This is a genomic window from Rhizobium sp. M1 (genome assembly GCF_002531805.1).
GTDB lineage: Bacteria > Pseudomonadota > Alphaproteobacteria > Rhizobiales > Rhizobiaceae > Rhizobium > Rhizobium etli_C.
Window position 1 is genome coordinate 1 of sequence record NZ_NWSW01000038.1, and the last position, 53,786, is coordinate 53,786.

Annotated in this window: 48 protein-coding genes, 1 pseudogene and 1 riboswitch; of the genes and pseudogenes, 31 read left to right on the plus strand and 18 right to left on the minus strand. The window is 64.0% G+C overall.

What is annotated here, in order from left to right:
* Positions 1–861 precede the first annotated feature (861 nt).
* Both CO655_RS27935 and CO655_RS27940 read right to left on the minus strand, forming a co-directional pair.
* On the minus strand, positions 862–1,842 hold the full coding sequence (locus CO655_RS27935; protein WP_097667496.1) for an SDR family oxidoreductase: 981 nt from the start codon (positions 1,840–1,842) through the stop codon (positions 862–864).
* 161 nt (positions 1,843–2,003) lie between these two features.
* Positions 2,004–2,561, minus strand: a complete 558-nt coding sequence (locus tag CO655_RS27940) for a DUF308 domain-containing protein (protein ID WP_097667497.1) — start codon at positions 2,559–2,561, stop codon at positions 2,004–2,006.
* A 140-nt stretch (positions 2,562–2,701) separates the two neighbouring features.
* On the opposite strand from CO655_RS27940, the gene CO655_RS27945 reads away from it, so the two are divergent.
* Positions 2,702–3,283: a TetR/AcrR family transcriptional regulator gene (locus tag CO655_RS27945; protein ID WP_097667498.1), complete on the plus strand. Its 582-nt coding sequence runs from the start codon at positions 2,702–2,704 to the stop codon at positions 3,281–3,283.
* 173 nt (positions 3,284–3,456) lie between these two features.
* On the opposite strand, the gene CO655_RS27950 is transcribed toward CO655_RS27945, so the two are convergent.
* Positions 3,457–5,439, minus strand: coding sequence for an adenylate/guanylate cyclase domain-containing protein (locus tag CO655_RS27950; protein WP_097667499.1), 1,983 nt, complete (start codon positions 5,437–5,439; stop codon positions 3,457–3,459).
* A complete protein-coding gene (locus CO655_RS27955) occupies positions 5,439–9,209 on the minus strand; it encodes a FecR domain-containing protein (protein ID WP_097667500.1) in 3,771 nt (1,256 codons plus the stop codon). Before CO655_RS27955 ends, CO655_RS27950 begins: the two co-directional genes overlap by 1 nt.
* Before the next feature lie 128 nt (positions 9,210–9,337).
* Here CO655_RS27955 and CO655_RS27960 point away from each other — a divergent pair, with 128 nt between their 5' ends.
* The gene (locus CO655_RS27960; protein WP_010026513.1) at positions 9,338–9,877 is read left to right on the plus strand and encodes a Pycsar system effector family protein; all 540 of its coding nucleotides are present in this window, start codon (positions 9,338–9,340) and stop codon (positions 9,875–9,877) included.
* A gap of 54 nt (positions 9,878–9,931) precedes the next feature.
* On the opposite strand, the gene CO655_RS27965 is transcribed toward CO655_RS27960, so the two are convergent.
* Together CO655_RS27965 and CO655_RS27970 are read right to left on the minus strand one after the other, a co-directional pair.
* The gene (locus CO655_RS27965) at positions 9,932–10,420 is read right to left on the minus strand and encodes a RidA family protein (RefSeq protein WP_097667501.1); all 489 of its coding nucleotides are present in this window, start codon (positions 10,418–10,420) and stop codon (positions 9,932–9,934) included.
* Complete coding sequence (locus tag CO655_RS27970; protein WP_010029620.1) at positions 10,414–11,139, minus strand: SDR family oxidoreductase; 726 nt, start codon at positions 11,137–11,139, stop codon at positions 10,414–10,416. The genes CO655_RS27965 and CO655_RS27970 overlap by 7 nt, the downstream gene beginning before the upstream one ends.
* 187 nt (positions 11,140–11,326) lie before the next feature.
* Here CO655_RS27970 and CO655_RS27975 point away from each other — a divergent pair.
* Positions 11,327–12,228, plus strand: a pseudogene (locus CO655_RS27975) (LysR family transcriptional regulator).
* A 105-nt stretch (positions 12,229–12,333) separates the two neighbouring features.
* The gene (locus CO655_RS27980; RefSeq protein WP_097667502.1) at positions 12,334–13,110 is read left to right on the plus strand and encodes a DUF1194 domain-containing protein; all 777 of its coding nucleotides are present in this window, start codon (positions 12,334–12,336) and stop codon (positions 13,108–13,110) included.
* A 39-nt stretch (positions 13,111–13,149) separates the two neighbouring features.
* On the opposite strand, the gene CO655_RS27985 is transcribed toward CO655_RS27980, so the two are convergent.
* Entirely contained in the window at positions 13,150–13,584 is a 435-nt protein-coding gene (locus tag CO655_RS27985) for a 6,7-dimethyl-8-ribityllumazine synthase (RefSeq protein WP_097608394.1), read from the minus strand.
* A gap of 80 nt (positions 13,585–13,664) precedes the next feature.
* Positions 13,665–13,808: riboswitch (FMN riboswitch) on the minus strand.
* A 563-nt stretch (positions 13,809–14,371) separates the two neighbouring features.
* Here CO655_RS27985 and CO655_RS27990 point away from each other — a divergent pair.
* Together CO655_RS27990 and CO655_RS27995 are read left to right on the plus strand one after the other, a co-directional pair.
* Positions 14,372–14,818, plus strand: a complete 447-nt coding sequence (locus CO655_RS27990) for an SRPBCC family protein (RefSeq protein WP_097608395.1) — start codon at positions 14,372–14,374, stop codon at positions 14,816–14,818.
* Positions 14,819–15,002: 184 nt separating this feature from the next.
* Positions 15,003–15,353 (plus strand): hypothetical protein, encoded by a 351-nt coding sequence (locus tag CO655_RS27995; RefSeq protein WP_097667524.1) that lies wholly within the window; start codon positions 15,003–15,005, stop codon positions 15,351–15,353.
* A gap of 84 nt (positions 15,354–15,437) precedes the next feature.
* Here the strand turns inward: CO655_RS27995 and CO655_RS28000 are convergent, their stop codons facing one another.
* Positions 15,438–15,662 (minus strand): hypothetical protein, encoded by a 225-nt coding sequence (locus CO655_RS28000; protein ID WP_010004126.1) that lies wholly within the window; start codon positions 15,660–15,662, stop codon positions 15,438–15,440.
* Positions 15,663–15,842: 180 nt separating this feature from the next.
* Here CO655_RS28000 and CO655_RS28005 point away from each other — a divergent pair, with 180 nt between their 5' ends.
* The 5 genes from CO655_RS28005 to CO655_RS28025 all read left to right on the plus strand — a co-directional run bounded on the left by CO655_RS28005 (position 15,843) and on the right by CO655_RS28025 (position 20,937).
* Positions 15,843–16,937 carry an adenylate/guanylate cyclase domain-containing protein gene (locus tag CO655_RS28005; RefSeq protein WP_097608396.1) on the plus strand — a complete coding sequence of 365 codons (1,095 nt, stop codon included), beginning with the start codon at positions 15,843–15,845 and terminating at the stop codon, positions 16,935–16,937.
* Positions 16,938–17,084: 147 nt separating this feature from the next.
* A complete protein-coding gene (locus CO655_RS28010) occupies positions 17,085–18,071 on the plus strand; it encodes an ABC transporter substrate-binding protein (RefSeq protein WP_097667503.1) in 987 nt (328 codons plus the stop codon).
* Between the two features lie 19 nt (positions 18,072–18,090).
* Positions 18,091–19,095, plus strand: a complete 1,005-nt coding sequence (locus CO655_RS28015) for an iron ABC transporter permease (RefSeq protein ID WP_097608398.1) — start codon at positions 18,091–18,093, stop codon at positions 19,093–19,095.
* A gap of 41 nt (positions 19,096–19,136) precedes the next feature.
* A complete protein-coding gene (locus CO655_RS28020; protein WP_097667525.1) occupies positions 19,137–20,129 on the plus strand; it encodes an iron ABC transporter permease in 993 nt (330 codons plus the stop codon).
* 7 nt (positions 20,130–20,136) lie between these two features.
* Positions 20,137–20,937, plus strand: a complete 801-nt coding sequence (locus CO655_RS28025) for an ABC transporter ATP-binding protein (protein ID WP_097667504.1) — start codon at positions 20,137–20,139, stop codon at positions 20,935–20,937.
* 100 nt (positions 20,938–21,037) lie between these two features.
* Here CO655_RS28025 and CO655_RS28030 read toward each other — a convergent pair whose 3' ends face one another.
* Positions 21,038–21,721 (minus strand): class I SAM-dependent methyltransferase, encoded by a 684-nt coding sequence (locus CO655_RS28030; RefSeq protein ID WP_097608400.1) that lies wholly within the window; start codon positions 21,719–21,721, stop codon positions 21,038–21,040.
* Between the two features lie 159 nt (positions 21,722–21,880).
* Here CO655_RS28030 and CO655_RS28035 point away from each other — a divergent pair, with 159 nt between their 5' ends.
* Together CO655_RS28035 and CO655_RS28040 are read left to right on the plus strand one after the other, a co-directional pair.
* Complete coding sequence (locus tag CO655_RS28035; RefSeq protein ID WP_097608401.1) at positions 21,881–22,522, plus strand: helix-turn-helix domain-containing protein; 642 nt, start codon at positions 21,881–21,883, stop codon at positions 22,520–22,522.
* Complete coding sequence (locus CO655_RS28040) at positions 22,519–23,784, plus strand: MFS transporter (protein ID WP_097667505.1); 1,266 nt, start codon at positions 22,519–22,521, stop codon at positions 23,782–23,784. Before CO655_RS28035 ends, CO655_RS28040 begins: the two co-directional genes overlap by 4 nt.
* Here the strand turns inward: CO655_RS28040 and CO655_RS28045 are convergent.
* The 4 genes from CO655_RS28045 to CO655_RS28065 form a co-directional block, all read right to left on the minus strand.
* Positions 23,747–24,652 (minus strand): LysR family transcriptional regulator, encoded by a 906-nt coding sequence (locus tag CO655_RS28045; RefSeq protein WP_097667506.1) that lies wholly within the window; start codon positions 24,650–24,652, stop codon positions 23,747–23,749. The two genes, CO655_RS28040 and CO655_RS28045, sit on opposite strands and share 38 nt — an antisense overlap.
* A 458-nt stretch (positions 24,653–25,110) precedes the next feature.
* Entirely contained in the window at positions 25,111–26,133 is a 1,023-nt protein-coding gene (locus CO655_RS28055; protein ID WP_097667507.1) for an LLM class flavin-dependent oxidoreductase, read from the minus strand.
* Positions 26,134–26,503: 370 nt separating this feature from the next.
* A complete protein-coding gene (locus tag CO655_RS28060; protein WP_097667508.1) occupies positions 26,504–27,217 on the minus strand; it encodes a DNA helicase in 714 nt (237 codons plus the stop codon).
* Positions 27,218–27,481: 264 nt separating this feature from the next.
* A complete protein-coding gene (locus CO655_RS28065) occupies positions 27,482–28,633 on the minus strand; it encodes an ROK family transcriptional regulator (protein ID WP_097667509.1) in 1,152 nt (383 codons plus the stop codon).
* 206 nt (positions 28,634–28,839) lie between these two features.
* On the opposite strand from CO655_RS28065, the gene CO655_RS28070 reads away from it, so the two are divergent.
* From CO655_RS28070 to CO655_RS33620, 7 genes are all read left to right on the plus strand, one after another.
* A complete protein-coding gene (locus CO655_RS28070) occupies positions 28,840–30,147 on the plus strand; it encodes an extracellular solute-binding protein (protein WP_010031722.1) in 1,308 nt (435 codons plus the stop codon).
* Between the two features lie 74 nt (positions 30,148–30,221).
* A complete protein-coding gene (locus CO655_RS28075; protein ID WP_010031725.1) occupies positions 30,222–31,112 on the plus strand; it encodes a sugar ABC transporter permease in 891 nt (296 codons plus the stop codon).
* Between the two features lie 3 nt (positions 31,113–31,115).
* Positions 31,116–32,033 carry an ABC transporter permease subunit gene (locus CO655_RS28080; protein ID WP_097608408.1) on the plus strand — a complete coding sequence of 306 codons (918 nt, stop codon included), beginning with the start codon at positions 31,116–31,118 and terminating at the stop codon, positions 32,031–32,033.
* A 2-nt stretch (positions 32,034–32,035) separates the two neighbouring features.
* Positions 32,036–33,142, plus strand: a complete 1,107-nt coding sequence (gene ugpC / locus CO655_RS28085) for a sn-glycerol-3-phosphate ABC transporter ATP-binding protein UgpC (protein WP_097608409.1) — start codon at positions 32,036–32,038, stop codon at positions 33,140–33,142.
* A gap of 10 nt (positions 33,143–33,152) precedes the next feature.
* Positions 33,153–33,983: a glycerophosphodiester phosphodiesterase family protein gene (locus CO655_RS28090; RefSeq protein ID WP_097667510.1), complete on the plus strand. Its 831-nt coding sequence runs from the start codon at positions 33,153–33,155 to the stop codon at positions 33,981–33,983.
* Positions 33,980–34,810 (plus strand): inositol monophosphatase, encoded by an 831-nt coding sequence (locus CO655_RS28095; RefSeq protein ID WP_097667511.1) that lies wholly within the window; start codon positions 33,980–33,982, stop codon positions 34,808–34,810. Before CO655_RS28090 ends, CO655_RS28095 begins: the two co-directional genes overlap by 4 nt.
* Before the next feature lie 466 nt (positions 34,811–35,276).
* Positions 35,277–35,561, plus strand: coding sequence for a hypothetical protein (locus CO655_RS33620; protein ID WP_141514370.1), 285 nt, complete (start codon positions 35,277–35,279; stop codon positions 35,559–35,561).
* A 53-nt stretch (positions 35,562–35,614) separates the two neighbouring features.
* Here CO655_RS33620 and CO655_RS28105 read toward each other — a convergent pair whose 3' ends face one another.
* Both CO655_RS28105 and CO655_RS28110 read right to left on the minus strand, forming a co-directional pair.
* Entirely contained in the window at positions 35,615–35,977 is a 363-nt protein-coding gene (locus tag CO655_RS28105) for a hypothetical protein (RefSeq protein ID WP_097667526.1), read from the minus strand.
* Between the two features lie 5 nt (positions 35,978–35,982).
* Positions 35,983–36,780, minus strand: coding sequence for a DUF899 family protein (locus CO655_RS28110; RefSeq protein ID WP_097667513.1), 798 nt, complete (start codon positions 36,778–36,780; stop codon positions 35,983–35,985).
* Positions 36,781–36,897: 117 nt separating this feature from the next.
* Between CO655_RS28110 and CO655_RS28115 the strand changes: the two genes are divergently transcribed.
* Together CO655_RS28115 and CO655_RS28120 are read left to right on the plus strand one after the other, a co-directional pair.
* A complete protein-coding gene (locus tag CO655_RS28115; RefSeq protein WP_097667514.1) occupies positions 36,898–38,118 on the plus strand; it encodes a helix-turn-helix domain-containing protein in 1,221 nt (406 codons plus the stop codon).
* A gap of 28 nt (positions 38,119–38,146) precedes the next feature.
* Positions 38,147–38,779: a PQQ-binding-like beta-propeller repeat protein gene (locus tag CO655_RS28120; protein ID WP_097578944.1), complete on the plus strand. Its 633-nt coding sequence runs from the start codon at positions 38,147–38,149 to the stop codon at positions 38,777–38,779.
* 272 nt (positions 38,780–39,051) lie between these two features.
* Here the strand turns inward: CO655_RS28120 and CO655_RS28125 are convergent, their stop codons facing one another.
* Positions 39,052–39,588 (minus strand): GNAT family N-acetyltransferase, encoded by a 537-nt coding sequence (locus tag CO655_RS28125; protein WP_097667515.1) that lies wholly within the window; start codon positions 39,586–39,588, stop codon positions 39,052–39,054.
* A gap of 123 nt (positions 39,589–39,711) precedes the next feature.
* Between CO655_RS28125 and CO655_RS28130 the strand changes: the two genes are divergently transcribed.
* Entirely contained in the window at positions 39,712–41,451 is a 1,740-nt protein-coding gene (locus CO655_RS28130; RefSeq protein WP_097667516.1) for an ATP-binding protein, read from the plus strand.
* Between the two features lie 10 nt (positions 41,452–41,461).
* Entirely contained in the window at positions 41,462–41,863 is a 402-nt protein-coding gene (locus CO655_RS28135; RefSeq protein ID WP_064682565.1) for a response regulator, read from the plus strand.
* A gap of 269 nt (positions 41,864–42,132) precedes the next feature.
* On the opposite strand, the gene CO655_RS28140 is transcribed toward CO655_RS28135, so the two are convergent.
* Entirely contained in the window at positions 42,133–43,554 is a 1,422-nt protein-coding gene (locus CO655_RS28140) for a PLP-dependent aminotransferase family protein (RefSeq protein ID WP_097667517.1), read from the minus strand.
* 179 nt (positions 43,555–43,733) lie between these two features.
* Here CO655_RS28140 and CO655_RS28145 point away from each other — a divergent pair, with 179 nt between their 5' ends.
* On the plus strand, positions 43,734–44,597 hold the full coding sequence (locus CO655_RS28145; protein WP_097608421.1) for a DMT family transporter: 864 nt from the start codon (positions 43,734–43,736) through the stop codon (positions 44,595–44,597).
* A 183-nt stretch (positions 44,598–44,780) separates the two neighbouring features.
* A complete protein-coding gene (locus CO655_RS28150) occupies positions 44,781–45,236 on the plus strand; it encodes a DUF4168 domain-containing protein (RefSeq protein WP_097667518.1) in 456 nt (151 codons plus the stop codon).
* A gap of 176 nt (positions 45,237–45,412) precedes the next feature.
* Here CO655_RS28150 and CO655_RS28155 read toward each other — a convergent pair whose 3' ends face one another.
* Positions 45,413–46,621, minus strand: coding sequence for an ROK family protein (locus CO655_RS28155; RefSeq protein WP_097608423.1), 1,209 nt, complete (start codon positions 46,619–46,621; stop codon positions 45,413–45,415).
* A 202-nt stretch (positions 46,622–46,823) separates the two neighbouring features.
* Here CO655_RS28155 and CO655_RS28160 point away from each other — a divergent pair, with 202 nt between their 5' ends.
* The 5 genes from CO655_RS28160 (at position 46,824) to CO655_RS28180 (ending at position 53,404) form a co-directional block, all read left to right on the plus strand.
* Complete coding sequence (locus tag CO655_RS28160) at positions 46,824–48,110, plus strand: ABC transporter substrate-binding protein (RefSeq protein WP_097667519.1); 1,287 nt, start codon at positions 46,824–46,826, stop codon at positions 48,108–48,110.
* Between the two features lie 229 nt (positions 48,111–48,339).
* Positions 48,340–49,224, plus strand: a complete 885-nt coding sequence (locus tag CO655_RS28165; protein WP_097667520.1) for a sugar ABC transporter permease — start codon at positions 48,340–48,342, stop codon at positions 49,222–49,224.
* Positions 49,224–50,075: a carbohydrate ABC transporter permease gene (locus tag CO655_RS28170; RefSeq protein ID WP_097667521.1), complete on the plus strand. Its 852-nt coding sequence runs from the start codon at positions 49,224–49,226 to the stop codon at positions 50,073–50,075. Before CO655_RS28165 ends, CO655_RS28170 begins: the two co-directional genes overlap by 1 nt.
* Positions 50,076–50,112: 37 nt before the next feature.
* Positions 50,113–51,258, plus strand: a complete 1,146-nt coding sequence (ugpC, locus tag CO655_RS28175) for a sn-glycerol-3-phosphate ABC transporter ATP-binding protein UgpC (RefSeq protein WP_097667522.1) — start codon at positions 50,113–50,115, stop codon at positions 51,256–51,258.
* A gap of 13 nt (positions 51,259–51,271) precedes the next feature.
* A complete protein-coding gene (locus CO655_RS28180) occupies positions 51,272–53,404 on the plus strand; it encodes a beta-galactosidase (protein WP_097667523.1) in 2,133 nt (710 codons plus the stop codon).
* Positions 53,405–53,786: the final 382 nt, after the last annotated feature.

Below are 53,786 nucleotides of genomic sequence, written 5' to 3' on the forward strand. Positions count from 1 at the left end.
ACACGGTTGCTGAGGTGCCCCGCAGGGGCCTCGAAGGGGGAGGCGGGTGCGCTGACGTTGATGGATGCAAGGAGCAGCGTCGGCTCCGGCCTTTGGCCTGCGCACCTCAGGATGAGGAACCTTGGAGGATGCCGCGCCCAAGGAGGGCGTTGGAGAATGGCCCTTTGCGTTCGGTGGACGGACAATATCTCGCATTCCGGCAAGGACAGAGCATCTAAAGCCGGATCCCCTGGCGAGGCGACCCGTGCCATTGCAATGAGGTGCCAGTTGGATAAGGTGAATTGTAATATTATTAAAATCAGAGGATGAAAGAAGAGTGCCAGGTTCGCGATTTTTCAGAACAAACCATATTCTAATTCCCATATTTTCCGTAACTTTGGGTCTGTCCGGATGCGTCACCAACAAGGATGGTGTTCAAGTTTCCCAGGACCAGAGCCGGGCTCTGAGTGGAGAGCGGACAAAAATGGGCCAGTCGTACAATTTGAATGCAGACTGCACCGCTGCGACAATGCCGAGCATAAAACTGGTACAGCCCCCCGCGCATGGATCGGTAGAATTCGTTAGTGAAAAGATTTCCTCACATTACCCGACTGGCGCCCCTCAGATCAGGTGCAATTCCAGGAAATCGCCTGGCGTGTCCGAATATTATACTTCCAATAGCGGATACTCCGGAAAGGATGTGTATAAGGTGAGGGTGTCCTACGGCGAAGGAACAATTAAGGACGTAACGGTCAATATCAATGTAAGAAAGAAATAGAGTAGGGCCGGCCTTATATTCGGCCGGTCATTCTCATCTGCAGACGAGGCGGTGGCGCCTCCCGCCGCTCGTTGTCGCTATCGGTTCACGCCCCTCGGAATATCCTAGCCGAGAGCCCCTTGCTCCGCACAAATCCTGTCGATCAGGGCATCGAGTTCGCCCCTCGGCGGGCGGTTTTTGGCCAGGCGTTGCCTGAGGTGCATGATCGAGTCGGCAAGGATTTCGTCGAGGCTTTCGGCGCAGGTGAAATCACCCGCCACGCCCTTGACCTTCGAGTTGTCGAAGATCGCGGTCCAGGCCTTGTCACCCAGGAGCGGGCCGACCCACTCCTCGTTATAACGGATCAGCGTGTCCGTCGGCACGTGGACGATCTTCGCCTCCACGTCCAGCAGTCTGGCGATCGCCTTCTGGATATCGTCCCAGATGTGGGCGCGGTCGGAAGTAATGTGAAAGATCTCGTTCAGCGCCGCCTGCTTGCCGAAGAGCCCGACGAAAGGCACGGCAAAATCGGCCGAGCGGGTGAGCGTCCAGGGCGTGTGGCCGTCGCCGGCCACGATGATGGGCTCGCCGTCCAGCATGCGCCTCGCCATGATATCGCTGTCGCCCATCATCATCGGCAGGCCGGTGCGGACCGTGTGGCTGGGGCGGACGATTGTCCAGGCGAGGTTGCCGGATTTTTTCAGCAGTTCCTCGCAGGCGATCTTGGCCTGGCTGTAGGGCCAGTAAGGATTGATCGCCGGAGTCTCCTCGGTGATCACATAGTGACGCGGCGGCTTTTCATAGACCGAGGCCGACGAGATGAAGATGTACTGGCCGCAATTGCCGGAGAAGACCTCGATGTCGCGGGCGACCTGGTCGGGCGTGAAGGCGATGAACTGGCAGACGACGTCATAATCGGCCTTGGCGAGGTCCGCATAAGCGCCCGATCCGAGTTCGCCGACGATCGAGTTCACGCCCGCGGGCAGGGGAGCGCTTCTCAAGCCGCGATTAAAGACGCTGACATGGTGGCCCGCGGCAACGGCGCGCTCGACGCAGGGGTAGGAAATCTGGCCGGTGCCGCCGATGAAGAGAACGTTCAAAGCCATAGGCGTGACCTCGGGATCTGTGGGCGGGAGCAAGGATGGCTCTTCATAGCGCGAAAGAAGCTGATCGTCTCCCGCAAATCTCGTGCAGCGCGACCGTCGGAGCTCGTCGTTTCGACGGCGGCAAATGGGGTCGAATTTGCCGCCGTCATGGCACGCCGCGCTTATGCCTGTGCCTTGCGGTAAGCTGCGGCGACCAGCCAGAGCGAGGAAAGCAGGAAATAGAAGGCGCCAAAGCCTGCATAGGGAACGATGTCAAGAATCGTCGGCGAAGCGGCGCCGAGCGACCGGCTGATCATGAAGGCGCCGGCGAGCGCCGATTGCGCGCCGCTGAGGATCATCACCCATTGGGCGCCGTAGATGCGCCAGCGCCTGACACCCGTATAGAGCTGCAAGAGCCCGGAAAGGATCGCCCATGCCCCGAAGACCGCGAGAACGGCATAGTTGCTTTTGCCGAGGGCGATGACGACGGCGAGCGTGGTGATGATGCTGACGACGACATTCAATGCCTGCGAAGGGTTGGCCTTGAGGCCGCCATTGACGCGGGCGTCGACCAGGTTGGCGGCGGCATCCCACAGGGGATAGATCACCAGCAGAAAGGCGGCAGGGCCGGATTGCCCGCCCGAGAGAATGGCGGCGGTAATCCAGATCAGAGAGAATGCGGCGCGCGTGAAATAATAGGATCGCAGCCAGTTGGGCTGGGGGGAGGAATTGTTTTGCATCGGCAGGTCCTTCTTGATTTGCCTGCCTACTAGTAGGAAGGCAAAAACCTCGAGTCAATGCATCGCCCGAACACCTCATCGTGAGCAGGAGGAAGGCCGCGTGGGCTTGACAATCTGCCTACCAAAAGGTAGGCGGCGTCATGAAATCAATGGCTTCCACCTCGGATAAAATTCTCGACGTCGCCCAGTCGCTCATCGTGGCGGGCGGCTATAACGGCTTCAGCTATGCCGACATCTCGGCCGCGATCGGCATCCGCAAGGCGAGCATCCACCACCATTTTCCTGCGAAGGCCGAGCTGGTCGCGGTGCTGGTGGACCGTTACACCAAGCAGGCGGAGACGGGTTTGCAGTCTTTGCGCGAGCAGGCCGCAAGCCCTGCCGATCAGCTGCAGTTCTACGTCAACTACTGGCGTACCTGCATCGAGAACGCCTCGCAGCCCTTCTGCATCTGCGCCATGCTTGCCAGCGAAATGCAGATGCTGCCCGATGAGGTGGCATCACGCGTTCGCGCCCATTTCCGAAATCTTGCGGCATGGCTGACCTCAGTGCTGCAGGCCGGCGTCGAGCAGAACCTGTTCCAGCTCGACAAGCGGCCGCAAGAGCATGCCCAGATGCTGATGGCCTCGGTTCATGGGGCCATGCTTTCGGCGAGGGCTCTGGGCGATCCCGGATTGTTCATCGCAGTGGTTGCACCTGAGATCGCAAGGCTGCGGGCCGCATAACGATCTCCTTTCGCCAATCTCCTGTCCCAAGGTCCTTTGCCTGACGGTTGATGGATGCACGGCGCAGCGTTGCGGCGTGTCCTTCGAGGCTCCGGCCTTTGGCCTTCGCACTTCAGGATGAGGAGCATTGGAGGGGGCCGCGCCCAACTCATGTATCGCGAAATGCTGTTCCGTCACTCCCCAGCATCGCTAACCAGCGAATCCCGCACGATCGTATAATAGGCGGCAAGCTCCGGAATTTTTGCTGCCAGCGTGTCGAAAACAGGTTCGGATGACGCAAGCGTTCCGGCATACTTCGCCTCGATAAAATCCTCATGCGCGGCCAGCGCTTCGGCATCGGCCTTATGCACGACGGTATAGATCGGCGAGGGCACGGTGCGGCCCTTGACGATGATGCGGTCGAGTTCGATCACCGTGTAGTTGGCGGCGACCAGCCTTGCGGTTTCTTCGCCGAGCAGCAGCGCCACGCCGTAATTCTTCGAGGCGCCTTCGAGGCGGGAGGCGAGGTTGACGCTGTCGCCGAGGCAGGAATAGTCGAAGCGGCGGGTCGAGCCCATATTGCCGACGATGCATTCGCCGGTGTTGATGCCGACGCCCATCTTCAGGACGTGCGGCTTGCGGCCGAGTGCAGCCGCCTCCCGCTCCAGCTGGCCGTTCAGTCGCGAGATCGCCGCCTGCATGGCGAGTGAGGCGCGCACGGCGTGCAGCGCGTGGTCGGGGTCGTCGAGCGGTGCATTCCAGAAGGCCATGATGCAGTCGCCCATATATTTGTCGATCGTGCCGCCATGATCCATCACCACGTCGGAGAGCGGCGTCAGCAGCCGGTTGATCAGGCCGGTCAGCTGCTCCGGATCGTCCTTCAGCGTCTCGGCGATGGTGGTGAAACCGCGCACGTCGGAAAATAGCACCGACAGTGTGCGCCGCTCGCCGCCGAGCTTCAGCTGCGAGGGATCGTTCGACAGGCGCCGGACGAGGTCGGGCGAGATATATTGGGCGAAGGCGCGGATGATCTGGCGTTTGTTGCGGCGCTCCTCGGCATAGTCGAAGGCGGCCTGGCCGAAGGCGACCGCGATATAGGCGACCGTCGGCCCGAGCGGCGAAACGAAGACATGGCCAAGCCGGATGCCGGCAAAGCTGACGGCCGCGAAGGCGAGGAGGGCGGCCGCGCTGGTCACGATCGTCAGCCATCCGGTCGAGCGCCAGACGGTGACGGCGGCAAGCAGCACAGCGATCAGGATGCAGACGGCGACCGCCGGCAGGCGCGCCTCTCGGATCGACAGGCCGTAGCGGATATTGTCGTAAATCGTCGCCTGGATTTCGACGCCGGAGACGAGCTTGCCGGTATGAACCGTATAGGGTGTCGCGAAGGCGTCGACGCCGCCCTTGTCGATTTCAGGCGCATTCTGCAGGCTGAGCCCGACGAGGACGACGCGGTCCTTGAAATAACCCGGCGGCAACAGATTCTGAGGATCGAGCGCCTGGTAGTATGAGACCGTGGGGTAGCTGCGGGCCGGGCCGAAGGACTGGATCAGCCGGCCGGCCGGCAGGATCTCCGCCTCCGCGCCCGAGGCCTTGGCCAGCATGGCGGCAAAGCCGTCCTCATAGCCCGGAATGCGGCGGAAGATGCCGTCGCCGCTGAGATCGATCGAGGCGATGCCAGTCACGGCACCGGCTTGCGTCAGCGCCGGCAGCGGCGTGGCGCGGATCAGCTGCGAGGCCTGTGGCGTCTCGATCAGCGTTTCGTCGCCGGCAAGCACGACATCGGGACCGACGGCCTTGGCGATCGCCGCGTCATTGCCGGGGTTGGAGGGCTCGGCCATGATGATGTCGAGGCCGATGACGCGGGCGCCGGCTGCACGCAGCTGGCTGATGAGCTCGGCATGCAGGCTGCGCGGCCAGGGCCATTGCGCGTTGATATCGGCGAGTGAGGGCTCGTCGATCGCGACGATGACGGGTCCGCCCTGCGGCGGACGCGGATCGTCGAACGTCGAGAGATAGTCGAAGCTTCTGAGCTCCAGCAGCGACCAGGCGGGCAGGCGCGACAGAAGCGAAATGGCGACCAGCACGGTCAGCGACAGCACCAGCAGCCGGAGGCGGCGGCTTCCGGCTTGGCCGCCGTCCAGTCCGGCCTGCCGACGGTTGTCCTGCGCACGCATCAGAAGCGGACTTTGAGGGTGCCCTTGAAGGCGCGGCCCCAGCCGGGCACGCCGGGCGTGATCTCGAACTCTTCGTCGAGCAGATTATAGGCGGCGGCCTCGAGCTCGATGCGCTTGTCGAAGGGTTCCCAGACGAGGTGGGCGTCGAGGCTCCAATAGTCGTCGAGCGTGGTGCCGAGATCGTCGCCGTCGCGCTCGCCGATGTAATTCGCCGCCACCGTCGCCTTGACCTTGGCCTCGTTGACCCAGGTCAGCGCGATCTGGCCGGAATTCTTCGGGATATAGGGCAGGTTGCCGCCGTAATTGAAAGTCTCCGGATCCTTGTTTTCCGAATCCATGTAGGCGTAGGTGGCCGAAAGACCGAAACCGTTGCCGAGCGCAACATTGGCGGTCACGGCGGCGCGGTCGATGCTGCCGCGCGAGAGCGGAAAGCTGTCGACGGCCGGGAGAGCGATCAGCGGCAGACCGATCGAAAAATCATGGAGCTCCTGATGCTGGTACTCCACCGTGGTGAAGAGACGATCGGTCCATTCGGCATCCCATTCGAAGGCCGCCGTATCGACGTAACCCTCAGTGCCGACGGAGAACTGGTTCGCCTGAAGGCCAAGGACGCCGATCGGCGCAAGCGTGGGAACGCCCGTGTCGGCGCTCTGGCGCATGAAAGCGGCGCGCAGCCAATGGTTCTGCGTCGGCGCCCACGCAAGGCCGAAGCGTGGTTCGAGCCGGCTGACGTCAACGCCGTCGCCTTCCAGGCGCGTGCCGAAGAGCGCATATTCGCCCTTCAGGTTCGGTGTGATTTCGTGCAGGAGATCGACATAGGCGCGGCCGATATTGATGCGGGTCTCAACCTCCGTCGGTCCGTCGGTTACGCCGTCGACGAGCCCTGGAATGACATCCTCGAGATGGAAATAGGTCTCGCGCGACGCGTCGAGCCATCCGCCCTCGATACCGTAACGCCAGGTCAGTGATCCATCCCCGATACTGTGGCTGAGCGCGGCGATGTAGGCCTTCGAGTCATTCTCGTCGCTGGTTTGCAGGAAAGGCCTGATGTCCCGGCCGGGGCCGCCGAGAAGCGGCACGTCTGCCCAGTCGAATTGTATGTCGTTGGTGGTTTTCGCTTCGGTCTGCTGATAGAGCACAGCAGCGCTCAGGACGTTCTCATAGGCGAAGGTATGGCTCCAGCCGAGGCCGGCGCTGGTAAGTCGGGTGGTGTCTCGCCGAGTCGTGTAGAGCGGCAGTTCGTCCGGCGCCAGGGGCAAGCCGAAGAAGCGCAATACGGGGTTCAGCGCGTCCGAGAGCGAGGGGTCCGTCGACAGCGCATTCAACGTTCCATCATTGTTGGCATGATTGAAATAGGCCACGACGCGGTCATCCGGCGTCACCGTCGCCGTCAGATAGCCGTTGCCGCCGAGCAGCTTGTTGTCGGTCGCATATCCGCCGAAGTCGCGATAGTCCCCATCGAGCGCCAGTTCTTCCCAGGTCAGATTGCCGTAAAAGCTGATCGGGATCGTCTCGTTGGAATAGCCTTGGATATCGGCTTCACCGATGCGTCTGGTATGGCCGTCGACGCTGTTGATGCCGCCGCCGAGCGAGCCTTCGATGAACGGTACGTCGAACAGCGTTGCCGAGCGCGAACGGCCCGACAGCATGTGCGGAGAAAGCAGCAGGCCCTGGATGAAGGACGAGTAGCTCGACGCGTTGCCGCGGTTCTGGATGACATTGTCATCGCTGAAGCTCGTCGCGTTGACGTAAGGGAAGATGCTACCCTTGATCGATTGGTCGATGTATCCGGTGCCTTTAAAGGGGTCGAAGGCGGCATCGCCGTAGTAGCGGCCCCAGGCATCCAGGCCCTGCAGGCGGAAGGCGTTGTTGAGCGTCGAACCGGCGCTCGCATTGGCGCCGAGCCCGCTGTAATCGCCGCCGCGGGCGCGGGAGCGACGCAGGTATTCCTGGGCGTTGCGGATCGCGCCGTCGGCGTCGTAATCGTCAATATCGACGGCGGTGCGAAAGGACGAGATAACCGGGTCGTTGTTGTCGAGCCGGTCGGCATTGTCGAGCGCCTGCTGCGACGGAATGCGGTCGCCTTTTTCATAATGGGCGGCGGCGAGCATCAGCTGGGATTGCGAATGCGCCGGGTTGGTGGTGCTGGCGGCGAGCAGGTCTTGCAGCGCCTTGTCGCGCTCGCCAGATTGCAGGTAGTAGCGGCCGCGGGCGAGCAGGGCGATGTCGAAGGACGGATCGAGCGCGATTGCCGTGTCGATCTCGCGTTTGGCTTCCTTCATCCGCCCTTGGTCGAGATAGAGGATTGCCAGGTTGGCGTGCAGCAGCGGGTCTTGCGGATCGAGCTCGATCGCCTTCTTGAAGGCCTTCTCCGCTTCGCCATTGGCATTGCGCGAACTCTGCAGCAGGCCGAGCGAATTCAGCGTGCTTGACCCACCGGGAGCAAGCTCGATGGCGCGATTGAGGTCGGCAAGCGCGCCGTTGATGTCGCTCTCATAGACCGCCTTGTAACTCGCCCGGGCGGAGAGCGCCATCGGGTGATCAGGGTCGAGCGCCAGCGAGCGTTCTATCGCTTGCATCATCTGCTCGCGGTCATCGGTGAGCTGGGCCAGCTGGGCGCGGACCGCCGGGAGGGTCGGATCGTCGGGATAGCGCTGTTCCGCTTTCTTGATGATTTCGATCGCGGCACGCGGGTTCTCGAGAAAGCCTGTCGTATAGGCCTGCATGATCGCGCCATAGGGGCCGGAGGTGGTGGCCGGCGCCGGCTCGGCATGCTTGGGATCGGCCAGCGAACGGGCAAAATAGCCGCCATATTGCGCCATGTTGCGGCGGGTCGGATCGAGATGCGGCAGGGCCTTCCGGAAGAGCCTGGCGGCGTCGCCGTAGCGCTTCTCCGCGCCGGCGATGGTGGCGTCGATCAGGTCGACGCGGGCCTGCTGGGCTGCCGTCAGCTTGCGGCCGCGGATATTCTGCAAGGTTGCAGCCGCAGCCTGGCGGCCGTCGAAGGCGCTCTGCACTTCGGCAAGTTCCAGCCAGTCCTCGGTCGTGCGCCGCTCCGGCGGCAGCGCCAGCAGGCGGCGGCGCTCGGTGGCCATACGGTCGGCCCGCAGCGGCGACGTCGGCATCAGGTCGAAGCCGTCGCGCAGGTCGAGATAGAAGAGCATCTGTTCCCGGTCGCCGGGATTGACGCTGATGATCTTGGTCGGCGCCTGGCCGATGGTGGCGACCGCCCCTTCGCCCTCGCTCACCTCGACGCTGCCCTGCGGGTTGGAGAGCGCCACGCGGCCTTCGAGTACGATCATCGAGGTTTTGGCGCCGTCGACGGTCATCGTCCAGTCGGTGCCGCGGATGGCGGCTGCGGCGGCCGGGGTTTCGACCGTCAGGCCCTGGCCGCCGCGCTGGGCGCGGGCCCAGATGGTGCCGGCCTGAAGCTCGAGCACCGTATCGCCGCTTGCGGCCATCTTCTTGACCTGCAGCGAGGAATTGCGGCCGAGGCGGACCTGGGTGTGATCGGAAAAGACGATGGCGAGCTGGCCGTTGGCATTGGTGCGCAGCACGTCGCCGGTCAGAAGATCCTGGTTGATGTCGACGATGCGCCAGTCCGACACGTCGATGAAGCGGACCTCCTCGCCGGTCTTGCGGGCGATGACGGAGCCGGCGACCGGGGTTGCACGCTGAATGGGATCGGCCATCGCCGGCAGCCCGAAACCGGGCACGGCAAACGCCAGCGCCACCCCAATGCGACAGATGTTACTGGAATAACCCCGCATGACCTCGACCCCAACCCCGCTTCCCCTTTGTCTTTGCAGAGTGGAAAAGTCAAGCGCGTTGCACACGTGTTCTTGCTTTCGTCGCGAAGTGTAATATCAGGGAAACACTTTAGGGATGGAGTATTCAGGTGAGCGAATTCGAAAATGTCACGGAGGTTATGCTGAGCAGGCCGTCGAGCGGAGATGTCAGCACCGAGTATTTTGACCACATCAAGAAAATCAACGACATATTTTATGATCAGATCAAGATATCCGACCAGAAGGCCGCCTATATCTTTACTTTCATGCTCGCCTTTTTGGTCAGCTCCAGCGATGTGAGGGCAGTCTTCAGCCTGGCCCGTTATGTCGGTGGCGCGCCGGGAAGCATTCTGTTCTCGGGCCTGCTTGCCGCAGCCTCGGTCTTCTCCATCCTCTCGGCCATTCTCGTCGTGCTGCCCCGTCGTCTGGGCACGTCGACCTCGCTCTTCTGGGGCGCCTGGCCCAAGCACCGCGACCTGTTCTTCGAGGCGGCGCTGCGGCGCGACGAGCGCTATCTTTTCGATCAGTATCTCGAAAACGCCGAAATTCTTTCCTGCATCGCCCGCAGCAAATACCGCTGCGTCACCTTCGCCTTTCGCGGGTTGATGGTGAGCGTCATTGCCTATGTGCTGCTGTTGGCGGCAGGCTGAGCGCAAGCGAAGGCAAGAATGCGGGGCGCGCGCTGAGACGCGCGCCCCGCTCATTCAATCCTCGACTTCGATAACGAGCTCGATCTCGACCGGCATGCCGAGGGGCAGGCTGGCGACGCCGAGGACGACGCGGCCGGAGAGCTTTTCCTCGCCGAAGACCGCAAGCAGCAACTCGGACGCGCCGTCGGCGACCCTGGGGTGGTCGCGGAAATCGCCCTCGGTGGCGATATAGACGCCGAGCTTCACGACCCTCACGACGCTGTCCAGCGAGCCGAGATAATCCCTGGCGGCGGAAAGCGCGCTCAGCGTCGCCGTCTCGGCTGCCTTGCGACCGTCTTCCGATGTCAGCGCGCCGCCGACACGGCCGATATAGCGGGGCTCGTGGTCGACAACCGGCAGCATGCCGCTGAAGAAGACCAGATTGCCTGTTCTCGTCGCCTCGACATAGGCCCCAAAGGGTGTCGGCGGCGGGGGAAGGGTGATGCCGAGTTCCTGCAGCCGCCGTTCCGCGCCGGCTGCCTGCGCTTTCTCATGGTTTACCATTTGCCCAGATGTGCGCCGCCATCGACGTGCAGCACCTCCCCGGTGACGCGCGGAGCTTCAGTGAGGAAGACCACCGCGTCGACGATTTCATCGACATTCGAAATGCCTGTCATCGGCGACAGCGTCCTCAGGAACTCCTTCGGATTGTCCTTGTGAAGGGGCGTGTCGACGACGCCGGGGGCGACCGTGTTGACGCGGATTCCCTCGCTTGCATATTCCATCGCAAGGTTCTTCGAAATCGCGTCGATGCCGCCCTTGGTCATCATCGCCACGGAAGCGGGCATGCCGGCGATCGGATGGTCGATCAGCGGGGTGGTGATGCTGACGACGCTGCCGCCCGTCTTCTGGGCGAGCATCTGCCTGATGACCCGCTGCGTCAGGTGCAGGAAGCCTTCGAGATTGGTCGACGAGAGCTTACGGAAGTCGGTCATCGTGTAATCGACGAACGGCTTGGTGAAGAAGATGCCGGCATTGTTGACGAGCGCGTCGATCGAACCGAACCGGTCGATTGCGGTTTTGGCGACGCGGGCCGCTGTTTCGGGATCGCCGATGTCGCCGTCGACCAGAGCCAGCCTGTCGGAAGCCTGGAAGGCATCCGAAGCGCTGACCTGACGCGAGGTGGCAACAACGTTGTAGCCGCGCTCGACGAAGGCGTTGACGAGCCCTGCTCCGATACCCTGGGAGGCGCCCGTGACGATGACAGTCCTTTGCTTGGTCATGTTGAACTCCATAATCTGGTTCGGGCAACGCAGGCCTGGCAAGGTGGGTCGCTCGAGATGGGGCCGCCGCGATCGCGCCGCCATCGGGTTGTTGGTTGTTTTCGCAAGGTGAATATGGCGAAAACGTCATTGCTCGATTAGATGGAAATATCTGGATTCTCTTTTGCATCAGTGCAAAAATACCGGCATGGCCGATCTCAACGACATCGCCGTCTTCGTGAAGTGGCGCAATATGGCAGCTTCAGCCGCGCCGCCCATTCGCTCGGCATGCCTGTTTCGACCGTCAGTCGGAAGGTGACGTCGCTCGAAGACCAGCTCGGCGTGACGCTGATCCAGCGCACGACCCGCAAGCTCAGCCTCACCGCGCAGGGCCGGGCCTATTACGACAGGTGCAGCGAGCCGCTTGCTCATCTCATCGACGCCGAGCAGGCGCTGACTGAAACGCAGAGAAAGCCGGAAGGCTTGCTGAAGATCTCGGTGCCGGTCATCTTGGGCCAAGAGGTCTTCTACGAATTCATCTCCGATTTCCTGAAGGCCTATCCCGAGATCCAAGTCGATCTTTTCGTCACTAACCTGTTCCTCGATCTGGTCGCGGAGAATATCGATCTCGGCATCCGCTTCGGCGAACTCAAGGATTCCACCATCGTCGCGCAGCGGCTCGGCAAGAGCGTGCGCTATCTGGTCGCCGCCCCGGATTATCTGAAGGAGAGGGCGCTTCCCACAAAGCCCGCAGATCTCAAGGACCATCGGTGCGTGCTCCTGAACGGGCGCAACAGCGAAGCGGAATGGCATCTCGTCAGCGGCCGCAAATCGGCCGACGTGCGCGTGTCGGGGCCGGCATCGAGCCGCGATTTCGATGCGGTCAGCGCCTTCACCTATCGTGGCCACGGCATTGGTCTCCTGCCTTCGACCTATTGCGACGAGCAGATCCGAGGAGGCGCGCTCATCCGCCTGCTACCGGACTGGTCGTCGCCGGAAATCTTCGTGCACGCCGTCTATCCCACGCGCCGCTTCCTGCCCCTGCGCCTGCAGGTCTTCCTCGACGCGCTGAAGGCATGGAAAAGTCCTTTGTGGCTGCCGTTGCATTGAGGGGTGCCATCACCGAAAATTGAAGCGGCCCGCGCGGCGGCGCGTTCGGCGGCGGCCAAGCTGTGCTAGAGTCGCCCGGCGTGGGAATGTCGCGGGGATCTGCCGATGTTGACGTCACTTGCGGTGCTCATGGGTCTTTCCGGTGTCGTGCCGACGGCGCAGGCTGCGGCAAACGAGGTCGACGTGACGCTGGTGCTTGCCGTCGACACCTCGCGGTCGATGGATTTCGAAGAGATCGGCATCCAGCGCGACGGTTATGTCGAGGCGCTGAAACACAAGGAATTCATCGATGCGGTGAAGGGCGGGCTCACCGGCCGCATCGCCATCAGCTATTTTGAATGGGCGGGCTATGTCGTCCAGGGTTCGGTGATCGACTGGCAGGTGATCGCGACGGAGCAGGATGCGATCGCCTTTGCCGACAAGGTCGACGCCCGGCCGATCGGCACGCAGCGGCGCACCTCGATCTCCACCGCGATCGCCCAGGGCGTCAGCATGATCATCTCCAGCCCCTTCCGGGGCAGGCGGGAGGTGATTGATGTCTCCGGCGACGGTCCGAACAATTCCGGCAATCCCGTCACGCCCGTCCGCGACAAGGCGGTGGCGTCAGGCATGGTCATCAACGGCCTCGCCCTGATGCTGCGGCCTTCCGATGCGCCCGATGGGCTCGACAAATATTATGCCGACTGCGTCATCGGCGGCCCCGGCGCCTTCGTGCTGCCGGTCCGCAAGATCGAGGACTTCGCCGTCGCCGTGCGCCGCAAGCTGGTGATGGAGATCAGCGGCTTGTCTCTGCCGGCGACGGTGCAGCCGATCGCCGGCGCGGAGCCGGCAACGGACTGCTTGATCGGGGAGAAGCAGTGGCGGGATATGTTTGACCGGTGAGAGAGGCGGCAGGCGTTGCCGCCGCCTCGATGCGGAGGTTTACGCCGCGAGAGCGGCGCGCGTTTTGCCGATCATGAGGGCGGCTCGGGCCGCCTCGCGGCCCTTCTCGACGAAGTGCGCGCGGTAGATCTGCGTGTGATGCTCGGTTTCCTGGTAATTGTGCGGGGTCAGCGAAACCGACAGAACCGGAACGCCGGTATCCATGCCGGCGCGCATCAGGCCATCGACGACGGCCTGGGCGACGAATTCGTGACGGTAGATCCCGCCATCGACGACGAAGGCGGCGGCGATGACGGCGCCGTAGCGCCCGGTCGCCGCAAGATCGCGCGACAGCAGCGGCATTTCGAATGCGCCGGGAACGTCGAACACATCGATCTGCTCAGCTGGAATGAGCTGCTGGAAACCTTCGAGCGCACGGTCGACGATATCGGCGTGCCAGCCGGCTTTGACGAAGGCATAACGGGTGGGTGTCATGGTAATCTCCTTTGGCGTACAGACACGTCACCCAAGGCGATCACGAACGTTCACCGGCTGCCGGTAAGGGCAGCAGGAACGCGCGTTCTCTTTCATCCGGACTATGACCGTCGGCTCAGGCATCTCACCTGATCTGCTGACCCTTCGTTAAGAAGGCGCTCGCGGGCTCGCAATCGAAACTGCATACCGCCGGTAGGGACTTCCACCCCGCCCTGAGAACGGCGCGGACAATAGGGACAAGGCGGCGGGCTGGCAATAGGGGAAATTGGTTTGGTGGTGGGGTGGCTTCGAGGCTTCGCCCTTTCGGGCTGCGCGTCTCAGCATGAAGACGTTGGGGTATGCAAGGCTGATGAGGCTGGAAGTGGAGTGAGCACGCCTCTCCGGCCTCCCTCATCCCTGTGGCCTCAGGCTTCGCCCGAGGGATGTCACAGGGATCCAGTGCGCCCAAGTCCTTGGGCGCGAGAGACTCGCCTCCTGTCAATGGAGTCAATCACGGCGCGGACGCGCCGTGGCTGGATTCCTGTGACATCCCTCGGGTCAAAGCCCGAGGACAGGAATGACGGAGGAGAGGTGGTGCCCGCTACACACCTCAGCATGAGGAGCGTTTGGCGGGTGCCGCACCCGTCAATGAGGGCCGGCGAATAGGAGGAGGACACGCATTGTCCGATCGCCCTTGCTGCGCGTGCACTCGCGCCTACATGCTTCCATGAGCACACTCACGCCGAAACAGCATGACGCGCCGTCCCGCATGAGGCGGGGCTGGCCGTGACCATCATGGGAGGGAGGCATGCCAGAGTCTTTTGTCGTGCGCCGTGAGGCGCATATTGCGGCGCCGCCGGCTGCGGTGTTTGCGCTGATGACGGATCCGGAGAAGATTTTGCGATGGATGGGAACGGAGGCCGAGATCGAGCCGGAGCCGGGCGGGCTCTATCTCGTCAATGTCACCGGCGCCCGCTTTGCGCGAGGCTCGTTTCGCGAGGTCGTGCCGGTGCATCGGCTTGCCTACAGCTTCGGATGGGATGGCAGCGAGGCCGTGCCGCCGGGCTCCAGCCTGGTCGAGATCGACCTGATCGAGCAGCCGGATGGGACGTTGCTCCGACTCACCCATAGCGGCCTGCCGAGCGAGGAGCAGTGCGCCGGCCATGCCGAGGGCTGGGAGCATTATCTCGGGCGGCTCACCGCGGTCGCCGCCGGGCGCGATCCGGGACCGGATCCTTTTTACGGCAGGACATGAACGATTTTTCGCGGGCGCGGGGCGCTTCTCAAGCGCTTGCCGCTGCGGGAAAAACGGCCGGCGGGCACTCCGACCGGCGGTCAAAAAGCAAGGTTTTTTCACCTGCAAACATGAATGCCCGGTTCATCTCCAGTTCAATTTGGCGGCCCTAAAGTGGGTACGGCTGGATGAAATGGAGTTTTCGATGAAGGCACTATCTATCGCGGCTGCCTTGCTCGCTGGCAGCCTTTCGATCGGCTCTGCGCAGGCGATGCCGATGGGGACAATCAATGTCGAGAGCAAGGTCACAAGCGATGTCACAAAGGGCGATGCCACAAAGGGCGATGTCACGAAGGTCGACTACGCCTGCGGCCGCGGCTGGCACCTGAACCGCTGGGGCGAATGCCGCCGCAACTGGCGACGCCCGCCGCCGGTGGCTTTCTATGGTGGTCCGCCCCGCTGGGGCTGGGAGCGCCGCCACCGCGACTGGGATGGCCCGCGCTGGCGCCATGAACGCCGCTGGGATCGCGAACGCCGCTGGCGGGACGACTACTAAAAGCCTCGGCATGAGGCTGACGGACGAAGGCCGGCGCGATATTTCGCCCGGCCTTTTCTTTTGGAAACTGCAATTGCGCTCAGGTCAGATCCGGCTGACCAGCCAGTGCTTGCCGTCGATCAGCTCTTCGAGTTCGGCCGGATCCTTGACGCCGAACTCAAACCATTCGACGAGTTCCTTCGCCTTCAGACGGCTTTCGTCCGCCGTAAACTCGATTCCATAGCGCGCGCACCAGCGCCGCAGGATCGACGTCAGCAGCGTCATGTCATTTCCGTCCAGCGGATCTTTCGGCCAGAATGTCGTGCCCATCGCAACCCCTCAATCGCGGATGATGACCCGACATTATAGTGGAATCAAAGCAGCGCAAGTTTAAAGTGTTATTTTTCTGCTTTCCACCGGCGTGTCGGATTTTCGACACTGTTTTTGGCAAGAGCCGCCGGCGCGGAACCGTCTGCTTGCGGACGCCTCCGGGCGATGTCATCCTGAGCCATGGATCTGCCTTCCTCCCTTGCCTGGCTGGTTGACGAGGCCGCTGCCTCGCCCGGTCCCGAACGGTTCCTGGCCGAGCTCGGACGCCGGCTGCTTTGCGATGGTCTGCCGCTAGCCGGCGGCGCGCTGACGCTTTCGGTGCCGCATCCGATCATCGCGCGGCGCACCTGGCTGTGGCGGGCGGAGACCGGGGCCGTTATCGAGGCGCTCGCTTTCGCTGCGGCTCCGCCCGTCGAGGCCGGCCGCGAGTGGCTGGCCGGGCTCGGGCCGGTATGGGAGCAGCAGATCGGCCCTTCACAGGACAGCCCGGTGCTTGGCTGGGCGGGCATCGGCAATGGAGCGGGGGTGGACGCTTTCGGCGCGGCCGAGGCGGACCGTCTGCGCGAGGTGGCGCGGTTTGCCGCTGCGCCGCTTGCCGCACTCGCGGCGCGAGAGGCGCGGGCAGCCCTGCTCGAGGCCTATCTCGGCCGGCGCAGCGCGGCGCGGGTGCAGGCCGGGGCACTTGCCCGCGGCAGCGGAGAAACCATCCGCGCAGCGCTTCTCTGCGCCGACCTGCGTGACTTCACCGCACTCTCCGAGGTGACGGAGCCGCACGCCATGATCGCAACGCTCGATGCCTGGTTCGACCGCGTCGCCGGCGCCGTGCACGCCTTCGGCGGCGAGGTGCTGAAATTCATCGGCGACGGTGTGCTGGCGATCTTCCCCGTCACGCCTGCGGCGGATAAGGCTCAAGGGGACCGCGATGCCTGCGAGGCGGCGCTGCGGGCCATCGCCGCCAGCCGCGCCGGCATGGTCCATCTCGACCAGGTTCGCCAGGGGCAGGGGCTGGCGCCGCTGCCTTTCGGCGCCGCGCTGCATTTCGGCGAAATCCTGTGGGGCAATATCGGTGCGGCCGACCGGCTGGATTTCACCGCCATCGGCCCAGCCGTCAATCTCGTCAGCCGGCTCGAGGGGCTCTGCAAGCCACTCGGCCGCAGCGTACTGATCTCCGGGGCGGTGGCGGCGAACACGACAGCGGCGCTCGTGCCGCTCGGAGAGCACGCCTTGCGTGGCATCGCCGATCCTTGCGCGGTCTTTACCCTGCCTGAGAATTGACCTCAGCGCTGATGCTGCCGAAAGGCGCAGATGCGGGGTTACTCCCAGCCGCGGCGTTCTCCGCTTCGTAAAACTCCGGCAAGAATCATGATTGTGAAACTCCTCTTTTTTGGCTAAAGCCTGTGCGCACATCGAATGGGGGCAAACATGACTCGATATACGCGCAGATTTTTCTCCGTGCTGGGGATGTCTGCAATGCTGGTGGCGGGGGCCGCGCATGCTGAAGACAAGAAGGTCTCGATCGTCGACGAGCGCAGCGTCATCGTAGATGATCGCGGCGTGACCGTCGAAGTCCCGGCGCAGCCGAAGCGCATTGCCTCGATTTCCTATTTCGCCGATGACGTCGCGCTCGCGCTCGGCATCAAGCCGGTCGCCAGCACCTATATGACGGCAGGCCGCGAGCCGGGCTTCCTGCTCGGCCTGACCGCCGGGATGAAGCAGATCGGCCAGCGCGCCAAGCCCAATCTCGAGCTTCTCTCCGAAGCCAAGCCGGATCTGATCATCGCGATCCGCCGCTATACGGTCGGCAATGCGGCGCAGCTGCAGAACATCGCGCCTTACGTCGCCTATAATATGGAGCTGCTCGAAGAGAGCTACAGCGAGACCGCCGCCCTTTCCAAGCTGCTCGGCAAGCCCGAGCGCGGCGAGCAGCTGAACGCCGATTTCCGCAAGCATCTGGCGGAATTCGCCGCCAAGGCGCCGAAGGACAAGCATCCGCGCTTCCTGATCATGTGGGGCGGCGCGACACCTTTCGCCTTCCACACGGAAAACACCTCGGCCTCGATCGTCGCTGCGATCGGCGGCGACAATGTTCCCGGCCCGAAGACCCCGGGCGGCGAGTTCGGCATCGACCTCAGCCTCGAAACCATGTTGGAGAAGGACCCGGAGGTGATCTTCGTCTACGATTCCGGCCCGGATCGCCCGCATGAAGGCAATCCGATCTGGTCGCAGCTGTCGGCGGTCAAGAACAACCGGGTCTTCTATGTCGGCGACCAGTGGGTCGAGACCAATGGCCCGATCGCCCGCGAAATCGTGCTGCGCGAGGCCGCGCACTACCTCTATCCCGACACGTTCCCGGCCGTCGACGTCAAGGCGGAAGCCGCCAAGCTGATCCCGGCCGAACTGCAGAACTAAGCCGGGGACAAGACCGGCGATGAGCCCCCGGCAATCATTCCTGGCCATCGGGCTCATCGGCATCGCGACAATGTTGGCGGTGTTGCTCGGCTTGCTGATCGGTGCCAAGACGCTGTCGGCCGAGACCGCCATCCGCGTGCTCCTGGCGCCCGATGGCAAGATCGAATCCATTCTCGTCTGGACGCTGCGGCTGCCGCGCAGCCTGACGGCGGCTGCCGGCGGCGCGGGGCTTGCCGTTTCCGGCTATGTGCTGCAGACGCTGACGCGCAATCCGCTGGCCGATCCCGGCATCACCGGCGTCACATCGGGGGCGGTCGCGCCGATCGTCTGCTGTTTCGTCTTCCTGCCCTCGATATCGCCGGCCTATTATCCCTTCATCGGCCTTGCCGGCGGGCTTGCGGCAGCCTCGGTGACATTCTGGGTGTCGCATGGCGGGCAGGGGCGGCCGCTGCAGCTTGCGCTCGGCGGCGTCAGCGTCTCGCTCTTTCTGAGTGCGATCACCACCTATGTGCTGCTTTTGACCGGGCCGCAATCGGCATCGCTGCTCTTCTGGCTTGCCGGCGGCTTCCAGGGGCGCACCTGGTTGCATCTCTTCTACATGCTGCCCTGGACGATCGCCGGCGTCGCCGGCGCCCTGCTGCTGCGGCGCGTCATCGCCATGTTCATGCTGAGCGATCATGCGGCGGCTGGCATGGGCCTGCAGCTCGGCTTCTGGAAGCCGCTCATCCTCGTTCTCGCCGTCCTTCCGGTCGCCGGTGTCGCGCCGGTCGCCGGGCCGGTCGCCTTCGTGGGGCTGGCCGCTCCCCACATCGCCCGGCTGCTCAAGCCGCGCGGCACCGGGTGGGAGATTGGGCTCAGTGCTGCTCTCGGCGCGCTGATCGTCACCGTCGCCGACGTTTTGGCGCGCAGCATCGCCATCCCGCGTGAGCTGCCGGTCGGCATCGTCACCGCGCTGCTTGGCGGCCCCGTCTTTATCTATCTCGTCCAGCGCGGGCGGCTGAGCCTTGCGGGTGAGGCACGATGAGCGCCCCGGCCTCGACATCGGCCGTTTCGCCGGGCTTCGGCATGGCCGCCGCACTGGCCATCCTGACGGTCCTGTCGCTGGCGGCGGCGATCTTTCTCGGCGTTGCCGATATTCCGATGGCCGATGTCGCGGCCGTCTTGACCGGCGGTGGCTCGGCGGAGGCGCGGCTGATCATTCTCGATATCCGGCTGCCGCGCATCGCCACCGGCATTCTGGCCGGCATCCATTTTTCGCTGGCGGGATATCTGCTGCAGACCATCACCCGCAATCCGCTCGCCGATCCGTCGCTGATGGGCGTGTCGCAAGGGGCAACGCTGTCGGTGACGATTTTCCTGCTCTTCACGGTCTATATCTTCGAGCCGGGCTCGAACACGCTTGCCGAGCTGCCGGTCGCATGGCTGCCGGCGGCGGGGCTTGCCGGCGGCCTGATCGCCGGCGGCGTCATCTACCTCCTGGCTTTTCGCCTCGGCCTCAGCGCGCTGCGCATCACGCTCTGCGGCGTGGCGGTCGGGGCGGTGCTGCATGCGGTGGCGATCGGCCTCATCGCCGGTTGGGGATCGGCCCGCATCGAGATCATCCTCGAATGGCTGTCGGGCAGCCTTTACGCCCGCAGCTGGGATCACGCGCTCTTCCTGCTGCCCTTCACCATCGTCGGGCTCGCCATGTTGCCGGTCATCTACCGGCCCTTGACGCTGCTGCAGTTCGATGCATCCGTCGCCCGCTCTTTCGGCCTCGGCTATAAGAGACAGTTCTCGGTCGTGCTGATCGTATCTTCTGCACTTGCGGCGAGTGCGGTCGGCGCGGTCGGCCCTGTCGTCTTCATCGGTCTCGTCGTGCCGCACCTCGCCCGTTTCCTGGCGGGACGGAATTTCATGCTGTCGCTGGTGCTGACGATCGTGCTCGGCGCCGTCATCGTCACGCTCGGCGATCTCATCGGCCGGCTGTTGGGCCAAGCCGAGGAAATCCCGATCGGCGTGGTCACGGCCGTCTTCGGCGTGCCGCTCCTGCTCGCGCTGCTGCGCAAAACCATGTGAGGCCGAAATGCCCTTGTCCTGTTCCGACCTCTCGGTGATGTACGGCCAGCGAAAGGCCCTTAACGGCTTCAGCCTCTCGCTCGAAAAGGGCGAGATCCGCGCGCTGATCGGCCCGAACGGCTCGGGCAAGAGCACGGCGCTGCATGCGCTGGCAGGGCTGATCCGGCCGGCCGGGGGCCGAGCGTCGCTCGGCGGCGTTGCCGTCGCCTCCATGTCGCGCCGCATGCTGGCGAAGAGGCTTGCCTTCCTGCCGCAGCAGCCGACCGCGCCAGATGAAATGACCGTCGCCCAGCTCGTGCGCCAGGGCCGCTATCCGCATGTCGGCCTGTTCCGCTCCTATGACAGTCGCGACGAAGACGCGATCGAATGGGCGCTCGAAAGCACCGGCCTGTCGGGGCTTGCCGACCGCAGCCTTCGGGAACTGTCCGGCGGCGAGCGGCAAAGGGCCTGGATATCGGCGGCTCTCGCCCAGGAAGCGGAGATCCTGCTGCTCGACGAGCCGACCTCCTTCCTCGATATCGGCTATCAGGTCGAGGTGCTCGACCTCGTGCATCGGCTGAGCCGGGAAAAGGGCGTGACCGTCGTCATGGCGATCCACGACATCAACCAGGCTGTCGCCGTCAGCGACCGCATCTCGCTGCTCGAAAAAGGCGAACTCAGATTCGACGGCGCCCCTGGGGAGCTCGCCGAACGCGGGCTGATCCAGGAAATCTTCCGCGTCAGAGGCCGTTTCGTCCAGGTCGCACCCGACAGCCCGCCGCATTTCGATGTCGAGCTGATGCGGCTTCAGCGAGCCGATACGGTCTAATGCCTGTCGCCCGGAAGTGTGCAGCGGTTCCGGGACAACGACATGCGTCAAAACAAAGAGCTAAAGCGCGTCGCATGAATCATATTTGACGCGACGCGCTTTAGCGCTTCACCAGCCTGAAGACGATCTTCGTCTGGGTGTAGTAATTCAGCGCATCGGCAAAATCAGGCGTCCAGCCGTCCGCGACGAAGGGAATGAAGCCGTCATATTCGAGCTTGCGGGCGGAGACGTCGAAGCCCGCCTTTTCGAAGGCGCGGCCGTAATCGGTGATCGACCGGTCCTGGACGACGGTGTTGGTGCGGTTGGCGACGAGCTCGCGCCATTTCGGCCAGAGCGGGTTATCCGTATGGCATCCGGTGACGGCATAATAGACGCCGCCGGATTTCAGCGCCCGCCAGATGTCGGCGGCGTGGGCGTCGATATCGGGAACGAGGTAGATGACCTCATGGCTGACGGCGAGATCGAATTCTTCGCTCCAGCCGTCGAGCCTGCCGCCGACCTGATGCTGGATCGGCAGATTGCCCTTCAGCGTCTCGGCCTTGGCGATCGAGGTTTCGGCGATATCGATGCCGAGCGCCTTGCGGAAGGGGCGGATCGCATAGAGATGGCGCAGCAGGCCGCCCTGATTGCAGCCGAAATCGAGCACGCTCTTGTCGGTCAGGTCGCGCTCGAGGATGAGGTCGATCAGGTGGCGCCAGATGGGCGCATGTCCATCGGCCATCCTGTCTTCGGCGTCGGGATCGATATACCACGTGCCGATGTTTTTCTGCGCGTCCTCAGCCATCCTCTTGCCCCTCGCATCATGCCGATCACGGTGACGGTCTTAGGATGTGGGGTCATGCTTGGCTAGATCAGGAGCCGGTTTTCGAGTGCCTTCCACAGCCTCCGAATATTTTGCAAAGAAAGTTTTGCAAAGATATGTTTGCGATTGTATGCTTGAGGTATGAAACATCCGCACCCTAAACCTGCCGCAGATGCCCGCACCGTCAGCCGGGTCGTGCCCGAACCGACCGCGCTGAAGGCGCTGGCCCATCCTGTCCGGCTGCGCATGCTCGGCATGCTCCGGATCGATGGGCCTGCCACGGCGACGCAGCTGGCCGCGCGGCTCGGCCTGAACAGCGGCGCGACGAGCTACCATCTGCGCCAGCTTGCCCAATACGGCTTCATCGAGGAGGCGCCGCATGCCTCGCGGCGCGACCGCTGGTGGCGCGCCAGCCACGAGCTGACCTCGGTGCCGGCGAGCGAAGCCGAAGGGGAGGCGCTCGATCTCGACATCGCCTTCAACCAGGCCGCACTCTCGCTGCAGGTCGGCCAGATGCAGCAGGCGTTGGAGGAATATGCCGAGCTGCCGGCCGAATGGCGCAAGGCGACGGCCGCCGACGACCTCATCATCCCGATGACGGCGGCGCAGGCCGAGGCGCTGACGAAACGGCTAAGGGATATCATCCTGGACGCAATGCAGGCGGCCCCTCGGCTGGGGGAGGCGGCGTCTCAAGAAGCGGGCATGGTTCCTTTCTATGTCATGCTGCACGCCTTTCCCTATCCGGGCCGCCTTCCGCATCGCGAAGGGGAGGACGCGCCGTGAGGAGGGGCGGGCCCCTCTTGGCGCTCGCCGCCGCCGAGACATTCTCGCTCTCCGGCACGCGGCTTTCGACCATCGCCATTCCCTGGCTGGTGCTGAGCACGACGGGCAGCCCCGTGCTGACGGGGCTGACGGCGATGAGGGAGATGCTGCCCTATGTCGTCGCCAAGGCGCTCGGCGGACCGCTGATCGACCGCGTCGGCGCCAAGCGCATCGCCATCATCTCAGACACCGCTTCGGTGCTCGTTGTCGCTCTGGTGCCGCTTCTCGATCTCTTCGGCCTGCTCGGCATGCCGGTGCTGCTGCCGCTCGTCTTTGCGATGGGCGTGCTGCGTGGCCCTTCCGATGCGGCCAAGCAGGCAATGGTTCCAGATATCGCCACGCTCGCCAATGTGCCGCTCGAAAGGGTGACCGGCGTTGCGAGCGCCATCGAGCGGCTGGCCTCGACGGCGGGGGCGGCCGGCGCCGGCGCGTTGATCGGGCTGATCGGCCCGGGCCAGGCGCTGCTCGTCAATGCCGCCACTTTCGCCGCCGCCGCGCTGATCGTCGCCGTGGGCATACCCGGGACGCGCCGCGCGCCCGCGCCCAAAACTCCACCGGCTGAACGGGCTTCTTATCTCGACGATCTCCGTGAGGGCTGGCGCTTTCTGCGCGGCGATGCCGTGCTCGTCAGCATCGTCGCCATGGTGGCGGTTACCAATCTCTTCGACCAGGCCTATCATGCCGTGCTGCTGCCGGTCTGGACACAAGATGCCGGCCATGGCCCGGAGCTGCTCGGGGCGATGTTTGCCGCCTTCGCCGGCGCCTCGATCGCGGGTGCTGCGATTGCCGCGGCGATCGGCGAGCGCATGCCGCGACTGACGGTCTATACCGTGGCCTTCCTCCTGACCGGCTTCCCGCGCTTTCTCGTTCCCGCGCTGGATGCGCCCATCGGCCTTGTCTTTGCCACGCTCGCCATCGCAGGATTCGCGTCGGGCTTCCTCAACCCGATCCTGTCGGCGGTCATCTTCGAGCGCATCCCCAAGCCGTTGACCGGCCGGGTCACCGCATTGAACACCGCCCTCTGCTTCGCCCTCATCCCCTTCGGCGGCCTCCTCGGCGGCGCGCTGATCAGCACGCTCGGCCTTGCCGCCGCACTGTTCCTGATGGGGGTTGCCTATCTCGCGACCACGCTTGCGCCGCTGGCACTGAAGAGTTTTCGCGGGTTTGACGGGGAGATCGCTGCGCTCACTGATGCCCGAGCTCCTTGGTCATCAGGTCGATGAAGCGGCGCACCCGCGGTTCCAGCAGGCGCTTGTCAGGATAGAGTGTGACGATCTTGGCGTCGTCGGTTTCGAGCTCCGGCAGCACCTGGCGGAGGCGGCCGGCGGCGAGATCGCCGGCGACCAGAAAGTCGGGGAGCAGCGCTATGCCGAGGCCCGCGACGGCGGCGTCGCGGATCGCCTCGTCGCTGTCGAGCCTCAGGCGGCTGCGGCCTTGCGCCTTGACCCAGGCTCCGCCTTCGCCGCGAAAGCGCCAGCCTTGCCGTTGATCGCGGCTGGAAAAGACCAGGCAATCGTGGGCGGCGAGATCGTCAATGTCGCGCGGTTCACCACGGTCGGCGAGATAGGATGGCGAGGCGCAGAGCCGCGGCCTGTCGGTGGCGATCACCCGCGAAACCAGCCGGGTGTCGAATGCCGACGGCATCGTGCCGATCCGGATCGCCAGATCGAAACCTTCTTCGACGATGTCGGTCTTGCGATCGGTGAAGTTCACTTCGACCTGGATGTCGGGCCAGGCCAGAAGATATTTTTCGACGATGGGCAGCACGACGAGCCGCCCGAAGGCATCGGGAACGGTGAACCTGAGAACACCCCGCGGCGCGGCGCTCTGACCCGCCACGCTCGCCTCCGCCTCGTCGACCGAAGCGAGGACTTCTAGACCATGTTGATAGAATACCCGGCCTTCGTCGGTCAGGCTCAGCCTTCTCGTGGTGCGGTTGAGCAGGCGCGTGCCGAGGCGGTCTTCCAGGCGGATGACGGCCTTTCCCGCTGCCGATCGGGACAGGCCCATGGCCTGGCCGCCGGCGATGAAACTTCCGGCATCGACGACGGCCATGAAGATCAGGATATCGTTGAGGTTCGTACGCGGCATGGGGCAACTCGAGCGGTTCGGGCTACGGCCTTAATTCGGTCGTGCTGCGGCCGATTCAAGGTTCGCACCATCAACGTCCGGCGCGGCAGTAAGGTCCCGAGGCTTCGTTCACGCGGCGGTGGGATGGCAGATGCGCTCTCCTGAGCGCCCGCGATTTACGTGGGGACAGGATAAGGAGAGAGGGCGTGCCGTGGGATTACCCCCCTCTGCCCTGCCGGGCATCTCCCCCACAAGGAGGGAGATCGGCTGGCGCGATGGTTTCCCCACACAACTAGCCTCACAGCCCGGCGAAACGGTAGACGGACGCGAAGTTCTGGCCACTTGCCAATCTCCCCCCTTGTGGGGGAGATGCCCGGCAGGGCAGAGGGGGGTGCCACACGGCACACCCTCTCGTCATCACCTGTATGGCCGCGTCCAAGTCCACGCTCGTCCATCAAGTCATCACAGCAGCCGTAACCTCACCGCCAGCCGAGCGCCGGGGCGACGTGGGTCAGGATCGCTTCGATGACATGGGCGTTGTAGGCAACGCCGAGCTGGTTGGGGACGGTGAGCAGCAGCGTGTCGGCTTCGGCGATCGCCTCGTCTTCGGCGAGCTGCTTGATCAGCAGATCGGGCTCGGCGGCGTAGCTGCGGCCGAAGATCGCCCGGGTCTTCTCGTCGATGAAGCCGATCTTGTCGCCTTCGTCGCCGCCATAGCCGAAATAGGCGCGGTCGCGCTCATCGACCAGCGCGAAGATGCTGCGGCTGACCGAGACGCGCGGCTGGCGGGCGTGGCCGGCGGCCTTCCAGGTCTCGCGGTAAGCGCGGATCTGATCTGCCTGCTGGACGTGGAACGGCTCTCCCGTCTCGTCATCCTTCAGCGTCGAGCTCTGCAGGTTCATGCCGAGCTTTGCCGCCCAGACGGCGGTGGCGTTGGAGCTGGCGCCCCACCAGATCCGCTCGCGCAGCCCCTCCGAATGCGGCTCGAGACGCAGGAGACCGGGCGGGTTCGGAAACATCGGCCGCGGGTTCGGCTTGGCGAAACCTTCGCCGCCCAGCACTTCAAGAAAGACCTCCGCGTGGCGCCGCGCCATCTCGGCCTCGTCCTGACCTTGCTGCGGGGCATAGCCGAAATGGCGCCAGCCATCGATCACCTGCTCGGGCGAGCCGCGGCTGATGCCGAGCTGCAGCCGGCCGCCGGCGATCAGATCGGCGGCACCCGCATCCTCGGCCATATAAAGCGGGTTCTCGTAGCGCATGTCGATGACGGCCGTGCCGATCTCGATCCGGCTGGTCTTAGCACCGACGGCGGCCAGCAGGGGGAAGGGCGAGGCCAGCTGCCGGGCGAAGTGGTGTACGCGAAAATAGGCGCCGTCGGCACCGAGCTCTTCAGCGGCGACGGCAAGATCGATCGACTGCAGCAGCGCGTCGCCCGCCGAGCGCGTCTGCGATTGCGGCGAGGGCGTCCAGTGCCCGAACGAAAGGAATCCGATCTTCTTCATGCTGATACCGCACCTTGATCCGTTGTGTCTGGGGTCGACAGGTCATGGCACAGTTTCGGGTTGCATGACAATCGGAACTGGGTGCGCGCATCGGCGCTGCCATATGCCTGTTGCCGAGCCTTCCCTCGGTCTCTCTCCGGTTCATCGTCGGGGCGTCATGCCGGGTGGCGAGCCCTACGGCTCGAAGACATTGACCGACCATAATACTCGAAAGGGCTATCGTATCCACTCATGCCGGCACTATGATTAAACGGGCTCAGCGGAGCAAGCTCCACCATCTTGCGTTCACGCCGGAGGTGCGAACTGTTCCGCCGGCAAACACCCGGTCGCGGGTCAGGCGTGAGACCTGCGACCGGGGCAACGCAGCTTCCTAAAGCGCCGCGGCGAAGGCCATCTTTCCGTTGTTCAGGAAACACGTCTTGTCGAACAGCTTCAGGTCAAGCGGGTTCGGCAGCCTGATGTCGGTGATATCGGGCAGCGACTTTTCAGTCGTCTCGAAGGATCGGTCGATCTGCGCGATGAAGACCATCATCAGGCCGCGTTGGCGCGCGAAAGTCTTCAGCGTTCTGACCTGGGCCGAGAGCTCCGGGTTTTCCCGCTTCTGGTCGAGCAGCTGGAGATAGTCGATGACGACGAGGGTGCCGCGGCGCGTGGAGGCCAGTTTTTCGGTGATGTAGTCGGCGCTGATGGCGTCGGAGCCGTCGAATTCGAACAGGTGATCGAACTGCGTGCGATCGATGCCGATAGCACGAAAGCGGTCTTCGACATTCTCTCGCGTATACTCCAGCGAAAAGAATATGCCGGGATGGCCCGTCTTCATCGCCTCGACCGCGAGCTGGAGACCCATCAGGGTTTTGCCGTGGCCGGGCCGGGCACCGAGGAGCAGGAGGTCGCCGGGCTGCAAACGTGCAAACAGCTCGCCGGCGGGCGTAGTGTCGGATGCCTTTGCCGCCAGCAGGCTCCAGCGGCCATAGCCTTCGTCCTTGGCTATGCGGTCGAGCGCCTGATGCAGCGGTATGTCCTCGGCGCGCGACAACGCCTTGGCCTTACGCTTGAGGTGATAGATGGGCTGAGTGGTCTTCATGGATAAACCTCCTATTTGCGAGCGTCGTCCGCAATCCCTCCTTATGCCAGTGCTCGAACAGTCGGTTCGGTGTCAGGTAGCCCTGCATGACGTCTGCTTTCCCGATGGAGGGGGGAGGCGTGGGCTGCGCCGGAATCAGATCATAGCGCAGGTCCATTCGGCCGAAAATTGCCTGCGCCGCCTCGGAGCAAAAAATGCGTAACAAGCGGAAGCGGAGGGAATTACGGGAATCGGTTTCTGCTGGCGTCGATAAGCTGCCGAGAATCAATAAAACGCCGATTTGAACGGAGCGATCGCCGCCCCCATGGCCGAGGCGTCGGTTGCGATTTCAGAAATGATCAGCTTCGGGCGGGGGCGAGCGACGCCGTAGCGGGGGCGGTCGAAGATCTCGGTGCGGTCGATCAGCATCTGCGCCAGCGCCGGCGGGATCTGGCCGCCGAAGACGATTCCCTGCGGATCGAAGATCGCCCAGATCGCGTTGATGAGCCGGCTGTAGGCCGGCGTCACCTCGTCCACCCATTCCGCAACACCCGGCCATTTCGCATCGAAATGCTTGCGCATGTAGGTGATCGAAGGAATGTCGAGACCGTTGCGGTTGAGATTTTCGATCAGGTATTGCAGGGCCGGCCGGCGCTTGTTTTCCTCCGCGTCGTACATGCCGGAGAATTCGCCGGCATTGCCGACACCGCTATGCAGCAGTTCGCCATTGCTGACGAGGCCGCCGCCAAAGCCGTAATTGAAGCTGAGATAGGCGAAGTGCCTGATGTAGCGCCCGGCGCCGAACATGGATTCGGCGACCGTGCCCGCCTTGCCGCCATTATGGACCCAGACGGGCCTCTTGAAGAAGTCCGTCAGCAGCGGCCCGAGTTCGATCAGCGACCATTCGTGCAGCGGCAGCGGTGCGTTGAAGCGGGTGCCGCTGACGTGGAAGCCGGCAATGGCAAAGCCGATGCCGAAGAAAGCTTCGTCGGAGAGGTCGTTTTCCCGCTGATGCTCGATCAGCTGCTCGCGCACGAGATCGAGCGATTGCGCCATCGAGCGCTCGCGCAGCGTGATGCTGCTTTCGGCGAGCACTTTGCCCGACAGATCCATCAGGCAGATGCCGATGACATCGGTATTGACCGAGATGCCGCAGGAGTATGCGGCGCGGCCTTCGAGGCGCAGCGTCGGGCTCGGCTGGCCGCGGCCGGCGCCGGGTTTCGGCGAGCCGAAGGAGACGATGCCACGCTCCTCCAGCTGGTCGATGATCCGGTAGACCGATTGCTGGGTGAGGTCGGTGTGGCCAGTGATTTCGGAGCGGGAGAGGCCGGGATTGCGCCAGATCAGCCGCAGGAGATCGCGTTCGTTGGGAGAAACGACCTCACCGCCTTCGCGCAGGAAGTGCGGGGCGATCAGCTGCTCCGGGAAATAGGTCATATCCAACACCTCGGTCGTCGATAATTACCTTATGCGTGTAGTAATCAGGTCCGTCACCAGCGGTACATCCGTGCTTGCAGCCTATAGCAATAGCCTGCTGTCGCGGCAAGCTAGCATCCGTCACCAAATTGTTACACACTATGTGTAGTAATCCGCCATCACCAAAGGCGGGCTGTGAGCCGGCCGATCAAACAGGCGAGGGCAAGATGAAGATTTCCATTCTGGCGGCTGCGGCCGCGCTGACGGCGGGCGCATGTTCTGCGCAGGCCGCCAATATCGAATTCTGGTACGGCAATACCGGCGTCGTCGAAAAGGCGATCCAGGATCAGTGCGCCGCTTTCAATGCAGCGCAGTCCGAGCATCACATCACCTGCGTCGGACAGGGCAGCTATGAGGTGTCGATGCAGAAGGCGATCGCCGCCTTCCGCGCCAAGAACCATCCCGTCCTCATCCAGTTCTTCGACGCCGGCACGCTCGACCTGATGCTGTCGGACGCCGTCGTGCCGGTCCAGGAGGAGCTGCCTGACGTCAAATGGGACAATTACATCACCGGCGCTCGCGCTTATTACGAAACCTCGGGCGGCAAGCTCTTCGCCCAGCCCTACAATGCCTCCACGCTGCTCTTCTACACCAACAAGACCGAGCTTCAGAAAGCCGGCGTCACCGAGACGCCCAAGACCTGGGAAGAGATCATCGAGGCCGCACGCAAGCTGAAGGCTTCCGGCCATGCCTGCCCCTTCACCACCGATGGCGATACGTGGCGCGTGCTCGAACAATTCTCGGCCCGCCACGGCCTGCCGATCGCTTCCGAGCACAACGGCTATGACGGCCTCGATGCCGAATATGTCTTCAACACCACCTTCGCCGCCAAGCACCTGCAGAACCTTGTCGATTGGCGCAAGGAAGGCCTCGTCAGGCTGGCGAGCGATACCAAGGCCGGCAATTTCACCGCCGCCTTCAATGCCGGCGAATGCGCGATGATGGAGAATTCCTCCGGCTCCTATACGGCCTCCGCCAAAGCGTTCGACGGCAAATACGAGCTCACCGTCGGCATGGCGCCGATGTACGAGGGCCATGAGCGCCACAACACGTTTGTCGGCGGGGCTTCGATCTATATCATGAAGGGGCACGGCAAGGCGGAGATCAAAGGCGCGAAGGCCTTCCTCGATTTCGTGCGCGATCCCAAGCAGCAGATGGCCTTCACGTCAGCCACCGGCTACGTGCCCGTCACCAACGACGTGATGGAGGCGATCGCCAAGAGCGGCGAGGGCCAATCGCCGAAATATGCGACCGCCGCCGTCGGCATCGGTTCGATGAACGAGCCGCGCACGCCTGACACGCGCGGCATCCGCCTCGGCTTCTACGTCCAATTCCGACAGATCTTCATGGAGGAGACCCAGAAGGCGTTTGCCGGGGAGAAGACCATGCAGGCAGCACTCGACAGCGCCAAGAAGCGCGGCGACGAACTGCTGCGCCGCTTCGAGCAGACCTACAAGGGCGTGAAGCTGCCCTGACCGGACACTCCTCCGTAAGGGACGCGCGGAGCCGCGCGCGCCCCTTACGGTTCTTTCCATGCAGGGCTCCTCCCATGACGTCGGAATCTTCGCTTTTCAGCCATCGCTGGCTGCCGCTTCTTCTGGTGGCGCCGTTCATGCTGCTGATCGTCTTGTTCTTCTATGCGCCGATCTTCCAAGCCTTTTACTGGTCGTTCTTTCTCGAGCGCCCCTTCGGCGGCGGCTCGATGTTCGTCGGCTGGGACAATTTCGCCCGTGTGCTCTCCGATCCGGAATTCTGGGAGGCCGGCTGGCGCACCATCGTCTTCATGGTCACCGGCTCCTCGCTGGCGGTGCTGATCCCGCTGATCCTGGCGGTCGCGGCCGACCGCAAGATCCGCCTCTCGCTGCCGGCTCGCAACGTGCTCGTCTGGCCGAAGGGCGTGGCGGGCGCCTCGATCGGCGTCGTCTTCGCCTTCCTTTTCAATCCTTTCGTCGGCGTGCTTGCGCCGCTCAACTCCATCTTTCCCGGCATCTGGGCACCTGGCATCGATGGCACGGACGCCTTCATCACGCTGATAGCAGCCCATGTCTGGGGCGGCATTCCGTTCAATTTCGTCATACTGCTCGCCGGGCTGCAATCGATCCCGCGCACCATGCACCAGGCGGCCGCCATGGATGGGGCAGGGCCGTGGCGGCGCATCCTCGACGTTCAGCTGCCGCTGATCGCGCCGCAGCTCTTCCTGACGCTGGTGCTGGAATTCACCGAAAGCGTCACCTCCGCCTTCGCCCTGATCGACACAATCACCAAGGGCGGGCCGGGCGGCTCGACGACGCTGCTCGTCTACAAGATCTATACCGACGGCTTTTCCGGCTACGACCTGTCCGGCGCCTCGACACAGACGGCGATCCTGATGGTCTTCATCGTCCTTCTCACCGCCGCCCAGTTCCTCTTCCTCGGCCGGCGCATCAATTACGAGCGGTGACCCATGATCGAAAACGCGCGTTCCCTCAACATCGCCGCCAGCCTCGTCCTCGTCGTCGGCATCCTCTATATTCTTGGGCCGCTCTACCTGACGCTCGCCACCGCCTCGCAATCCTATGAATATATGCTGCGCAACGGGCTGGCATGGATCCCTGGCGACCAGCTGTTCTCCAACATGGCGCGGGTTTTTTCCAAAACCCACATCCCGATCCAGATGCTGAACAGCCTGGCGGTCGCCCTCGGCGATGCGATCGCCACCTGCGTGCTGTCGTTTCTGTCGGCCTATGCCATCGTCTATTTCCGTGTCCGCTGGGCGGGCGTGGCTTTTGCGCTGATCCTCGCGACCATCATGCTGCCGATCGAAATTCGCGTCATCACCACCTATCAGGTGGCGTCGAACGTGTTTTCGCCGGTGAATGCCTTGCTCGACATGACCGGACTGAACGGGCTGATCGCCGATTATTTCGGCGCGCCCGTCAAGCTCGAGTGGAGCCTGCTGAACACGCATTTCGGCCTCATCGCGCCGCTTGTCGCCCACGGCACCGGCACCTTCCTGTTCCGCCAGTTCTTCCTCACCCTGCCGAGAGATCTGTTCAAGGCGGCGCGCATGGATGGGGCGGGGCCGATCCGTTTCCTGTTCGACATCCTGCTGCCGCTGTCGCGCACCAGCTTCGCCGCGCTCTTCGTGCTGACCTTCCTCAGCGGCTGGACGCAATATCTCTGGCCGCTCGTCGCCGCCTCGACATCGGACATGCAGACGGCCGTCGTCGGGCTGGCGCGGCTCGTTCCCGATGCCGATGGGACGGTGCCCGATTTCCCGATGATCATGGCCGCCACCATCGTCGTCTCAATCATCCCGCTGGCGATGATCGCGCTTCTGCAGCGCTATCTCGTCCAGGGCCTCGTTCTCACGGAGAAATAGCCATGAACGCGATCGACATGGCGATCCGCGCCGCTGCCGCCAACATCAAGCTGACAGGCGTCACCAAGGCCTATGATGCCCAGACCGTTGTCATCCCGCCGCTCGATGTCGAGCTCAGGGCCGGCGAATTCACCGTCGTTCTCGGCCCGTCCGGCTGCGGCAAGTCCACGCTCCTGCAGATGATCGCGGGGTTGGAGCGGGTGAGCGCCGGGCAGATCGCGATCGGCGGGCGCCAGGTGCAGGATCTGGAACCGAAACACCGCGGCTGCGCCATGGTGTTCCAGAACTATGCCCTCTATCCGCATATGAGCGTCTTCGACAACATCGCCTACAGCCTAAAGATTTCGGGCATGGCGAAGGCCGAGCGTATCGAGCGGGTCGGGGCGGTGGCGAAGATGCTCGGGCTTTCCGACTATCTCGCCCGCAAGCCGGCGCAATTGTCGGGCGGCCAGCGCCAGCGCGTCGCGATCGGCCGGGCCATCGTGCGCGAACCCGGGGTGCTGCTCTTCGACGAGCCGCTGTCCAACCTCGATGCGCAGCTGCGCCACGACATGCGCGTCGAGCTTGCCGAGCTCCACCGGCGCATCGGCGCCACCACCGTCTTCGTCACCCATGACCAGGTGGAGGCGATGACGCTTGCCGACCGCATCCTCATCCTCAACAAGGGTCGGATCGAGCAGTTCGACACGCCGAAGGCGATCTATCATCACCCGGCTTCCGTCTTCGTGGCGAAATTCATCGGCGCGCCGCCGATGAACATTCTGCCCGTCACCGGCGACGGCGCGGTGCTGAGACTCGCCGACGGACAGGCGGCCGTGCAATCGAAGCTCACCGGCGCCTATCAGCTCGGCATCCGGCCCGAGGATATCCTTTTCGGCGGCAGGGCGGACAGCCACGGGCTCACATCCGCCTTGCGTTTCCGCGAGGACCTCGGCTCACACGCGGTGCTCGCCGCCGAGCTTGCCGGCTCGACCGTCAGGATCGCCACACCCTTCGGGGCCGAGGTCGCCGACCACGCCCAGCTCTCTCTCCATTTCCCGGCCTCCCGCCTGCATCTCTTCGATGCGGCGAGCGGCAGGGCCATACCAGGCGCATTCGGCGCAAATTGAAGGAACGTCCATGAAATACATCGACCACATTGCCGACCCGTCGCGTCCCTGCGCCATCGTCGCCCATCGCGGCGCCTGGCATCATGCTCCCGAAAACAGCCTTGCGGCGATCGAGGCCGCCATTGCCGGCGGCTATGACATCGTCGAGGTGGATATCCGCCAGAGCGCCGACGGCATGCTGTTCATCCTGCATGACGATACGCTGGAGCGCATGGCCGGCATCGACCGCATTCCCGAGGAGATGACGATCGCCGAAATCACCAGCCTCAGGCTGCGCATGGCCGATGGCGGGCCGGACCAGCCGTTCACGACCGAGACCATTCCGACGCTGGAACAGGTGCTCGAAACCGCGCGCGGCCGCATCTTCGTCGATCTCGACCTCAAGGACCGCGAGATGTTCGGCATCGTCGCCGCCAAGGTCAAGGAAATGGGTATGGAAGACCAGGTCGATCTCAAGGCTGCCGCCGGCACGCCGGAGGCGCTCGCCTGGCTTTCCGCGCAAGGCGGCATCGACGGCATTCCCTTCATGGGCCAAGCTTTCTTCCGCGAGGGAAGCGCCGATCAGACGGCCGAGGCGATCCTTTCGATCAGGCCGTTCATGTGCGAGGCCAAGTTCGACCGGTTGGAGACGCTGGCCGGGCAGCACCCGCGCCTGCGCGAGGCCGGCATCTCGCTCTGGGTCAACTCGCTCGATCCGGTCTCCTGCTGCGGCCTGACCGACAGCGCGGCCCTTGCCGATCCCGAGGCGATCTGGGGCCGGATGATGGCATCCGGCATCAGCGTCATCCAGACCGATCAGCCGGCGGCGCTGAAGGCCTATATCGAGGCGCGCCAGAAGTGAGGGAGATTTCCGATGCGCTGTTCTCCGCGCTGATGGAGGATATGCGTGCGGCGGCGGGGGCGGAAATCCTGCCCCGCTTCCTCGGCGTCGCCGCCGAGGGCATCCGCACCAAAACCGCGCCCGATGATCTGGTGACCGATGCCGATCTCGGCGCCGAACGGTGGCTTGGCGAGGCGTTTTCGGCGCGGTTTCGAGAAGCGCTGCTCGTCGGCGAAGAGGCAGTCTCGGCTGATCCCGCGCTGTTGGCGCGGCTTGCCGATGCCGATCTCGCCGTCCTCATCGATCCTGTCGACGGTACCTGGAATTTCGCCCATGGGGTGCCGCTCTTCGGCATGATCGTGGCGATCGTCTCCGGCGGAGAGACCGTGGCCGGGCTGATCCATTACCCCGTCACCGGCGATTTCCTCGCCGCGCGGAAGGGCCTGGGCGCATGGCACATCGCTCGCGACGGCGCGCGAACCCGCCTTGCCGTCGCGCCGCCGTCGCCCGTCGGGGAAATGCACGGCTTCGTGCCGCTGTACATGTTTCCCGCCGAAGACCAGCCGGCCTACGCCCGACACCTGCTGCGCTTTGCCCGCACGACCACCTGGCGCTGCTCGGCCTATGAGTACCGGGCGGTGGCGACAGGGGCGATGAGCTTCTCCCTCAACGCCGAACTCAAACCCTGGGACCACGCCGCCGGCGTCCTGATCCACCGCGAAGCCGGCGGATATGGCGCGCTGCTGACCGGCGAAGCCTATCGGCCGGCGATGACGAAGGGCAGGTTGCTGCTGGCGCCGGATGCGGAGAGCTGGGAGGCGATCCGCAGGGTTTTGGCGGAGGGGTGAGCGGTCGGCGAGGGACACATGCGAGAGAGCCTTGTCCTGGCGGGTTACACCCTGTGGGTTGCTCGCACCTCAGGATAGGGTCATTGGAAAAACCGGCTCTCCGCGGTGCCTCGCGCGCGCCAATCATTCGCGCCATCCCGTCCGCCGACGCAATATTTGGACGAAAGCGCTGCCTCACCCTCCCTCATCCCTGTGCTCGTCACAGGGATCCAGCGCGCCCAAGTCCTTGGGCGCGAGAGACTCTTTGAAAGGTAAGTAAGTCATTCACGGCGCGGACGCGCCGCGGCTGGATTCCTGTGACACCCCTCGGGTCGAAGCCCGAGGACGGGAATGAGGAAGGAGAGGTGGGCGGACACAGCAATGACGGAGGAGAGGTTGGCGGCCACGGGCAATGCAAAAACGCGATTGAAAGCCGGGCAGGACACTGTCATGACGTCTGCGTCTATCCCGCAAAGGAGATCGAGCTTTGGGCGTTGAAATAGTGCGAGTTCCAAGCGATTGGCAACATCCGGTCGATGAGGACGGTGAATATGAGGTGGGAGCTCACCCTCAGCCGTTGTACGAGATGGAGGATCTCAGCAAAACCGCATTCCAGCTCTACGAAAATGTCAGCGAAGGCTCGCCGGTAAGTCCGGTCTTTGCCACACGCGATGCGCTCGCAGAGTGGCTTGCCCAGAACGGCTGGGCCGCAGAAGCTATCGATTTTCTCCTCGTGAACGGGCACGCACCGTCTGGGGTCACCCGCCTGTAAGCAGGCTGCCCATCGATCCTCCAAGCCGCCGCGCCATATCGCGACGCTGTTCATCACTGCTGTCCCATGCCTCGCCGGCCGGCCATGAGCCGCAGCCAGGGCGTCAGGTGAAAGCCGCTCATCAGCAGATACATCGGCACCATTCCGCCGATCGGGAAGGTCTCGGGCGCGGTCATGCAGATCATGTCGGTACTGCCGGTCGCGGCCGTCAGTAATGCCATGATTGCGAAGGTCGGCGCGGCAGCGAGCGACAGCCATTCGGCGGCGGGCAAGCTCCGGGCGGAATCGCCCGGTCTGCCGGCCGCTCCGTCGGCGGCGGCCGATACAGACAGCCATTCGGCTGTATTGAAGGCAGCTCCGCCGCCTTGGGCGGCGTGTTCGCTGCCGCTTTTCGAGCTGTCGCCGGAGAGCAGCATCACCGTCACTCCTTGCCGTAGCGGTCGTGGTGGCGCCACCAGATGCCGGTTTCGTTGCGACCCTTCGGGGCGCGGTCGAGCCATTGGTACACGCCCCAGAGGCCATCCAATCCGCGCGCATAGCTGGAATAGCTATGGTAGACGGCGCCGTCGATGAGCTCGAAGGCGCTGACGCCCGGCCGGTCGCGAACATAGGTGGGTACATCGGTACCGGTCATGGCGGCGATTTGCGTGATCGGCTCGTCGCTGCCGCCTTGTTGCCATTCCTCAATGTTCCGGCTGGGCATCGGTTCGGGGGCGGGCGGTTCGCGGCGGTAATTATATTCCACGCCGCCCAGCCGCTGCTGCTCGTCACTGAACCAGACGCCGAAATCGCTGTTGAAATCGCTGCCGCCGGAGGAGGCCCAGGGGAAGCGCCAGTCCATGCGCTGCCGGAACGCCAGAAGCTTTGCAAGCGGCGCGCGCGAAACGGCCCAGAAGGCGACGTCGTGATTTTCGAGGTGGACGAAGAAGCCGTTGAAACCGTCGGCGATCGAGGAGCAGGAGGGGCAGCCGGCGCTGTAATCCGGTCCGAACATGAAGTGGTAGACGAGAAGTTGCGAGCGCTCGCCGAAGAGATCCTTCAGCGAGGCATCGCCGCTTTCGGTGTCGAAGCGATATTCCTTGTCGATCCTGACGCGGGGCAATTGCTGGCGCTTCAGGGCCAGCGCGTCGCTGTGGCGGGTCAGTTCCTTCTCCTCCTCGAGCAGATCGAGCCTTGCTGCCAGCCACTGCTCGCGTGTTGCATTCAGCTGTGCCGTCATGGGTCTTCTCCTTTGCCTGTCTGTCGTCGTACCATCCGGCGCGGATTGTCTGCCGGTGCCGAGTAGATTACGGCCGGACAGGGGAATGGCGGGAGTGACAAGTGTGACGGGATTTGAATGGACTCGCTGATCACGGCCGCGGCGCTGGCGCTGGCATCGGGCGATGCACTCGGCGCACTGAAGCGGGTGGCGCTACGCGACGACGCGCCGGCGCTGGCATTGCGCGGCATCGCCATGGCGCAGCTCGGCGATCTCGTCCGCGCCAAGGCGCTCTTGAAGAATGCGGCGCGCGCCTTCGGTCCGCGGGAGGCTGTGGCGCGGGCGCGCTGTGTGGTCGCCGAGGCCGAGATCGCGCTTGTCTCGCGCGATCTGACCTGGCCGGTCAAGGCGCTGGACGCGGCGCGCAAGGTGCTGGAAGCGCATGGCGACAGGGTCAACGCCGCCCATGCGGGCAATGTCGCCATTCGCAGGCTGGTGCTGATCGGCCGCCTCGACGAAGCCGAACGCGCGCTCGCAGCGCTCGATCCGACGCCGCTGCCGCCGGCTTTGCGGGCCGCCCACGAGCTGCTGGTATCAGGCATTGCCGTCCGGCGTCTGCGAACCGAGGCGGCACGATCTGCCTTCGACCGGGCGAGGCTTGCCGCGCGCACGGCCGATATCCCCGCTTTGAGGCGGGAGGTCGAAGCCGCCGCGCTGGTGCTCGCCACCCCGACGGCACGGCTGGTGTCGCGCGGGCAGGAGCGTCCGCTGCGGCTTGCGGAGGTGGAAGCCCTGCTTTCCTCCCGCACGCTCGTCGTCGATGCCTGCCGTCATGTGGTGTGGAGCGCGGGCAATGCCGTTTCGCTGGCGACGCGGCCGGTGCTGTTTGCGCTCGCCCGTACGCTCGCCGAAGCCTGGCCGGCGGATGTGGCAAGGGGTACGCTCATCGCACGCGCCTTTCGTGGCAAACATGCCGATGAATCACATCGCGCCCGGCTGCGCGTCGAGATTGGCCGGCTGCGCGCAGCACTTGCCGGACTGGCGGAGGTCTCGGCGACGAAGCGCGGTTTTGCGATTTCGCCACGCGCCGCCGGCGATATCGCCGTGCTGGCGCCGCTCGTCGAAGGTCAGCATGGGGCCGTGCTCGCATTCCTGGCCGATGGTGAGGCGTGGTCGAGCTCGGCCCTGGCGATCGCGCTTGCGGCCAGCCCCCGCACCGTGCAGCGTGCGCTGGATGCCCTTGCCGGCGAAGGCAAGGTGCAGTCGCTCGGGCGCGGTCGTGCACGGCGCTGGATGAGCCCGCCGCTGCCGGGTTTCCCGACGATCTTGTTACTCCCCGGACCGCTGCCGAGCGATTAGGATGAGCCGAACTGGAGGGAAGGAAGCGATGAAAAAATCAGCTGCGAATATCCTGCGTGAATACGGGCCGTTTCCCGGCGCCGAGCGCGTCAACGGCGTCACCTTCGACGGTAGGCACGTCTGGTTCGCCTCCGGCGACAGGCTGAACGCACTCGATCCGGAAAGCGGCGAGGTGGTGCGCTCGATCGAGGTCGCCTCTCATGCCGGAACGGCTTTCGACGGCGAATTCCTCTATCAGATCGCCGAGGATGTCATCCACAAGATCGATCCGAAGACCGGCCGCATCCTTTCCACCATCCCCGCACCCGGCAATGGCGGCGATTCCGGCCTTGCCTGGGCCGAGGGCACGCTCTGGGTGGGCCAGCATCGCGGCCGCAGGATCCACCAGATCGATCCAGAGACCGGCAAGATCCTGCGCACCATCGAGTCCAACCGCGTCGTGACAGGCGTCACCTGGATCGACGGCCAGCTCTGGCATGGCACCTGGGAGGGCGACGACAGCGACGTCAGGCGCATCGATCCGGAAACCGGGGAAGTGCTGGAGCGGCTTGATATGCCGGAAGGCACCGGCGTCTCCGGCCTCGAATCCGACGGCGCCGACCGCTTCTTCTGCGGCGGAGGCGGCAGCGGTAAAATCCGGGCGGTGCGCCGGCCGGGGTGAGGTGGAAGCGCGACCGGGGTGAGCACAAGTGCCACCGGGGGCGGTACCGCCCCCTCCAACACCTCTTGTCGAGAGCGCGGCACTCACCAACGCCCCTCATGCTGAGGTGCGCAGCCCGTAGGGCGGAGCCTCGAAGCACGCCGCAACGGTGCTTCTTGCATTATTCTGACGTCGGCACGCCCGCCTCGTCCTTCGAGGCCCCTGCGGGGCACCTCAGGATGAGGCTCTCTTGGCCGCTCCTTGCATTCTCCGGTGCTGGTGCGCCTGCCGTTTTATGCCGACTGATCCTCATCGAACAAAAGCGCCATGCCGATCGCGTCGATGAACCGGCCGTCGATGCGTGCAGCGCGCCGGATTATGCCCTCGCGCACGAAGCCCAAATTTTCGTAAAGAGCGATCGCCCGGCTGTTGTCTTCGTAAACATCGAGTTCGACTCTGGCGAAACCGGTCTTCTGTGCGGCTCTTAATGTCGTCTCCATCAGCCTTCGTCCCAGACCCTGGCCCCGATAGGCGGGAAGGATTCCCATTCCGAGGTTTCCGCGGTGGGCGTGCGATGGGAAGAAATGCCGGCTGATATCACACCAGCCGACGACCTCTAGACCCGTGACGGCAACGAATTGCGGATTGCCTTTTGCAATCATGCCCATCACGAACTCACGTGTCTGCGGCAGCGGCGTTGCTTCGATCATCGACAGGTATTTTTTCTCCCGCGCGACGATGTCGAGCGTGCGATGAAAGCTGTCGATATGGGCGGCAGCGATCGCTTCGATTCTGACGCCCGACATATCAGGTGACGCTCCTGCGTCCATGTTCTTCTCCTTGGATTGCGCCGGAAGGTGCCAATCTGCGGCTGAGCCGGAGCGCAAGCAAGGGCAATCTTCCGTGGTCAGGCTGAAGCTTGGTAACGAGCGCAATTCATCGTCCGTCAACTTTTGCGTGTCAACTTCCAGGGAAGGGGCGCCATCAAAAGGTTGCGGGTATTGAAGGTCCGGCTCACATCGCACATTACGCTCGTCCTGGTGACGCTCACCTGCGCGGCGGCCGTGTTGCTGTGTGGATTTGCGTGGCTCGCCGCGGTGAAGGTCGATGATCTCTATTTGCGCCGGCAGGCCGACTTCGTCACCCAAGGGTTGGAAGAGCAGATCAATGCGCTTCCCCGGGAACAGGAAAGCGTCACCAAATGGGACGACGCCTTCCTTTATGCCAAGCAGCGGAACCATGAATGGCTGCTTGACAATGTCGGCCGCTGGACGAGCCAATATTTCGGGCACGACAGAACTTATATCTTCGACGATACCAATCGCCTGATGTTTGCCTTCCGCGATGGAACGGACACAATGCCGCCGCGCCTCGGCAGCGACGACGGCCAGGAGATGGCGGCGCTGGCGGGCGAGATGCGCGCTGCTCTCCTCGAGAGCACAAAGCCGGGCGCCGAACCGCTTGGCCAACTCGCCAGGGTCCGCACGATCATGATCGGCAACCGGCCGGCGATAATAAGCGCGCGCCCCATTCTGCCGAGCTCGACAAGGATGCAAATCGAGGCCGGCCAGGAGTTCATCGCCGTCTCGGTCAAGTTTCTCGACGGAAAGGCGGTCGAAAGTATCGCCCATTATGCGCGGCTCGAAGGATTGCATTTTACCGCATCGAAGAGTGATGCACGGGCGCAGGTGCCTGTATCGTCGCATGACGGCGGCACGATCGGCTATCTCGTCTGGCAGCCGATCCGGCCGGGCTTCATGCTGCTTCAGCAGATCGCGCCGGCGGGGCTCGGCTGCCTTGCCCTGCTGATCGCCGCGGTGTTCTGGCTCGGACGAGGACTGCATCGCACCTCGCTGACCCTGCTGGACAGTCAGGCTGAGCTCACCCACCATCGCAACCACCTGGAAGAGATGGTGGCGGATCGAACCGCAGAAATCGAAAGACAGAGGGAAGAGCTGGACCGCCTGCTGGTACACGAGCGCCAGGTGAATGCGCTCCAGCGCCAGTTCGTCGCCATGGCCTCGCACGAATTTCGAACCCCGCTTGCGATCATCGACGCCGCCGCCCAGCGGCTCTGCCGCTCGACGACCAATGTCAGCGGCGAGTACGTTCACGAAAAAGCCGGAGTGATCCGAAGCGCGGTGGTGCGCATGGTCGATCTGATGGAGAGCATCCTTGCCAGTGGCCGGCTCGAAACCGGACAGATCATATTGAAGCGGAGCGAAGGCGATCTGAAAGCCCTGCTCGTCGCCTGCTGCGACAGGCAGCGTGAGCTCAGCCGCTCGCATGTCTTCCATCTCGATCTCGAGCCGATACCTGATCGATTGACCTTCGATCGAAGCGCGATGGAACAGGTCTTCACGAACCTGATTTCCAATGCCGTCAAATATTCGCCCAATGCGCCTGACATTCATGTTCGCGCCGGGGTTGATGAAAAGACGGTGGAAATCGCCATCGCCGATAGCGGCATCGGCATGGATGCCGACGACCTGCCGAAACTGTTTCAACCCTATTACCGGGCCCGCAGCGCCACGGGCATTGCCGGAACCGGCATCGGCCTGAATGTCGTCAAGCAGGTTGTCGAGCTGCATGGCGGCAGCGTCGAGGTGACGAGCGAGCTTGGCACGGGCACAACATTTACCATTTCTCTGCCAATAGAGTCTCTATTGTCGGATCAACAAGTCGCAGCTTGAGGAAGAGCTCATGGTTACAGTCCTGTGCATAGAAGACGAAGTCGAGATCCGGAATCTCCTCGTCGAAGAGTTGAGCGAAGCCGGCTACAAGACGCTCGAGGCCTCGAACGGCGCCGAAGGCCTGGAAATGATCCTGTCGAAATGGCCGGACATCGTCATCAGCGATATTTCCATGCCTGTCATGGACGGGCACCAGCTTCTGGCGGAAATCCAGATCAACCACCCCGAGCTCTCCAACATCCCCTTCATCCTGCTGACGGCGCTGACCGACCGGGAAAACACGCTCGCCGGCCTGCGCGCCGGGGCGGCGGACTACCTGACCAAGCCGCTCGATTTCGATCTGCTGCTCGCCAAGCTCGAAGGCTGCGTGACGCGGCTGGAGAACGACAAGGCGGTCAATCGGTCGTTTTGAGGTGTGGCGTTGAACGGGGTGAGGATGAAGGGCGTGCCGTGCCGCCCCCTCATCCGACCCTGCGGGCCACCTTCTCCCCGGTGGGGAGAAGAGGGGAGCGTGCGGGCACTTTCGTGTTTCCGACCGCGCTTTTTGAGGAAGGCGAGACGCTGCCGCACACCTCTTCTCCCCAGCGGGGAGAAGATGCCGGCAGGCAGATGAGGGGGTGAGCGACGATAGGAGCGAATGCCCGGAGCGTGAGCGAGGGGCAACGGCGAGTGTGTTCACTCTCACCTCCTCTGCCTCCCCAACACCTCCCCCAGCACCTCGAACACCCGCCGATCCAACATCTGCGACACGTTAAACCGCATGAAATTCGTCACCGACTGCGACAGGCTGAAAGCATTGCCGGGGGCGAGCACGATCTTTCTTTCCAGCGCGGCCCGCGCCACGTCGGCCGCATCGAGGCCGTCGGGCAGCCGGCACCAGAGGAACATCCCGGCCGGCGGCTCCAGCCAGGGCGTTATGCCTAAGCCTTTCAGCCGGGCCGAGACCTCGCCCATCGCCCGGGAAAGCCGCTGTCTCAGCGTCTCCATGTGTTTGCGGTAGCTGCCGTCGCTCAAGACGTTCAGCACCAGTTCCGCCGTCAGCCGGCCGCCGCCGAAGGAGGTGGCGATCTTGAGATCGGTCAGTCCGTCGACCCATTCCGGTTTGGCGGCGATAAAGCCGCAGCGGGCCGAGGCTGAGAGCGTCTTCGAAAAGCTGCCGATGTGGATGACCCGCTCGAGCCCGTCGAAGGCGGCAAGGCGTGGCGCCGGCGTATGTTCGAAATCGGCGAAAATATCGTCCTCGATGATGGTGAGGTCGAACTGATCGGCAAGTTTCAGCAGGCGGTGGGCCGTCACCGGCGAAAGCGTTGCGCCCGTCGGATTGTGGATGGCGGAGTTGGTGATGTAGAGGCGCGGCCGGTGTTCGGCGACGACCTGGGCAAAGAGCTCGAAATCGGGACCGGACGGCGTATAGGGCACGCCGACGATCTTTGCCCGATGGGCGCGCAGCAGCGCGTGGAAATTGAAGTAGCAGGGGTCGTCGACCAGCACCGTGTCGCCGGGCTCCAGCAGGAAACGGCAGAGCAGATCGATTGCCTGCGTGCCGGATTCGGCCAGCATGATCTGGTCCGGCGAGGCTTCGATGCCGCGTTCGCCCATGCGCCGCGAAATCAGCTGGCGCAGTGGCGGCAGGCCGAGCGGCGAACCGTAGTCGGCAAGCGCCGGCCCGTCGGCGCGGGCAAGTGTTCTCAGCCCGCGGCGCATGGCTTCGCCGGGTAGCCAGGAGGGCGGCAACCAGCCGCAGCCGGGCTTCAGGTCACTCTCGCCGGCCTCCAGCGATTGCCGCGATATCCAGAACGGGTCGACGGCACGGTCGAGCTTCGGCCCGGCCTCGGCCAGCGCAAAGGGCGCTGCCTGGTTGGCGACATAGAAGCCGGAGCCTGGTCTCGCCAGGATCGCGCCTTCGGCGACCAGGCGCTCATAGGCATCGACCACGGTCGAGGTCGACAGCTTCAACGTCGCCGCCAATCCCCGGACCGAGGGCAGCCTTGCGCCGGGCGTCAGGCTGCGGCCGGCAATGCGCTGCCGGATCGTCGCGATCACCATCTCGACACGTGTGCGTCCTGCCAGTTCTTCGTTCATCTGTACTGCTTTCTGCACCATAACAGTTTGTCGAAATCGTATCAGACTGTCACTGTCCTGGCCATCCGTCCTGATCGATAAAGGCTGAAGCGCGCGGCTTTCGAATTTGATTCAAGTGAGGCGCCTTAGGTCGTTGTTTTCATACATGCTGTCCAAACCTGAGAGCGCTTGGACGGCATGCACCGGGAAGGAAGCGCATAATGGAACGCATGACGGCAGGATGGATCAACGGCTTGGTCGGCGTGGTGATCTTCAGCGGCTCGCTGCCGGCGACGCGCGTCGCGGTGGCGCAGTTCGATCCCGTGTTCCTGACCGTCGCGCGCGCGGCGATCGCCGGGGTCTTGGCGCTCTGCCTGCTGATCATCTTTCGTGAGAAACGGCCGTCAGGGCGTGATATCGTCTCGCTGGTCGTCGTCGCGCTCGGCGTCGTGGTGGGCTTTCCGCTGCTGACGGCGCTGGCACTGCAGCATGTCACCTCGGCCCATTCCATCGTCTTCATCGGCCTGCTGCCGCTGGCAACCGCGACCTTCGGCGTCATCCGCGCCGGCGAGCGGCCAAAGCCGGCCTTCTGGCTCTTTTCCATTCTCGGCAGTGCGCTGGTGGCGGGCTTTGCCTTGGCGCAAGAGGTCACCGCATCGCCGGTCGGCGACGTCCTGATGCTGGCGGCTGTCCTGGTCTGCGGTCTCGGTTACGCCGAAGGCGGCAGGCTGTCGCGCACGCTGGGCGGCTGGCAGGTGATTTCCTGGGCGCTGGTGCTGTCGCTGCCGCTGATGGTCACGGTCGCCTTTCTATACCGGCCAGTGAGTTTTGCCGGCATCGAAATGCCGGCGCTCGTCGGCCTTGCCTATGTCTCGCTGTTCTCCATGCTGATCGGCTTCATCTTCTGGTATCGCGGCCTCTCCCAGGGCGGCATCGCCGCCGTCGGCCAGCTGCAGCTGCTCCAGCCCTTCTTCGGCCTGGCGCTCGCCGCCACCCTGCTGCGTGAGACGGTGACATGGAGCATGCTGGCTGTAACGGTCGCCGTTATTCTGTGCGTGGCGGGGGCGAGGAGATTTGCACGGTAGGGCTTGCGCCGGCCTCCGCCGGTCACAAAGCCGCCGCGCAATCGTCAGCAAATAGCCCTGTTACCGCCGCATCCTGCCCTTTTCAGGCTTCATCGTCGCGACCTCGCCGGCCTTTTCAGCGGCCGAGCGATCGACCGAGGCGGTCTTGCTGCCGTCAAATCACGCACGTGAAAAGGAACGAATATGATCACTCGTTACACACCTGTCGCAATGATGACCGCTGCAGTCTTCAGCCTGCTGGCGTTCAGCCCGGCTTCGGCTGTCGAGATGGCCCAAGCAGGGCAGCAGCCGGCCGCGCAGGGCCAGGCGCCGATGCAGGGGCAGAGCGGCGGCACGGCTGCGCCGGCGGCCGTCAGCGATCAGAAACTCGAGGCCTTTGCCGTCGCCTACCTGCAGGTCGATAAGGTCCGGCAGCAATATTCGGCCAAGATCGACGCGACGAAGGACGAGGCCGCCAAGCAAAAACTGCAGGAAGAGGCCAAGAAGGAGATGGTCGAAACCGTCCAGTCCTCCAACGACATCTCGGTTGAGGAATATTCCTCGATCCTGACGGCCGCGCAGAGCGACCCGGCTCTCGCCAAGAAGGTCCTGGACAAGATCGGAACACCGCCGCCGGCGCAGTCGCAACAGCAGCAATAGGCAGCGCGGCCCTGTAACATCCCTAAGTCGGACGAAGGGGCGGGCAAGCTGAAAGTCCATGCGGCGAGTGGGCGCGAAATCCCACTTGCCGATCTCCCCCTTGTGGGGGAGATGCCGGGCAGGCCAGAGGGGGCCACACACACCGTCCGATAAGACAATCCGCCTTCTACCGCACGTCAAGCCGCCGACGTCGAGCCTGTGACACCCGCCAGCGTCACATCCGTCACCCCGCCTGACGATTCGAAGTCGAAGATCTTTTGCGTCACCAGCGCTGCCGCACCCCGCGCCCAGGAATTGTCTTCCCAGTCGGGCAAAAGCGGCGGGGCGGTGCGGAAGGTGCGGGCGGTGAGGGCTTCGCGCAGCGGCGTGAGGAAGGCCTCGCCGAGGGAGACGGCTTCGCCGCCGGCGACGATGACTTCGGGGTCGGTGATGTTGACGAGGTTGGCGAGCGCGGTGCCGATGCCGCGGCCGGAATCTCCGACGAGGGTGAGGGCGGTGGCATCGCCTGAGGCGAGGGCGGTGCGCAGTTCCGGCAGGCCGAGGTCCTCGCGGCCGGTCGTTTCGCGCCAGCGGCGCAGCATCGACAGTTCGGAGTGATAGGCCATGAGACAGCCGCGCTTGCCGCATTCGCAGAGGCGGCCGCCTTCCTCGAACAGCGTGTGGCCGAACTTGCCGGCCGCGCCGTTGGCGCCGCGATAGAGCTTGCCGTCGATGACGAGCGCACAGCTGATGCCGACGCCGACGGCGAGCACCGCCATGTTGCGGTGCTGGCGGCCGAGGCCGAAGAGCTGCTGGGCGATGGCGTAGGCGTTGGTATCGTCCTCCAGCCAGACCGGCACATGGACGCGGGCGGCCACCAGCGAGGCGAGCGGCACGTTGTCCCATTGGAAGCGGTGGCTGCGCACGCAGGCGGTCTGCTCGTGGTTGATGACGCCGGGCATGGAGATGCCGATGCCGGCGAGCTTTGCCTTCGGCCGGCCAGCGAGCTTGACGAGCTCGGGCACGGTGCTCGCCAGCAGATCCGCGACATAGTCAGGATCGTGGCCCTCCAGGCCGACGCGCATGGCGGCGACGGGATTGGTGGCGAGATCGGTCGCCACGCATTCCACCGAATCCACCATCAGCTTGAAGCCGAGGGCGAGCGAGTGCTCGTAATTGATCTCGACGGGGATCGGCCGGCGGCCGGCGAGGCCGGGCACCGCCTTGCCCTCGGTGACGATGCCTTCCTCCAGAAGATCGGCGACGACGAAGGTGACGGCGGCCGGGGAGAGGCCGATGACGGTGGCGATATCGGCGCGGCTCCTCGGCCCTTCGCGTCTGAGAAGGTTGAGGATGAGGCGTCGGTTCATGGCTCTCGCCGTGGTCTGGTCGCCTTTCAGCTTCACGATGCATTCCTTAATTTTGTAAATTAATTATTGCGGGCTCGCTCAATCTATGCATAAGTTCGCCCGCCGATCAACTGAAGCCGGGGCGAATGTACGCCGGGCATCGCAGGGCGACCGGCGCGTTGAATGCCTGATCGAGCGCGTTCCAAGGAGGGGGCCGCTTGGGCCGGGCGGTGTCGATCGATCAACTGGGAGGAATTCAATGGCATTTTCGAAGCAATTTCCCGAAACCACCCGCAGAAGCTTCCTGAAAGGGGCGGGCGCTGTTTCCGCGGCCGCGGTCACCGGTGCGGCCACCGGCGGCTTTCCGATCCCGGCGATCGCGCAGGCGCAGGAGGTCACGATGATCTCGGCCGAAAACAACGGTGCGGCACTCGACGCGCTGAAGGCGATCGCGGCGGGCTTCACCAAGGAATCCGGCGTCAACGTCGTCATCAACAATATGGATCACGAGGCGCACAAGACGGCGATCCGCAACTATCTCGTTGCCGGCGCGCCGGATGTCTGCTCCTGGTTTTCGGGCAACCGCATGCGCGCCTTCGTCAAGCGCGGCCTGTTCGACGATATTTCCGACCTGTTCGAGAAGGAAAAATACAAGGACGTGCTGGGGGCGACGGCCGGCGCCGTCACCGAGGACGGCAAGCAATACGGCCTCCCCACCGGCGGCACGCTCTGGGGCATGTTCTACCGCAAGGATGTGTTCGAGCAGCATGGCCTGACGGTGCCGAAGACGGCCGACGACTTCATGGCCTATGGCGACAAGTGCAAGGCGGCCGGCATCACGCCGATCGCGATCGGCACCAAGGAATTGTGGCCTTCGGCCGGCTGGTTCGACCAGATGAACCTGCGCATCAACGGCCTCGACAAGCACATGGCGCTGATGAACGGCGAGATGAGCTATCTCGATCCGGCGCTGACTGATGTCTTCGACCAGTGGGAGGCGATGATCGGCAAGGGCTTCTTCACGCCGAACCACACCTCCTTCGGCTGGCAGGAGGCCGCAGCCCTTCTGGCGCAGAAGAAGGCCGGCATGATGAACCTCGGCGCCTTCTTGCGTTCGGCCTTCACCGAAGCGGATCTGCCGCAGCTCGCCTATGCCACCTTCCCGGTGCTCGACGCCAAGGTCGGCCATTTCGAGGAGTTCTCGGTCAATTCGATCCACATTCCCGCCAAGGCTAGGAATAAGCAGGGCGCGCGCGATTTCCTCGCCTATTTCTACAGGCCGGAAAACCTCGCGGCCTATCTGGAGCCGGGCGGCAACGTGCCGCCGCGCCACGATCTGCCGCCGAGCAAGGATCCGCTCGTCAACGTCGCCGTCGAGACGATGAAAACGGTGCAGGGCACCTCGCAATATTACGACCGCGACAGCGACCCCGACATGGCCCAGGCCGGCCTCGTCGGTTTCCAGGAGTTCATGGCCAAGCCCGACCGGCGCAAGGCCATCCTGACGCGGCTCGAGGGGACGCGGAAGCGGATTTATAAGATCTAGGTCCGGAACGTGTTTGGCGTTTGCCCCTCACCCTAACCCTCTCCCCGCTTGCGGGGAGAGGGGACGTGCCCTGCGAGAGGTGAGCGGGGAAGCGAGAGGTTGCGCCTTGTTCCCTTCGCCCCGCGCGCGGGGAGAAGGTGGCGGCAGCCGGATGAGGGGCAGCCCCACGTGGGCAGGCGGATGAGGGCACGCTTCGCCGCTTGCTCCTGTCGTAAACAAGGTTCTCAAGATGCAGACATTATGGCGCCGCCAGCGTTGGTGGCTTACCCCGACTTTGCTCATCGCGCCTGGTATCGCGCTGTTCTTCACCGTCATCCTGCTCTCGGCGGTCAGGAGCGTCTGGATCAGCTTTCACGAATGGGACGGGTTCGGGCCGATGGTGTGGATCGGGCTCGGCAATTACGTCGAGCTCTACAGCGATCCGCAATTCTACGTGTCGCTGAAGAACAATCTGATCTGGCTCGTGATGTTCATGGCCGCACCGCCGATCGGGCTCGCCATTGCGCTCTTGGTCAACCAGAAGATCGCCGGCATGCGCTTCCTGAAGTCGCTGTTCTTCATTCCGCTGGTGCTTGCGTCCGTCACCGTCGGCGTCGTCTTCACCTGGGTCTATACGCCGGAGTTCGGGCTGCTGGCGCTGATCTTCCGAGCCTTCGGCGCGGTGGCGCCGGCCGTGCTTTCCGACGAGCATTTCGTCACCTTCGCCATCGTCATCGCCGCCCTCTGGCCGCAGATCACCTTCTGCATGGTGCTTTATCTCGCCGGTCTCAACAATCTGAGCGAAGAGCTGATCGGGGCAGGGCGCGTCGATGGCGCCAGGGGCTGGAACATGCTGCGCCACATCGTGCTGCCGCAGCTGACGCAGGTCACCTTCATCGCCATTGCCGTCACAGTCGTCGGCGCGCTTCGCTCCTTCGACATGATCTCGGTGATGACATCGGGCGGGCCGTTCGGATCCTCCTCGGTGCTTGCCTACCAGATGTACGAGCAGTCGATCTTCTCCTACCGCTTCGGCTACGGCGCGGCGATCGCCTCGGTGCTCTTCGTGATCATGGCCGTCTTCATCGCCTGGTATCTCACCCACATCATCCGCAGCGAAGAGAGGGGAGGCTGATGTATCCTCGTCCCATTCCCGAAAGCGCGATCTGGCAGCGCCGGCTCTATGTCTTAACCGTCGTCCTCGTGCTCATCCTCTGGCTCTGCCCGCTCTTTGCGATCATCCTCACTTCTTTCCGCTCGACGGCTGATGTGATGGGCGGCAATCTCTGGGGCTGGCCGACCGAGATCGGCCTCATCGACAATTACCGGGCCGTCTTCACCGACACGCCGATGGCGCGCTATTTCCTGAACAGCCTGATCATCACCATCCCCTCGGTGATCGGCGTGCTGACGCTGTCGACCCTCGCGGGCTTCGTGCTGTCGCGCTACCGCTTTCGCGGCAACATGCTGATCTTCGCGCTCTTCGTCGGCGGCAACTTCCTGCCGCACCAGATCATGATGATCCCGGTGCGCGACCTGATGGTGCGGCTCGACCTGATCGATACGACGGTGGCGCTGATCATCTTCCACGTCGCCTTCCAGACCGGTTTTGCGACACTCTTCATGCGCAATTTCATCGCGGCCCTGCCGGACGAGCTGTTCCAGGCGGCCCGCGCCGAAGGCGCCTCGCCCTTCCAGACGCTCATCCATGTGGTGATCCCGCTGGTCAGGCCGGCGCTTGCGGCGCTTGCCATCCTGATCTTCACCTTCGTCTGGAACGATTATTTCTGGGCCGTGGTGCTGACCGTCAGCGACAGCGTCAAGCCGGTCACTGCCGGCCTTGCCAATCTGCGCGGCGAATGGGTCTCGGCCTGGAACCTGGTTTCGGCAGGCACGATCATCGTCGCCGTGCCGCCCGTCGTGATGTTCTTCCTGATGCAGCGGCACTTCATCGCCGGCCTCACCATGGGCGCGGTGAAGGGATGAGCCGGCGTCTTCCGTTTCAACAAGAGAGGGCCAGGATATGACCAGTCTCGAACTCCGAGAGATCAACAAGAATTACGGCGCCTATCATGCGCTGCGCGGCATCGATCTCACGGTCGCGCAAGGCGAGTTCATCGTCATGGTCGGGCCCTCCGGCTGCGGCAAGTCCACGCTGCTCAAATCCATCGCCGGCCTGGAGACGATTTCCTCGGGCCAGATCGTCATCAACGGCCGCGATGTGACACGGCAGGAGCCCGGCGATCGCGGCATCGCCATGGTCTTTCAGTCCTACGCGCTTTATCCGCATATGACGGTGGCCGAAAACATGGGCTTTGGCCTGCGCATGGCCAAGCGGCCGAAGGCCGAGATCGATGCCGCGGTCGCCCGCGCCGCCAAGATCCTGAGGATCAGCGACCAGCTCGACAAACGGCCGAAGCAGCTTTCCGGCGGCCAGCGCCAGCGCGTGGCGATCGGCCGGGCGATCACCCGCTCGCCCGAGGTTTTCCTGTTCGACGAGCCGCTGTCGAACCTCGATGCGGCGCTCAGAACCCAGATGCGGGTCGAGCTCAGCAGCCTGCATGCCGAGCTCGGCGCCACCATGGTCTACGTCACCCACGACCAGGTGGAGGCGATGACCATGGCAAGCCGCATCGTCGTGCTCAATCAGGGCATCATCGAGCAGGTCGGCTCGCCGCTGGAGCTTTACCGCAATCCCGACAATCTCTTCGTCGCCGGCTTCCTCGGCGCCCCGCGCATGAATTTCCTCGGCGTCACCGTCGATGCCGTCTCCGGCCGAGATGTCACCGTTTCCGCGCCGGGCCTGTCGCCGCTGACGGTGGAGCTCGCCCAGCCGGCGACGCTGGTCAAGGGCGCCGGCCTGACGCTCGGCGTGCGCCCGGAGGCGATCTCGGTGGTGGCCGAGGGCAGCGAGAGCGGCGCGGTGCATGGCGAGGTGCGCCTCGTCGAGCATCTCGGCCGCGAGACCATTCTCTATGTCGATGCCGGCAGTCTCAGCACCATCGCGTCGGAAAGCGGCACCGGCAACATCACCGCCCAGCTCAGCTACGTCGCGCCCTTTGCCGCCGGCCAGAAGGTGGCGCTGAAGCTCGATGCGCGCGAGCTCTATCTCTTCTCTCCCGATGGCGGCCGCACGATCAGTGCCCGCAAGACCATCCTCGACAAATAGGAAAGACAACCCCGTGTCCGACAAGACCCTCTCCGTATGGAACACCGTCAAGACCGACCGCTTTCTCGTCGGCGTCCCGCATTATCCCGAACATGTCGACGAAAGCTATTGGGAGCGCGATGTCGAGCGCATGGCGAAAGCCGGCTTCAATGTGGTGCGCATGGCCGAGTTCGCCTGGCACATTCTCGAGCCGAAGCTCGGCACCTACAATTTCGATCTCTTCGACCGCGCCATCGCGATCCTTGGCCGCCACGGCATCGATACGATCATGTGCACGCCGACGGCGACGCCGCCGCGCTGGCTGACCGCTGCCCACCCTGAAATTTTAAGGGTCGACGGCAAGGGCCGGCCGATGAGTCACGGCTCGCGCCAGCATTGCGACACCGCAAGCCCGGTCTTCCGCGAGCACAGCAAGCGCATCACCAAGGCGATGGCCGAGCACTACCGCGACAACCCTTTCGTCGTCGGCTGGCAGACCGACAATGAGCTCAACACCAGCATGCCGGAGAGCTTCTCCAAGGCGACACTCAGCGAGTTCCAGCTGTTCCTTGCCGATCAATACGGCGAGATCGCCAGGCTCAACCAGGCCTGGGGCGGCGATTTCTGGGCGACGGCCTATGACAGCTTCGACCAGGTGGTGCTGCCGATCGAATTCGGCCCGACCTTCCCGAGCCCCGGCCACCTGCAGGACTACCACCGCTTCCTCGCCTTCTCGACGGCGCGCTTCCAGCACGATCAGGTGGAGATCCTGCGCGCGGTCAAACCCTCCTGGTTCGTCTTCCACAATCTCGGCGGCTTGCGAGATATCGATTTCCGCGGCCAGTTCAGCAAGGATCTCGATTTCGTCGGCTACGACATCTATCCGATGCTCTATGACGAGTTCATGCGGCTCGGCAACCACGCCAAGGTGCAGGCGCTGCATCTCGATATCTGCCGCGGCTTCTCCGGCAATTACATCGTGCCCGAGCAGCAATCGGGCTTCGGCAGCCAGCCGGGCTTCTGCACGCTGACGCCGGAGCCGGGGGAGCTGCGCCGCATGGCGCTTTCCTCGGTCGCACACGGGGCCGACGGCCTGATGTTCTTCCGCTGGCGGCCGGCCCATTTCGGCGCCGAAATCTACTGGATGGGCATCATCGACCATGACGATATCGGCCGCCACCGCTATGAGGAGGCCAGGCGCTTCGCCGCCGAGATGATCGCGCTGCAACCCAAGATCCTCGGCACCTATGTGCGCATGGATGTCGGCATCGCCGGCTCCGATTTCGACAATCAGGAAGCCCACAAGACCTATCCGATCGGCCTGCCGAGCCCGCAGGACGATGCGATCCTCATGCACCAATATTGCTACGACCGCGGCATCGCCTGCGGCTTCATCCATCCCGAGGACGATCTCTCCAGGCTGAAGCTCTTCTACGTCCCCCACTGGGTGATGTGGAAGGACGAGTGGACGGCGAGGCTCGAAGCCTTCGCGGCCTCCGGCGGCACCGTCGTCATCGGCGCGCGCACCGGCACCCGCACGCAAGACAACCACGTCATCCGCGAAACCGCGCCGGGCACCGCACTTTCCAAGCTCACCGGCGTACGCGTCGAGGATTTCGGCCGCCTGGCCGCCCCCGGCGCCAATGGCCTGTTCGACGTGATGGAACGCTCCGGCGGCCTCGTCATCCCGCCGAACAAACCGGCCGAATCCCACCGCCGCCAGCGCCGCTTCAAGATCGGCAACCGCGAACTGCCCGCCGGCCATTTCTACGAAAACCTCACCATCGAGCCCGACGTCGAGATCATCGCCGCCTGGTCCAACCGCTACGCCGAAGGCCAGCCGATGGCGACTTCCCGCAAGGTTGGCAAGGGGCAGGTGGTCTATCTCGGCACCTACCTGACGCCGGAGCTGACCGACGCGCTGACCGAACGCCTGTTCCCGCAAGCCGGCATCGAGCCGCTGGTGGGCGGCCTGCCCGAAGGCGTCGAGGTGACGATGCGGATGAACGACGAGCGGCAGTTGCTCTTCGTGCAGAATTACACCGACCAGCCCGCATCGATCGGCGGCGTGCCGGCCGGGCGGGATCTGCTGGATGGGGAGAGGCCGGTGAGGGGCACGCTCGAGCTTGGCGGCTATGGCTGTGCGATTGTTGAGTTGGAGGGGTGAGGGGCGGCGCATAGGACGCTGATAGTATAAGATGTGCCGTGTGGCCCCCTCATCCGACCCTGCGGGCCACCTTCTCCCCGCTGGGGAGACGAGAGGGAGAATGCAGCTTCGCCATCGATCCTATTGAACGGAGTGTCCTTGAGCAGGCCGGTTCATTTGGGCAGTTTCGGCGCGCCTTGCTCCCTCTTCTCCCCAGCGGGGAGAAGGTGGCCCGCAGGGTCGGATGAGGGGGCCACACGGCACGCCGGCGCTTACATAAGTCCGACCGATATAGCGCCTGCCTCCGACCAAACAGCGGACAATGCACTTTAAGCGCCCGCTCGTCCTTCGGGGCCTCTGCGGGGTACCTCAGCAACCGTGTTGTTGCGGCTCGCTCCAAGGT

Coding starts and splice junctions, on each gene's coding strand:
- CO655_RS27935 (WP_097667496.1), bottom strand. CDS start 1,842: ATGGCTTTGAACGTTCTCTTCATCGGCGGCACCGGCCAGATTTCCTAC.
- CO655_RS27940 (WP_097667497.1), bottom strand. CDS start 2,561: ATGCAAAACAATTCCTCCCCCCAGCCCAACTGGCTGCGATCCTATTAT.
- CO655_RS27945 (WP_097667498.1), top strand. CDS start 2,702: ATGAAATCAATGGCTTCCACCTCGGATAAAATTCTCGACGTCGCCCAG.
- CO655_RS27950 (WP_097667499.1), bottom strand. CDS start 5,439: ATGCGTGCGCAGGACAACCGTCGGCAGGCCGGACTGGACGGCGGCCAA.
- CO655_RS27955 (WP_097667500.1), bottom strand. CDS start 9,209: ATGCGGGGTTATTCCAGTAACATCTGTCGCATTGGGGTGGCGCTGGCG.
- CO655_RS27965 (WP_097667501.1), bottom strand. CDS start 10,420: ATGGTAAACCATGAGAAAGCGCAGGCAGCCGGCGCGGAACGGCGGCTG.
- CO655_RS27970 (WP_010029620.1), bottom strand. CDS start 11,139: ATGACCAAGCAAAGGACTGTCATCGTCACGGGCGCCTCCCAGGGTATC.
- CO655_RS27980 (WP_097667502.1), top strand. CDS start 12,334: ATGTTGACGTCACTTGCGGTGCTCATGGGTCTTTCCGGTGTCGTGCCG.
- CO655_RS27985 (WP_097608394.1), bottom strand. CDS start 13,584: ATGACACCCACCCGTTATGCCTTCGTCAAAGCCGGCTGGCACGCCGAT.
- CO655_RS27990 (WP_097608395.1), top strand. CDS start 14,372: ATGCCAGAGTCTTTTGTCGTGCGCCGTGAGGCGCATATTGCGGCGCCG.
- CO655_RS27995 (WP_097667524.1), top strand. CDS start 15,003: ATGAAGGCACTATCTATCGCGGCTGCCTTGCTCGCTGGCAGCCTTTCG.
- CO655_RS28000 (WP_010004126.1), bottom strand. CDS start 15,662: ATGGGCACGACATTCTGGCCGAAAGATCCGCTGGACGGAAATGACATG.
- CO655_RS28005 (WP_097608396.1), top strand. CDS start 15,843: ATGGATCTGCCTTCCTCCCTTGCCTGGCTGGTTGACGAGGCCGCTGCC.
- CO655_RS28010 (WP_097667503.1), top strand. CDS start 17,085: ATGACTCGATATACGCGCAGATTTTTCTCCGTGCTGGGGATGTCTGCA.
- CO655_RS28015 (WP_097608398.1), top strand. CDS start 18,091: ATGAGCCCCCGGCAATCATTCCTGGCCATCGGGCTCATCGGCATCGCG.
- CO655_RS28020 (WP_097667525.1), top strand. CDS start 19,137: ATGGCCGCCGCACTGGCCATCCTGACGGTCCTGTCGCTGGCGGCGGCG.
- CO655_RS28025 (WP_097667504.1), top strand. CDS start 20,137: ATGCCCTTGTCCTGTTCCGACCTCTCGGTGATGTACGGCCAGCGAAAG.
- CO655_RS28030 (WP_097608400.1), bottom strand. CDS start 21,721: ATGGCTGAGGACGCGCAGAAAAACATCGGCACGTGGTATATCGATCCC.
- CO655_RS28035 (WP_097608401.1), top strand. CDS start 21,881: ATGAAACATCCGCACCCTAAACCTGCCGCAGATGCCCGCACCGTCAGC.
- CO655_RS28045 (WP_097667506.1), bottom strand. CDS start 24,652: ATGCCGCGTACGAACCTCAACGATATCCTGATCTTCATGGCCGTCGTC.
- CO655_RS28055 (WP_097667507.1), bottom strand. CDS start 26,133: ATGAAGAAGATCGGATTCCTTTCGTTCGGGCACTGGACGCCCTCGCCG.
- CO655_RS28060 (WP_097667508.1), bottom strand. CDS start 27,217: ATGAAGACCACTCAGCCCATCTATCACCTCAAGCGTAAGGCCAAGGCG.
- CO655_RS28065 (WP_097667509.1), bottom strand. CDS start 28,633: ATGACCTATTTCCCGGAGCAGCTGATCGCCCCGCACTTCCTGCGCGAA.
- CO655_RS28070 (WP_010031722.1), top strand. CDS start 28,840: ATGAAGATTTCCATTCTGGCGGCTGCGGCCGCGCTGACGGCGGGCGCA.
- CO655_RS28075 (WP_010031725.1), top strand. CDS start 30,222: ATGACGTCGGAATCTTCGCTTTTCAGCCATCGCTGGCTGCCGCTTCTT.
- CO655_RS28080 (WP_097608408.1), top strand. CDS start 31,116: ATGATCGAAAACGCGCGTTCCCTCAACATCGCCGCCAGCCTCGTCCTC.
- ugpC (WP_097608409.1), top strand. CDS start 32,036: ATGAACGCGATCGACATGGCGATCCGCGCCGCTGCCGCCAACATCAAG.
- CO655_RS28090 (WP_097667510.1), top strand. CDS start 33,153: ATGAAATACATCGACCACATTGCCGACCCGTCGCGTCCCTGCGCCATC.
- CO655_RS28105 (WP_097667526.1), bottom strand. CDS start 35,977: ATGCTGCTCTCCGGCGACAGCTCGAAAAGCGGCAGCGAACACGCCGCC.
- CO655_RS28110 (WP_097667513.1), bottom strand. CDS start 36,780: ATGACGGCACAGCTGAATGCAACACGCGAGCAGTGGCTGGCAGCAAGG.
- CO655_RS28115 (WP_097667514.1), top strand. CDS start 36,898: ATGGACTCGCTGATCACGGCCGCGGCGCTGGCGCTGGCATCGGGCGAT.
- CO655_RS28120 (WP_097578944.1), top strand. CDS start 38,147: ATGAAAAAATCAGCTGCGAATATCCTGCGTGAATACGGGCCGTTTCCC.
- CO655_RS28125 (WP_097667515.1), bottom strand. CDS start 39,588: ATGGACGCAGGAGCGTCACCTGATATGTCGGGCGTCAGAATCGAAGCG.
- CO655_RS28135 (WP_064682565.1), top strand. CDS start 41,462: ATGGTTACAGTCCTGTGCATAGAAGACGAAGTCGAGATCCGGAATCTC.
- CO655_RS28140 (WP_097667517.1), bottom strand. CDS start 43,554: ATGGTGCAGAAAGCAGTACAGATGAACGAAGAACTGGCAGGACGCACA.
- CO655_RS28145 (WP_097608421.1), top strand. CDS start 43,734: ATGGAACGCATGACGGCAGGATGGATCAACGGCTTGGTCGGCGTGGTG.
- CO655_RS28150 (WP_097667518.1), top strand. CDS start 44,781: ATGATCACTCGTTACACACCTGTCGCAATGATGACCGCTGCAGTCTTC.
- CO655_RS28160 (WP_097667519.1), top strand. CDS start 46,824: ATGGCATTTTCGAAGCAATTTCCCGAAACCACCCGCAGAAGCTTCCTG.
- CO655_RS28165 (WP_097667520.1), top strand. CDS start 48,340: ATGCAGACATTATGGCGCCGCCAGCGTTGGTGGCTTACCCCGACTTTG.
- CO655_RS28170 (WP_097667521.1), top strand. CDS start 49,224: ATGTATCCTCGTCCCATTCCCGAAAGCGCGATCTGGCAGCGCCGGCTC.
- ugpC (WP_097667522.1), top strand. CDS start 50,113: ATGACCAGTCTCGAACTCCGAGAGATCAACAAGAATTACGGCGCCTAT.